General features: G+C 71.2%; 45 protein-coding genes and 4 pseudogenes. 26 read left to right on the plus strand and 23 right to left on the minus strand.

What is annotated here, in order from left to right; genetic code table 11:
• From AC5P1B_RS11060 to AC5P1B_RS11085, 6 genes and pseudogenes are all read left to right on the plus strand, one after another.
• Nucleotides 1–120, plus strand: a pseudogene (locus AC5P1B_RS11060) (aminofutalosine synthase MqnE); the annotation flags it as partial.
• Nucleotides 121–393: 273 nt separating this feature from the next.
• Nucleotides 394–1,047, plus strand: a pseudogene (locus AC5P1B_RS11065) (UdgX family uracil-DNA binding protein); the annotation flags it as partial.
• Between the two features lie 116 nt (nucleotides 1,048–1,163).
• Nucleotides 1,164–1,682, plus strand: coding sequence for a GNAT family N-acetyltransferase (locus AC5P1B_RS11070; protein ID WP_493886633.1), 519 nt, complete (start codon nucleotides 1,164–1,166; stop codon nucleotides 1,680–1,682).
• Between the two features lie 151 nt (nucleotides 1,683–1,833).
• Nucleotides 1,834–2,121 (plus strand): DUF4229 domain-containing protein, encoded by a 288-nt coding sequence (locus AC5P1B_RS11075; RefSeq protein ID WP_493886634.1) that lies wholly within the window; start codon nucleotides 1,834–1,836, stop codon nucleotides 2,119–2,121.
• A 392-nt stretch (nucleotides 2,122–2,513) separates the two neighbouring features.
• Complete coding sequence (locus tag AC5P1B_RS11080; RefSeq protein WP_493886635.1) at nucleotides 2,514–3,830, plus strand: dicarboxylate/amino acid:cation symporter; 1,317 nt, start codon at nucleotides 2,514–2,516, stop codon at nucleotides 3,828–3,830.
• Nucleotides 3,831–4,156: 326 nt separating this feature from the next.
• The gene (locus AC5P1B_RS11085) at nucleotides 4,157–4,798 is read left to right on the plus strand and encodes a TetR/AcrR family transcriptional regulator (protein ID WP_493886636.1); all 642 of its coding nucleotides are present in this window, start codon (nucleotides 4,157–4,159) and stop codon (nucleotides 4,796–4,798) included.
• Between the two features lie 200 nt (nucleotides 4,799–4,998).
• On the opposite strand, the gene AC5P1B_RS11090 is transcribed toward AC5P1B_RS11085, so the two are convergent.
• Nucleotides 4,999–5,145, minus strand: coding sequence for a hypothetical protein (locus tag AC5P1B_RS11090; protein WP_493886637.1), 147 nt, complete (start codon nucleotides 5,143–5,145; stop codon nucleotides 4,999–5,001).
• A gap of 62 nt (nucleotides 5,146–5,207) precedes the next feature.
• Nucleotides 5,208–6,563 carry an NsdA family TPR-like regulatory protein gene (locus AC5P1B_RS11095; RefSeq protein WP_493886638.1) on the minus strand — a complete coding sequence of 452 codons (1,356 nt, stop codon included), beginning with the start codon at nucleotides 6,561–6,563 and terminating at the stop codon, nucleotides 5,208–5,210.
• 339 nt (nucleotides 6,564–6,902) lie between these two features.
• On the opposite strand from AC5P1B_RS11095, the gene AC5P1B_RS11100 reads away from it, so the two are divergent.
• On the plus strand, nucleotides 6,903–7,148 hold the full coding sequence (locus AC5P1B_RS11100; RefSeq protein ID WP_493886639.1) for a hypothetical protein: 246 nt from the start codon (nucleotides 6,903–6,905) through the stop codon (nucleotides 7,146–7,148).
• On the plus strand, nucleotides 7,138–7,395 hold the full coding sequence (locus tag AC5P1B_RS11105) for a DUF7848 domain-containing protein (RefSeq protein WP_493886640.1): 258 nt from the start codon (nucleotides 7,138–7,140) through the stop codon (nucleotides 7,393–7,395). The genes AC5P1B_RS11100 and AC5P1B_RS11105 overlap by 11 nt, the downstream gene beginning before the upstream one ends.
• Before the next feature lie 31 nt (nucleotides 7,396–7,426).
• On the opposite strand, the pseudogene AC5P1B_RS11110 reads toward AC5P1B_RS11105, so the two are convergent.
• From AC5P1B_RS11110 to AC5P1B_RS11125, 4 genes and pseudogenes are all read right to left on the minus strand, one after another.
• A pseudogene (locus AC5P1B_RS11110) lies at nucleotides 7,427–7,570 on the minus strand (ADP-ribosylglycohydrolase family protein); the annotation flags it as partial.
• Between the two features lie 60 nt (nucleotides 7,571–7,630).
• Nucleotides 7,631–7,885, minus strand: a complete 255-nt coding sequence (locus AC5P1B_RS11115; protein ID WP_493886641.1) for a hypothetical protein — start codon at nucleotides 7,883–7,885, stop codon at nucleotides 7,631–7,633.
• Between the two features lie 96 nt (nucleotides 7,886–7,981).
• Entirely contained in the window at nucleotides 7,982–8,902 is a 921-nt protein-coding gene (locus tag AC5P1B_RS11120; RefSeq protein ID WP_493886642.1) for a MaoC family dehydratase, read from the minus strand.
• Complete coding sequence (locus tag AC5P1B_RS11125) at nucleotides 8,902–10,362, minus strand: 3-oxoacyl-ACP reductase (protein WP_493886643.1); 1,461 nt, start codon at nucleotides 10,360–10,362, stop codon at nucleotides 8,902–8,904. The genes AC5P1B_RS11120 and AC5P1B_RS11125 overlap by 1 nt, the downstream gene beginning before the upstream one ends.
• An 864-nt stretch (nucleotides 10,363–11,226) precedes the next feature.
• Here AC5P1B_RS11125 and AC5P1B_RS11130 point away from each other — a divergent pair.
• Nucleotides 11,227–13,104, plus strand: coding sequence for an AMP-dependent synthetase/ligase (locus AC5P1B_RS11130; protein WP_493886990.1), 1,878 nt, complete (start codon nucleotides 11,227–11,229; stop codon nucleotides 13,102–13,104).
• A 198-nt stretch (nucleotides 13,105–13,302) separates the two neighbouring features.
• Here the strand turns inward: AC5P1B_RS11130 and AC5P1B_RS11135 are convergent, their stop codons facing one another.
• Both AC5P1B_RS11135 and AC5P1B_RS11140 read right to left on the minus strand, forming a co-directional pair.
• A complete protein-coding gene (locus AC5P1B_RS11135; RefSeq protein WP_493886644.1) occupies nucleotides 13,303–14,556 on the minus strand; it encodes a lipase family protein in 1,254 nt (417 codons plus the stop codon).
• A 90-nt stretch (nucleotides 14,557–14,646) separates the two neighbouring features.
• On the minus strand, nucleotides 14,647–15,786 hold the full coding sequence (locus AC5P1B_RS11140; RefSeq protein WP_493886645.1) for an AraC family transcriptional regulator: 1,140 nt from the start codon (nucleotides 15,784–15,786) through the stop codon (nucleotides 14,647–14,649).
• A 144-nt stretch (nucleotides 15,787–15,930) separates the two neighbouring features.
• Here AC5P1B_RS11140 and AC5P1B_RS11145 point away from each other — a divergent pair, with 144 nt between their 5' ends.
• Nucleotides 15,931–17,835 (plus strand): AMP-dependent synthetase/ligase, encoded by a 1,905-nt coding sequence (locus AC5P1B_RS11145; RefSeq protein ID WP_493886647.1) that lies wholly within the window; start codon nucleotides 15,931–15,933, stop codon nucleotides 17,833–17,835.
• A gap of 138 nt (nucleotides 17,836–17,973) precedes the next feature.
• On the opposite strand, the gene AC5P1B_RS11150 is transcribed toward AC5P1B_RS11145, so the two are convergent.
• On the minus strand, nucleotides 17,974–18,177 hold the full coding sequence (locus AC5P1B_RS11150) for a cold-shock protein (protein ID WP_003984261.1): 204 nt from the start codon (nucleotides 18,175–18,177) through the stop codon (nucleotides 17,974–17,976).
• 304 nt (nucleotides 18,178–18,481) lie between these two features.
• Here AC5P1B_RS11150 and AC5P1B_RS11155 point away from each other — a divergent pair, with 304 nt between their 5' ends.
• The 4 genes from AC5P1B_RS11155 to AC5P1B_RS11170 all read left to right on the plus strand — a co-directional run bounded on the left by AC5P1B_RS11155 (nucleotide 18,482) and on the right by AC5P1B_RS11170 (nucleotide 24,015).
• Nucleotides 18,482–19,390, plus strand: a complete 909-nt coding sequence (locus tag AC5P1B_RS11155; RefSeq protein WP_493886649.1) for a menaquinone biosynthetic enzyme MqnA/MqnD family protein — start codon at nucleotides 18,482–18,484, stop codon at nucleotides 19,388–19,390.
• A gap of 325 nt (nucleotides 19,391–19,715) precedes the next feature.
• Entirely contained in the window at nucleotides 19,716–21,533 is a 1,818-nt protein-coding gene (locus AC5P1B_RS11160) for a serine/threonine-protein kinase (protein ID WP_493886650.1), read from the plus strand.
• Nucleotides 21,534–22,129: 596 nt separating this feature from the next.
• Complete coding sequence (gene mqnC, locus AC5P1B_RS11165) at nucleotides 22,130–23,329, plus strand: cyclic dehypoxanthinyl futalosine synthase (RefSeq protein WP_493886651.1); 1,200 nt, start codon at nucleotides 22,130–22,132, stop codon at nucleotides 23,327–23,329.
• Nucleotides 23,330–23,340: 11 nt separating this feature from the next.
• Nucleotides 23,341–24,015, plus strand: a complete 675-nt coding sequence (locus AC5P1B_RS11170; protein WP_493886652.1) for an amidohydrolase family protein — start codon at nucleotides 23,341–23,343, stop codon at nucleotides 24,013–24,015.
• Here AC5P1B_RS11170 and AC5P1B_RS11175 read toward each other — a convergent pair.
• On the minus strand, nucleotides 24,000–25,298 hold the full coding sequence (locus AC5P1B_RS11175; protein ID WP_493886653.1) for a PucR family transcriptional regulator: 1,299 nt from the start codon (nucleotides 25,296–25,298) through the stop codon (nucleotides 24,000–24,002). The two genes, AC5P1B_RS11170 and AC5P1B_RS11175, sit on opposite strands and share 16 nt — an antisense overlap.
• A gap of 159 nt (nucleotides 25,299–25,457) precedes the next feature.
• A complete protein-coding gene (locus AC5P1B_RS11180) occupies nucleotides 25,458–26,735 on the minus strand; it encodes a lipase family protein (RefSeq protein ID WP_493886992.1) in 1,278 nt (425 codons plus the stop codon).
• A gap of 517 nt (nucleotides 26,736–27,252) precedes the next feature.
• Between AC5P1B_RS11180 and AC5P1B_RS11185 the strand changes: the two genes are divergently transcribed.
• Nucleotides 27,253–28,764 (plus strand): AMP-binding protein, encoded by a 1,512-nt coding sequence (locus AC5P1B_RS11185; protein ID WP_493886654.1) that lies wholly within the window; start codon nucleotides 27,253–27,255, stop codon nucleotides 28,762–28,764.
• 158 nt (nucleotides 28,765–28,922) lie between these two features.
• On the opposite strand, the gene AC5P1B_RS11190 is transcribed toward AC5P1B_RS11185, so the two are convergent.
• A complete protein-coding gene (locus AC5P1B_RS11190; protein ID WP_493886655.1) occupies nucleotides 28,923–30,329 on the minus strand; it encodes an MFS transporter in 1,407 nt (468 codons plus the stop codon).
• Nucleotides 30,330–30,701: 372 nt separating this feature from the next.
• Here AC5P1B_RS11190 and AC5P1B_RS11195 point away from each other — a divergent pair, with 372 nt between their 5' ends.
• The 7 genes from AC5P1B_RS11195 to AC5P1B_RS11225 all read left to right on the plus strand — a co-directional run bounded on the left by AC5P1B_RS11195 (nucleotide 30,702) and on the right by AC5P1B_RS11225 (nucleotide 44,130).
• A complete protein-coding gene (locus tag AC5P1B_RS11195; protein ID WP_493886656.1) occupies nucleotides 30,702–31,280 on the plus strand; it encodes a carboxymuconolactone decarboxylase family protein in 579 nt (192 codons plus the stop codon).
• A 446-nt stretch (nucleotides 31,281–31,726) separates the two neighbouring features.
• On the plus strand, nucleotides 31,727–33,256 hold the full coding sequence (locus tag AC5P1B_RS11200; protein WP_493886994.1) for an acyl-CoA carboxylase subunit beta: 1,530 nt from the start codon (nucleotides 31,727–31,729) through the stop codon (nucleotides 33,254–33,256).
• Between the two features lie 216 nt (nucleotides 33,257–33,472).
• Nucleotides 33,473–35,521 (plus strand): fatty acyl-AMP ligase, encoded by a 2,049-nt coding sequence (locus AC5P1B_RS11205; RefSeq protein WP_493886657.1) that lies wholly within the window; start codon nucleotides 33,473–33,475, stop codon nucleotides 35,519–35,521.
• Entirely contained in the window at nucleotides 35,518–40,485 is a 4,968-nt protein-coding gene (locus AC5P1B_RS11210) for a beta-ketoacyl synthase N-terminal-like domain-containing protein (RefSeq protein WP_493886659.1), read from the plus strand. Before AC5P1B_RS11205 ends, AC5P1B_RS11210 begins: the two co-directional genes overlap by 4 nt.
• Nucleotides 40,486–40,521: 36 nt before the next feature.
• Nucleotides 40,522–41,604, plus strand: a complete 1,083-nt coding sequence (locus tag AC5P1B_RS11215) for an alpha/beta hydrolase (RefSeq protein WP_493886661.1) — start codon at nucleotides 40,522–40,524, stop codon at nucleotides 41,602–41,604.
• A gap of 53 nt (nucleotides 41,605–41,657) precedes the next feature.
• Entirely contained in the window at nucleotides 41,658–42,356 is a 699-nt protein-coding gene (locus AC5P1B_RS11220; RefSeq protein ID WP_493886663.1) for a demethylmenaquinone methyltransferase, read from the plus strand.
• 580 nt (nucleotides 42,357–42,936) lie between these two features.
• Nucleotides 42,937–44,130 (plus strand): serine/threonine kinase C-terminal domain-containing protein, encoded by a 1,194-nt coding sequence (locus AC5P1B_RS11225; RefSeq protein ID WP_493886665.1) that lies wholly within the window; start codon nucleotides 42,937–42,939, stop codon nucleotides 44,128–44,130.
• A gap of 110 nt (nucleotides 44,131–44,240) precedes the next feature.
• On the opposite strand, the gene AC5P1B_RS11230 is transcribed toward AC5P1B_RS11225, so the two are convergent.
• Nucleotides 44,241–44,747: a GNAT family N-acetyltransferase gene (locus AC5P1B_RS11230; RefSeq protein WP_493886667.1), complete on the minus strand. Its 507-nt coding sequence runs from the start codon at nucleotides 44,745–44,747 to the stop codon at nucleotides 44,241–44,243.
• 202 nt (nucleotides 44,748–44,949) lie between these two features.
• Here AC5P1B_RS11230 and AC5P1B_RS11235 point away from each other — a divergent pair, with 202 nt between their 5' ends.
• Nucleotides 44,950–46,254, plus strand: coding sequence for a geranylgeranyl reductase family protein (locus tag AC5P1B_RS11235; RefSeq protein ID WP_493886996.1), 1,305 nt, complete (start codon nucleotides 44,950–44,952; stop codon nucleotides 46,252–46,254).
• Nucleotides 46,255–46,363: 109 nt separating this feature from the next.
• On the opposite strand, the gene AC5P1B_RS11240 is transcribed toward AC5P1B_RS11235, so the two are convergent.
• The 7 genes from AC5P1B_RS11240 to AC5P1B_RS11270 form a co-directional block, all read right to left on the minus strand.
• Nucleotides 46,364–47,173 carry a phosphotransferase family protein gene (locus tag AC5P1B_RS11240; protein WP_493886669.1) on the minus strand — a complete coding sequence of 270 codons (810 nt, stop codon included), beginning with the start codon at nucleotides 47,171–47,173 and terminating at the stop codon, nucleotides 46,364–46,366.
• A gap of 79 nt (nucleotides 47,174–47,252) precedes the next feature.
• Complete coding sequence (locus AC5P1B_RS11245) at nucleotides 47,253–47,477, minus strand: hypothetical protein (protein WP_493886671.1); 225 nt, start codon at nucleotides 47,475–47,477, stop codon at nucleotides 47,253–47,255.
• A 9-nt stretch (nucleotides 47,478–47,486) separates the two neighbouring features.
• Nucleotides 47,487–48,638: a radical SAM protein gene (locus AC5P1B_RS11250; protein WP_493886673.1), complete on the minus strand. Its 1,152-nt coding sequence runs from the start codon at nucleotides 48,636–48,638 to the stop codon at nucleotides 47,487–47,489.
• On the minus strand, nucleotides 48,614–49,171 hold the full coding sequence (locus AC5P1B_RS11255) for a hypothetical protein (protein WP_493886675.1): 558 nt from the start codon (nucleotides 49,169–49,171) through the stop codon (nucleotides 48,614–48,616). The genes AC5P1B_RS11250 and AC5P1B_RS11255 overlap by 25 nt, the downstream gene beginning before the upstream one ends.
• A 230-nt stretch (nucleotides 49,172–49,401) precedes the next feature.
• Nucleotides 49,402–49,602: a DUF397 domain-containing protein gene (locus AC5P1B_RS11260; protein WP_493886677.1), complete on the minus strand. Its 201-nt coding sequence runs from the start codon at nucleotides 49,600–49,602 to the stop codon at nucleotides 49,402–49,404.
• A gap of 111 nt (nucleotides 49,603–49,713) precedes the next feature.
• Nucleotides 49,714–49,917 carry a DUF397 domain-containing protein gene (locus AC5P1B_RS11265; RefSeq protein ID WP_493886678.1) on the minus strand — a complete coding sequence of 68 codons (204 nt, stop codon included), beginning with the start codon at nucleotides 49,915–49,917 and terminating at the stop codon, nucleotides 49,714–49,716.
• A gap of 7 nt (nucleotides 49,918–49,924) precedes the next feature.
• A complete protein-coding gene (locus AC5P1B_RS11270) occupies nucleotides 49,925–50,776 on the minus strand; it encodes a helix-turn-helix domain-containing protein (RefSeq protein ID WP_493886680.1) in 852 nt (283 codons plus the stop codon).
• 257 nt (nucleotides 50,777–51,033) lie between these two features.
• Here AC5P1B_RS11270 and AC5P1B_RS11275 point away from each other — a divergent pair, with 257 nt between their 5' ends.
• Nucleotides 51,034–51,483 (plus strand): ATP-binding protein, encoded by a 450-nt coding sequence (locus AC5P1B_RS11275; RefSeq protein ID WP_493886681.1) that lies wholly within the window; start codon nucleotides 51,034–51,036, stop codon nucleotides 51,481–51,483.
• Nucleotides 51,484–51,638: 155 nt separating this feature from the next.
• Here the strand turns inward: AC5P1B_RS11275 and AC5P1B_RS11280 are convergent, their stop codons facing one another.
• Both AC5P1B_RS11280 and AC5P1B_RS11285 read right to left on the minus strand, forming a co-directional pair.
• Entirely contained in the window at nucleotides 51,639–52,208 is a 570-nt protein-coding gene (locus AC5P1B_RS11280) for a GNAT family N-acetyltransferase (protein ID WP_493886683.1), read from the minus strand.
• A 348-nt stretch (nucleotides 52,209–52,556) separates the two neighbouring features.
• Nucleotides 52,557–53,852, minus strand: coding sequence for an MFS transporter (locus AC5P1B_RS11285; protein WP_493886997.1), 1,296 nt, complete (start codon nucleotides 53,850–53,852; stop codon nucleotides 52,557–52,559).
• Between the two features lie 468 nt (nucleotides 53,853–54,320).
• Here AC5P1B_RS11285 and AC5P1B_RS11290 point away from each other — a divergent pair, with 468 nt between their 5' ends.
• Nucleotides 54,321–54,998, plus strand: a complete 678-nt coding sequence (locus AC5P1B_RS11290) for a GNAT family N-acetyltransferase (protein WP_493886684.1) — start codon at nucleotides 54,321–54,323, stop codon at nucleotides 54,996–54,998.
• 191 nt (nucleotides 54,999–55,189) lie between these two features.
• Here the strand turns inward: AC5P1B_RS11290 and AC5P1B_RS11295 are convergent, their stop codons facing one another.
• Nucleotides 55,190–55,510, minus strand: a complete 321-nt coding sequence (locus AC5P1B_RS11295; RefSeq protein ID WP_493886686.1) for a hypothetical protein — start codon at nucleotides 55,508–55,510, stop codon at nucleotides 55,190–55,192.
• A gap of 143 nt (nucleotides 55,511–55,653) precedes the next feature.
• On the opposite strand from AC5P1B_RS11295, the pseudogene AC5P1B_RS11300 reads away from it, so the two are divergent.
• Nucleotides 55,654–55,991, plus strand: a pseudogene (locus AC5P1B_RS11300) (RHS repeat-associated core domain-containing protein); the annotation flags it as partial.
• Nucleotides 55,992–57,671: the final 1,680 nt, after the last annotated feature.

Raw genomic sequence — 57,671 nt, forward strand, 5'->3', positions numbered from 1 at the left:
GACCTCATCAGGGACGCGGGCTTCCAGCCCGTCGAGCGCAACACCCGCTACGAGATCATCCGCGAGTACGACGGCCCGGACCCGGCACGGCGCGAGGCGCCGCAGCCGATGCGGCTCTGAGCCGCGCGGTGCGGCCGGGTCCCTGAAGCCAGGGTCTCCGGCTCTCTCCCGCAGGCTCCCGCGCCCTTACGCTCCTTGCGGGCAGGCCCGGCGTCGGCTCCCGATCCCGGCGCGCCCAGGCGGCCCGGCACGGGACCGGCGCTGGTGTGGTTCGGGGGCGGGCGGGGTACCCGGCGTCGCATGGCGCGGAGCCGGAGTCAGCACAAGGAGCACAGCCCCAGTCGGGGCCAGGGCGCCGCCGGCCCGGACGGCGGCGGCCGGAGTCGGCGCGGGGAAGCGCCCGAAGAGGCGTACACGGCGGCTCCCTTCGTCCCGGACCAGCCGGACCTCGCCGCGCTGCGCGCGGCCGCCGCCGGGTGCCGGGGCTGTCCACTGCACCAGAACGCGAGCCAGACGGTCTTCGGGGCCGGTGACGCCGACGCGCGGGTGGTGCTGCTCGGTGAGCAGCCGGGCGACCAGGAGGACCGCCAGGGCCAGCCGTTCGTCGGCCCGGCCGGCAAGCTGCTGACGCGGGCGCTCGCCGAAGCGGGCATCGACCCGGACGAGACGTACGTCACCAACGCGGTCAAGCACTTCAAGTTCGAGTAGACCGCCGAGCGCGGGAAGCGCCGCATCCACAAGCCGCCGAACCTGCGGGAGATGGGCGCCTGCAGGCCCTGGCTGGCCGCCGAGCTGGAGCTGATCGACCCCGAGCTGATCGTGGCGCTGGGCGCGACGGCGGGCAAGGCGCTGCTCGGCCCCTCGTTCCGGGTGACCCAGCAGCGCGGCACGCTGCTGCCCTGTCCCTCACTGGACGGCTTCGAGATGGGGGGCGACTGCCTGCTGGCGACCATCCACCCCTCCGCCGTGCTGCGCGCCACGGACCGGGACGCGGTGTACGAGGGTCTGGTCGCGGATCTGCGGGTGGCGGCGGACGCGCTGAGCTGACGTCGCGCCCGGCCTCCGCCCTGCCTCGCCCGGCCTCCGCCCTGCCTCCGCCCTGCCGTATATCGATGGCCGGACGCCCCTGGTCACGACGGCGCGGTAATGCTTAATATCGCTCTGTGACTATTACTTTCGTGCGAGACCCGGAGCTCACCCCTGCCCTTGAGGATGAGGTGCTGCGGCTGTGGGTCGATGTCAGTAACGCCGGAGGCGCCGTCGGCTTCGTGCCCCCGGTCAGCGCCGAGACCGTCCGCCCCGTCGCCGCCGCGCAGGCCGAGTCCGTACGGGGAGGCGCGCTGCGGATGCTCGCCGCGTACGAGGACGGCCGCCTCATCGGCACCGTCTACCTCCAGCTGAACCGGCACCGTCTGATGCTGCACTGGGCGACGCTGGTCACCGTCATGATCGATCCCGCCCTCCAGGGCGGCGGCCGGGGCAAGGCGATGCTGCGCGAGGCCGTCGACATGGCGCGCGACGCCGGTTTCGCTTCGCTGCGGCTCGGAGTGCGCGGCGGCACCGGAGTCGATGCCTTCTACGCGACCTGCGGCTTCAAGGAGGTCGGACGCGTCCCCGAGTCGATCAAGGTTGCCGACGGCGACTACCGCGACGACATCACGATGTGGCTGAGCCTGAGCTGACGTACGGCACGCCGGGGAGACCCGCCATCGTCCGCCGGGCGGAGGCCCCTCCAGTTGCGCTTATCCGGCGTGATTCACTAGATGGGCAGACAAGCCACATTCGAGCATCCGGCAGAAATCGCAGCACCTCCCGGGAGAAAGAAGACCAGCCGTGTCTCTCAAGTCGAGCGCCACGCTCCGCTACACCGCCATGCGCCTGGGCATCTTCGTTGGCTGTTTCCTGGTCCTGTGGGGCCTGTCCCATGTCGGGATCGTGCCCTCCGGGCTCGGCGACTCCAACGTGTTCTGGGTGCTGCTGCTGTCGATCGTCGTGTCGGCGCCGCTCAGCTTCGTCCTCCTGCGCAAGCAGCGCGACGACATGTCGGAGCAGCTTGTCGTCAAGGTGGACCGCGTGAAGGAGCGGCTGGTCGCCAACCAGACCCAGGAAGACGGAGTGTAAGGCGCCTCACACCCGCCGCGCGCTCCGCGCAGGACCATCCCGCACCCCATCCCGGGCTTTCCGCCCGGCGGTGGGGTGTTGGCGTTTTCGGGCACCTGGCAGGATCGGCGCGGGATCGGCCGAGGGCCCGGAGTGACCAAAGATCTGCTTTGGGTTCCTCAAAGTTAAAGTGTTAACGTGTTCGACATGTTGACCCCAGCCGCGCAGCGATCCCTCACGAGCGTCCCGCTCGTGGCGCGCCTGTATGTCGACCTTTGCCGCTGTCTGTCCGCGGCCTGTCGCCGCCTCTGAACGTGCGCACAGCGGCCGGAGACCCCGTCCCGACGGACTCTCGGCGCGCCCCATCTCCACTGCCCTGAACTGCCCTGACCTGGCATTCGTCTGTCCCCGGAGTGTGTCCGTTGTCGTCCCCACGTCTCTCCTTCCCGCGCGCGCTGAAGGTCCCCTTCTGGGCGCAGATCCTGCTGGGCCTCGTGCTCGGCGCCCTTCTCGGCTGGGTCGCCCGCAGTGGTGACGTCGGCTGGCTGATCACCACCCTGGACAAGATCGGTTCGATCTTCGTCCAGCTGCTGAAGCTCGCGGTCGCCCCACTGGTCTTCTTCGCGATTCTGGTGTCGATCACCAATCTGCGGAAGGTCAACAACGCCGCGCGGCTGGCCACGCACACCCTGCTCTGGTTCATGATCACTTCGCTGATCGCGGTGGCCATCGGCCTCACCATCGGCCTGCTCACCAACCCGGGCGCGGGCACGGGGCTCACCCCCGCTGACGGCGCGAAGCCCGAATACAAGGGCTCCTGGCTGGACTTCCTCACCGGCATCGTGCCGGAGAACGTGATCACCCCGTTCACTGACCTCCAGGTCCTCCAGATCGTCTTCATGGCGTCCGTCGCCGGTGTCGCCGCGCTCAAGCTCGGCGACAAGGCCGAACCGATCCTGACCCTCAGCCAGGCCATTCTCGAACTGCTGCAAAAGGCCCTGTGGTGGGTCATCAAGCTCGCGCCGCTCGGCACGCTGGGCCTGATCGGCACCGCGATCGTCGACTACGGCTGGGACCTGCTCGGCAAGTACGCGACCTTCACCGCCGACATCTACGTCGGCTGCGCCCTGGTCCTCTTCGGCGTCTACCCGCTGCTGCTCGCCACCGTCGCCAAGGTCAACCCGGTGCACTTCTACCGGGGCGCCTGGCCCGCGATCCAGCTGGCGTTCGTCTCCCGGTCCTCCGTGGGCACCATGCCGCTGACGCAGAAGGTCACCGAACGCCTCGGTGTGCCCAAGGAGTACGCGTCCTTCGCCGTGCCCTTCGGCTCGACGACGAAGATGGACGGCTGCGCCTCGATCTACCCGGCCATCGCGGCGATCTTCATCGCCCAGATCTTCGACATGCACCTCGGAGTCGGCGACTACCTGCTGATCGCCTTCGTCTCGGTGATCGGCTCCGCCGCCACGGCCGGCCTCACCGGCGCGACCGTGATGCTCACGCTGACCCTCTCCACGCTGGGCCTGCCGCTTGAGGGCGTCGGCCTGCTGATGGCCATCGACCCGATCGTGGACATGATGCGCACCGCCACCAACGTGGCCGGTCAGGCGCTGGTCCCCGTCCTGGTCTCGGCCCGGGAGAAGATCCTGGACCACAAGGCGTACACCAGCGCCTCCGCCTCACCGCTTGAGGACGAGCCCGCCGAGAGCGCGCTCCCTGTGGCGGCGTAAGGCGCGGACGCCCCGCTTGGACGGTGCCCCGGTCACAGCCGTGACCGGGGCACCGTCATGACTGGGGCACCGCCGGGTCTATGGACACATCCGGATGTAGGGATGCCTCCGGGAACAGGTGTGCCCTGGACGATCCGATGTGTCGCTGGACGATCCGATGTGCGCTGGACGGGGTGGCGTAGGGCATGGCGGTATGCGGCGCGGGCAAGCGCATCGGCCCTACGCCGCCGATCAGTTCTCGTCAGTCCCGAGGACCGGGGATGATGCCGGGGTGGGGAACGTAGTCTTACTAATCGGTAAGTTTTGCTTTCGGAGGGGCGTTGCGCATGGGTGGCGGTAAAAGCAAGCGGATGCCGCGTGCGGTGCGGGAGCAGCAGATGCTCGACGCGGCCGTGCGGACGTTCGCACGGCGCGGTTACCGGGCCGCCTCCATGGACGACATCGCCGAACTGGCCGGGGTGTCGAAGCCGCTGGTCTACCTGTATCTGAACTCGAAGGAAGACCTGTTCAGCGCCTGCATCCGGCGGGAGGCCGAAGCGCTGGTGAAGGCCGTAAGGGCGGCGGTCGAGCGGGACGTGCCCGCCGACCGGCAGCTGTGGAGCGGACTGCGCGGCTTCTTCGAGTACACCTCGGCGAACCCGGACGGCTGGGCCGTGCTGCACAGCCAGGCCCGTACCCACGGCGAGCCGTTCGCCCTTGAGGTCGCCGTCATGCGGGCGGAACTCGTCAGCTTCGTCGAGCAGCTCATAGCCGCGGCCTCCGAGGAAGCCAACTGCGACTCGGAGTTCGCCGACCGCGAGGTGGCGGGGCTGGCGTACGCACTCGTCGGGGCGGCCGAGTCGATGGCCGAATGGGCGGGCACCGCGGACGGCCCCTCAGCCAAGGAGGCTGCCGCGACGCTGATGAACTTCGCCTGGGCGGGCCTGGGCAACCTGATGCGGGACGAACGGTGGTCACCGGGCGGGTGAGGCGGGCTCGCCGGGGGCGGGCGGGGAAGCCTCGCTCGTCTGGGCGCGGTGGTGGCTAAGAAGCCCGGCCCTCTTGGGCGGGCGGGGGCCTGTTCCGGTGTGCGCGGGCGCGGGGCGCCTCGGTGGAGGCGCCCCGCCCGTTCCTCGGACTCGGCACGAGGTGGCTGCGAGTGTCGCGGCATGCGTGCGGTGACCGGATATCACGGATTGCGTGCGGGTGTGGTGTCGTAGTTGTGCAGCCGGTTGCCGTCGGGGCCGTAGACATTGAGCACATAGCCCCGGTCCAGGCGAACTCCCTCCCCAGCCAGGAAGGACGCCAGGTGGGTGGCGAAGTCGTCGAAGGACACGTAGCCGTTCTTCTTACGGGTCCATACAGTCAGAAGGCCGACGCTGCCTGGTGCGGTGGTGGTCAGGCCGGGGTGACGGACGCCGGGGTGACCGCCCGCGCACGCTCGTACAGGTCGCGGGCGGTGGGGTTCTTGAGGTGGGGTTTGATCGAGCGGAACATGGTGCGCATCCGTTCGTCGACCCGTCCGCTCTGCACGAGCGGATATTCGTCCAGGGCTTCGTTCCACGTAGAGCAAGCCGCTTCGAGATGGCCGACTTTCAGTTGCAGTTCGGCGAGCGTGGCCCGCTCTTTCACCCGTGAGCGTCGGTAGATCGCGTAGCACAGCTTGTCGGATTCCTGCATGGCCTTCACGGCCCCGGGCACGTCGCCTAGTTCATGGCGGACGTGACTTACGTGGTAGTGGAGAGCGGCCGGATCGTATGACCCAAAGGTCCTTTCCCGGGACTCGGCCTTATCCATGGCCGCTTCCGCTTCCCGTAGATGGGTGAGGGCGCGGGTGCGGTCTCCGATTTGTGCGGCGGAGTGGGCTTGTTGTCCGGCGAGGAAGGCGCGCATGCGGGGGCTTGCTTGGGGTGATGCGGCGGCTGCGGCGTCGGCGAGGCGCATGGCGTCTTTTCCGTGTCCGAGGTCGACGGCTTGGACGCTCATTCCTCGTAGTGTTGTGCAGTAGGTGAGGTGGTCTTCTGATGCTCCGGCGAGTTCCAGGGCTTTGATGTAGTACTTCTGGGCCAGTCCGTGAATGCCTTCGTCCACGGCCATGTAGCCGGTGAGGTAGCAGAGGTCGGAGGCGGCCGACATCATTGCTTTGCGGACGGGTTGTGGGGCGTCGGCGCGTAGGTAGGGGGAGACGGTGTTGACGAGGAACGCGGCGGCCATGGGCCGGGCGTGACGTCCGCCGAATTGGTCGTCCAGTTCTGAGACGCGTTCGGTCATCGCGATGACCATGTCGACTTCCGGCATTCCGATGCGTGGTGTGCGGCCGCCCTGGACGGCTTCCATCCGGCCGACGACGTCGGGCCAGTTGGGGACGGTGAGGGCGACGGAGAAGAGTCCCGCACCGATGATGCTGCGCCGTGATGGGCTCATGTCCTGACTCCCGAGATCGATGAGCCCTTCCACGGTAGTGGGATGGGCGTTCGATTGGCCGGGAGGCCGGCTGGGGGGTGGGGGGAAGCCTGCTTCGGTGTGGGTGATCGGCCGGTGGAGTCTGCGGGCGAGTGCTTCCAGGATCAGCGGTCTGACGTCTGCTTTGGGCAGGTGTCCCTTCAGCCATTGGTGTGCGGAGGGGGCCTGGTAGCGCAGTGGGGTTCCGCGTTCGGTGCCGAGGCGGTTGACGCTCTGGACGAACTGGCGGAGTGTCCAGCCGGTCTCGCGGTGGAGCCGTTCGAGTCTGTTGTTGGGTTTCGGCGTGTTCACGGTCAACTCCTCGCGCTGGCAAGCCGCTTAACGCGCTTAACTCCTTTTACCGCCGCCACCGTACCGCTGTGTGTAGCCGCGCGGTTGCCTAGAGCGAAGAGGCGGGTTGCCCGGCGCGTAGCGCGGCGAGCGTTGCCGTGCAGACGCGCCCGTACGCAAGGTCCCCCACGACCGCGCGACCGGTCCGGGGGCGTGGACCACCTGAAAGAGGCGGCAGTCATGGCCGAGGCTATGGGGAAGTGGACCGATCCGGGGCCCGGTGCGCGGCGCGCCACAGGACCGGGCGCCAGGCGCGCGCGGCTGTTGCCGTGGCCGACGCCCGAGGGAGAGCCGTGCTACTTGGAGCCTTCCCGCGCGGATGGGCCGGTGGCGCGGCTGGCCGACGACATGGAAGCCGTGCAGCTCACCATGGGTGCGCAGACGTTGGGGTACGTCCGTGCCGTGCTGGCTGACTCTGATCCCGCCGCCCACGTCCTGCGGTACGTCTGCGCGCGGCTGTCGGAGTGCCTTGCTGACGCGCTGCGGGTCGCCGAGAGCAGGGGCGCCCGGCTGGCCGCGCCGGACGGGGCGCGCCATGAGCCGTAGCGTCGTGGGTTTCGTGCGGCACACCATCCGGCAGGCTTCCGAGGGGGCCGTGGCGTTCGAGGCGTTCTGCATGACCGTGGGCTGCCGTGCGGAGTCCGGCGGGCGGGAGCGGCAGGAGGACGCCCAGGACTGGTGCCTGCGGCACACCGGGCGTCATCCGGGGCATGACCTGTTCCAGCGGGTGGTTACCGACTACGCGCGCGTGCTGCGCGAAGAGCAGGGCTCCGCCGCCTCGGTTACGGGCTGAGGGTTTGGTGCCGGAGTGCCCGAGTGTCGGGGCCCCAGCGCATTTCGCCGCCGTGGCCAGCGTGCGGGAACTCGGCGGTGAAGGCTCCGGCGCTGCCGAATCCCAAGGGTGCGCCCAGCGCGTCCCCCACGGCGGACCCGACAACTGCCCCGACTGCGCGCTGTAGGCGATCCACCCGGCCAGCGTAGCCCTCGTGGTCACGGGCATCGCGCCGTCCATGGACGCTGGCGGTCGATCAGCGGATCGACAACCAGATGATGGCGGAGAGCGGCGCGATGAGAGCGAGTCGTCCGAGGAGCGCGAACTGGTGACTGCCTGACAGCGCCCGCATGGCGGGAAAACAGTACGCGAAGCCGCAAAAGACCGCACTTATGACCGTTGTGGCGCTTATCAAGAACACAGGGGCGAAACTGAGCTTGTCCGTCGAGAGGCTGACGCCGAACATGCCCGCCAAGGCGACCAGCAGGAAGTACCCGAATGCTTTCAGCACTTGTAGGTACAAGTAGCCGTAGGACAGGACGGTCGCGACCCACAGCGGTATGCCGAGGAGGTATGCCCCCGTGTCGCCGCTAGGTGAAGCTCATCCTCACAACGGGCGGACCTCCCCCACGAGGTGGACGCGGGAGGGGTTCTTGCCGTCGCGTAGTTCGAAGACGCCGTCTCGGGCCCGGTAGGTGACGGTGCCGGGCAGTAGCACCGGCTTGTGGAACTCGGCCCGGACGCGGATCTGTTCCTGGGCCGGGTCGACGGCCTCGGCGACGCAGCGGGCGAAGGTCCACATGCCGTGGGCGATGGCGCGGGGGAAGCCGAGGGGTTTGGCTGTGAGGCGGGAGAGGTGGATGGGGTTGTAGTCGCCTGAGACGGCGGCATGTCGGCGGCCCAGGTCGGCGGGGAGCCGCCACTCGGCAAGTGTCGGCAGCACGGTCGGTGGATTGAGGTGGGAGGTGGGCGGTGCGGGGCGTTCGGCGGCGGGCGTTCGGAGCGGCGTTCGGTGGCGGGCCAGGTAGGTACTGCGGTCGCGCCACAGCGTTGCCTCGTCTCGCCGGACCTCCGTGACGACGGTGACCTCCGTGCCCCGGCGGTGCGGCGTCAGCCCTTCCGCGTAGACCCGGATCTCGTGGCTGTCGTCGGGGCGCGGCGGCGCGTACTGGGTGATCTCGATGGCGGTGTGCACAAGGCCGAGGAGCGGCAGCGGGAAGGACCGTTCGCTCATCAGCCGGGCCGCCAGGGGGAAGCCGAGGACGTGCGGATAGGTGAGGGGGAGGGTGTCCGGGGGCCGGGTGGGGGTGGTCTGGCGAGGCGCCGTGGTGGGGCCGTTCGGTGAGGTGAAGCCGCACAGTCGCGCGTATGAGGCGAGCCGGTCGGGGCGTACGCGTAGCGAGGGCAGGACCAGAGTCGTGCCGGGCAGCCGGGAGCGGGAGTCCGGGCGTTTGCCGAGGCCCGCCAGCGCGCCCTTGGCGAGGGCGGGCATCAGGCGGGGTGGCTGGGTCAGGCGCCGCGTACTCATCACGCCCCCAGCAGGCTCTGGCCGCAGACGCGCACGACCTGGCCGTTGACCCCGCCGGAGGCGGGCTGGGCGAGCCAGGCGGTGGTTTCGGCGACGTCGGCCGGCAGCCCGCCCTGGGCCAGCGAGTTCATGCGGCGCCCGGCCTCCCGGATGAACAGCGGGACGGCGGCGGTCATCGTGGTCTCGATGAAGCCTGGCGCTACGGCGTTGATCGTGATGCCGTGCTCGGCGGCGGCCCGGGGCGCGAGCGCGCGGACGAAGCCGATGATCCCGGCCTTGCTCGCCGCGTAGTTGGTCTGCCCGGTGTTGCCCGCGATGCCGCTGATCGAGGCGGTGGCGATGACGCGGCCGGTGCCGCGGCGCAGCACCCCGGCGGCGAGCAGGTGGTCCGTGGTGCGCAGCACGCTCGACAGGTTGACGTCGAGCACCGAACTCCAGCGGTCCGCCGCCATGTTGACGAGTTTGCGGTCCCTGGTGATGCCCGCGTTGTGAATGAGGATGTCGAGGGAGCCGGCGTTGTCGGTGTCGCTGGGATCGTCGGGATTGGTGTCGGGGTCGTTCATGGGGTGTCGGACGGACTCGGCCAGGGCTGCGGCGATGCGGGCGCCCGCATCGGGCGCGGTGATGTCGAGGGGGAGCGCGGTGCCGCCGAGCCGGAGGGCGACGCGTTCCAGGTCGGCCTGGGCGGAGGACACGTCGAGGCAGACGACGCACGCGCCGTCCCTGGCCAGGGTCTCGGCGACGGCCTCGCCGATGCCGCGTGCGGCGCCGGTGACCAGGGCGGTGCGGCCGGTGAGCGGCCGGTCCCAGGCGTCGGCGGCGAGCGGTGCCTGGTCCGTCGCCCGGACGCTGATGACCTGGCCGCTGACGTACGCGGACTTGGGGGAGAGCAGGAAGCGGAGGGTGGACTCGGCGGCGGGTGCGGCGTCCGCCGTCAGCCGTACGAGCTGGACCGTGCGGCCCTTGCCGATCTCCTTGCCCAGCGAGCGGACGAACCCCTCCAGGGCCTGCTGCGCGGCTGCCTGGTGGTGGTCGGCGGCGTCCGGCTCGGCGCCGAGCACGATGACGCGCCCGCTGGCCGCGAGGGTCCGTACGACGGGGTGCAGCGCGGCGTGCACCTCGCTCAGCGCGTCCGGGCTGTCGATGCCGGTCGCGTCGACGACGGCTGCGGCGGGGGGTGGGCCGGGCACGGCCGGGGTGGTGGCCGCATCAGTGGCGTCGGTGGCGGTGGCGGTGGCGGGGCGCGGGTCGGTGCGTACGGGGAGGCCTGTCCGGCTCAGAACCTCGGCGATGGCGTTGCCGTGCGCGGACTTGCCCGCCGTCAGCAGCAGTACGGGGCCTTCGAGCGCGGGACGCTCCGGGGACCAACGGCGCAGGGGCTCGGGCTGTGGCAGCCCGAGACGGCGGGTGAGGAAACGGCCGGGCCGGGAGCCGGTGAAATGAAGGTAGCGGTCAGGCATTGGCCAACTCCTCAAACTCGCGTACTTTACCTGCAAGTAAGGTTACTGTTGGGTCAGGAGCTGGTCGAGGATGAGCCCCAAGAAACCTCAGCCCCTCAGCGGACCGAGGCCACGCGTCCGGTGGCCCCCGCCCCCTGCGGAACGGATGGCCGGACCGGTGACCGGTTCCGCGAGTGGGATCGTGACCGGTTCGGTGAGCGGTTCCGTGCGTGGATCGGCAGCCGGGCCGGGTATCGGACGGACGGCCGGGCCGGTGATCGGGCGGGTGGCGGGACCACCTGCCGCGTCGCCGTTCTCGGTGACAGCCGCGTCTCCCACGGCCGCTGTTCCGGCGGATCGCTGAACCGCGCGAACCGCTCACCCCACCCCGTGAGCCGCGCGCCCCACGCGTAACCCGCGCGACCCGAGCAGCCTGCGAACCCGAGCAGCCCGAGCAGCCCGAGCAGCCCGCGTACCCCGCGTAAGAGCAGCAAGCCGAGCCACCCGCGTAACCCGAGCCAGCACAGCCAGCACAGCCAGCCGAGCACCCACGTAAGCCGAGTAAGCCGAGCAACCCGAGCAAGCCGAGTAAGCCGAGCAACCCTCGTCAGTCTGAGTGATCGTGGCGCGTGCCGTAGGCCCCCCGAGCGGCGCGCCGTCCAGCGTCCTCGCGTGTCGCCCGCTGACCGTTGCTCGCCGTCGGTCTCGTGCCGACGACGCCGTTCGACGAAGGAGCCGCTCGTGTCCCAGCCTCGCCCCCAGCCGCAAGCGGACAGGCCCGCGCCTGGCCCCACCCAGCGATCCCAATCGACCCTCAGAGTTCAGCCGTCCCCAGCCGTCTCAGCTGCCCCAGCGACCTCTGCCACCTCGGCCGCCAAGCCCGCGCTGCCCGTGCTTGTCGAGCCGGAGAAGAACGTTGTCGCCGGGACCGTACGCCAAGCAGCTGTGCGGGCCTTCGCGCCGGACGTGACGCGGGGGTCGCTCGGTGACATCCCCTTCGACAACGCCGTCGAGGCGCCCTCCGACGCCGTGCTCAGCCGTAAGCAGCCGGACGGGAGCTGGCGGGATGTGACGGCCGCCGAGTTCGCCGCGGCCGTGCTCGCCGTCGCCAAGGGGCTCATCGCGCACGGTCTGCGCCCCGGCGACCGGCTCGCGATCATGTCGCGTACGACCTATGAGTGGACGCTGCTCGACTTCGCCGCCTGGGCGGCCGGGCTGATCACCGTCCCCCTTTACCCGACCTCCTCCGCCCTCCAGGCCCGCTGGATTCTGCAGGACTCGGGTGCCATGGCGTGCGCGGTGGAGGGTGTGGAGCAGGCCCGGCTGGTCAGCGGCGAGCGCGGCGAACTGCCGCGCCTCGCCCATCTGTGGCAGATCGACGCGGGGGCCATCGGGCAGATCACCTCGGCGGGGCGCGCGATCCCCGACGAGGAAGTGACGCGGCGCCGCGGCGGACGCGGGCCCGCTGACATCGCCACCCTCGTCTACACCTCGGGCACCACCGGCCGCCCCAAGGGCTGCGTCCTGACCCATGCGAACTTCTTCGCCGAGGTGGACAACGGGATCGAGCTGCTGCACCCCGTCTTCCGGGCCTACAGCACCGAACCCGCCTCCACGCTGCTGTTCCTCCCGCTGTCCCACGTCTTCGGGCGGATGATCGCGGTCGGCTGCATGCGCGCACGCGTACGGCTCGGCCACGCGCCCAGCATCCAGACCGAGGAACTGCTCGCCGACCTCGCCGGGTTCAAGCCGACCTTCCTGCTGGCCATCCCGTATGTGCTGGAAAAGGTGTACAACACGGGGCGGGCGACCGCCGAGAAGATGGGCCGCGCCGCCTCCTTCGACCGCGCCGCGCGCATCGCCCAGCGGTACGGTACGGCCGCTGAGGTTGGTACGGGCCGGGGCCCGAAGCTCGGGCTGCACGCCGCCCGCGCGCTGTACGACGTGCTGGTCTACCGGCGCATCAGGGCCGCCCTCGGCGGCAAGGTGCGGCACGTCATCTGCGGCGGCTCACCACTCGGGCACCGGCTCGCCGCCTTCTACACCGGGGCGGGCGTGCAGATCTACGAGGGGTACGGGCTCACGGAGACGACCGCGGCCGCCACCGTCACCCCGCCGCTCAAGCCGCGCATCGGGACGGTCGGTTGGCCGCTGCCGGGCAGCGCGGTGCGGATCGCCGACGACGGGGAGGTCCTGCTGAGCGGCGGGCAGGTCTTCTCCGGCTACTGGGACGGGGAGAGCGGCACCGTCGTCCCCGCGCACGCCGGGGAGTGGTTCCCCACCGGTGACATCGGGGCGCTCGACGCGGAGGGCTATCTCTCCATCACCGGCCGCAAGAAGGAACTCATCGTCACCTCCGGCGGCAAGAACGTCGCCCCCGCGCCGCTTGAGGACCGGCTGCGGGCCCACGCGCTCGTCGGCCAGTGCATGGTGGTCGGCGACAACCGCTCGTACATCACCGCCCTGATCACCCTGGAGCCGGACGGGCTCGCGCACTGGCGGCAGATGAACAAGAAGCAGGACGTGCCGATCCGGGAGCTGGTGCGGGACGAGCAGCTGCTCGCCGAGTTGCAGCACGCCGTCGACGACGCCAACAAGCTGGTCTCGCAGGCGGAGTCGATCCGGCGGTTCCGGGTGCTGCCGGTCGACTTCACGGAGGAGTCGGGCCATCTCACCCCGTCGATGAAGCTCCGGCGTGCCGCGGTGACGCGGGACTTCGCCGCGGAGATCGAGGAGCTGTACAAGCGGGACAAACGGGGATGAGTGGGGGTGGGTGGGGGCGAGTGAGGATGAGAGGGGACGAGCGGGCGGGCCGTCGTCCCCCGGTAGTCGTCCCCCGGAATTCGTCCCCCGGTAGTCGTCCCCGGTAGTCGTCCTCCGGTAGGGGAGCGACCGGGCGCCGGACGGTGACGGTCAGGGCGACCGGTCCGTCCGGTGCCCGGTCTCCCACCGGGTCTGCGGCTACTCGCAGTTGCCCTGGGTCGGCTCGCCGCCGAAGCGGTCGGCGAGCCAGTCCATCGCGGGAATGGCGCCCGCCGTCACCGACGTGATGTGCGCGAGGGGGTACGTCTTCCACTGCACCGTCGCGCCCGAGTCGCACCAGTCGGCGCGCAGCCGCTTGCCGACGCTGTACGGGATCAGCTCGTCGAGCGTCCCGTGGTAGAGGTACACGGGGTGGTCGGGGGCCTGGGCGCCGAGGCTGGACGCGCGGAGCCGCTGCTGCCAGTTTGGTTCGCCCAGCGGGTTCTTGACGGTGACGTCCGAGATCTTCCGGAAGAGCCCGGCGACGGTGTCCGCGGCCACGCAGTGCTTCTTCATGAAGTCCACGTAGAAGCGGCCCTTGGCGTTGAGGTAGGAGTCGAGCCGCAGTTCGGGGAAGGCGGCGTCCTGGCCGGTGGCCGCCATCAGGATGAGCCCGGCGCCGATGCCGCCGTCGTTGAAGTCGGCGACCTTGAGCAGATCGGCGGGCACGCCGCCGGTGGCCGTCCCCTTCACCTTCAGCTCGGGGGCGTACGAGGCGTGCAGTTCGGCCGCCGCGCTGGTGGCCTGCCCGCCCTGGGAGTAGCCCATGATGCCGACGGGGGAGTCCGCCGACAGGCCTGTGCCCGGCAGCCGTTGCGCCGCGCGCGCCGCGTCGAGGACGGCGTGCCCCGCGGCCTTCGCGACGGTGTACGTGTGGTCGCCGGGGGTGCCGAGGCCCTCGTAGTCGGTGACGGCGACGGCCCAGCCGCGCTGTACGGCCAGGTTGATGAGGTTGGCCTCGACGGTGGTGCCGCGCGGGAACCCGGCGGAGGGCGCGCAGTGGTCACCGAGACCGACGGTTCCGACGGCGTAGGTGACCAGCGGGCGCGGCCCGGGGCGGTGGTCCTGGGGGACGATGACGGTCCCGGAGACGACGCTGGGCTTGCCCTGTGCGGTGGTCGAGCGGTACTCGACGTGCCAGGACTTGGTGTTCGTCGGCTGGCCGGGCAGCGGGTGGAACGAGGTCGGTGCCGAGCGGATCACATCGCCGGGTGCCCCCGCGGCCGTGGAAGCGTCCGTGACCGGTTGGGTCTTCTGCGCCGCCTGGGTCGCTGGTGGCGGCTCGGACGCGGGCCGGGCCGCCTCGGCGGCGGCAGCAGACGCGCTGACGGGCAGCCCCGCCGACAGAACCAGCGCGGTCACGGCCGCCAGGCCGCTCACTCTGCCGCGGGCGCGCGGTATTCGGGTGTCCATACGGCTCTCTCCACTCTCACTCAGATGCGAGGTGCGAACGTTGCCGGGACCGTACTGACCGCTGAGTCACTAACGCGCTGACCGGGTAGCTCAGCTTCGCTGACTTCCGGCCTCACGCGTGGGGTTGCCGTCAGCGGCGGCCCCGGAGGGCTCAGCCGCCCCACGGCCCCCATGCTCCCTCGCCGGGGCGCACGCCAGCCGGTACGCGCCCGGGGTCGTGCCCGTCCAGCGCCGGAACGCCCGGTGGAACGCGGTGTCCTCGGAGAACCCGAGCCGTGCCGCCAGTTCCGCGATCGGTTCCCGGCCCTCCACGAGGCTGGTGATCGCCGCGTCCCTGCGGACCGAGTCCTTCAGCTCCTGGAACGATGTGCCCTCCACCTGGAGGCGCCGCCGGAGGGTGGCCGGGCTGACCGCGAGCCGGGCGGCGACCTCGGCCAGCCCGGCCATCCGCACGGTGGGCCCCTCACCACCGCCTCGCCGCGCGGCCTCACCCCCGCGCCGGGTGACGACGAGCGCCCGGCGCACCTGCTCGGAGACCGTCGTGTCGTACTCGCGGCGGCTCAGCAGATCCGCCGGCGCGCTGCGCAGCATGGCGTCCAGCGCGCGCTCGTCCTGGACGACCGGCGCCGCCAGCCAGCGCCGGTCGAACCCGGCCGCCGTGCGCGGCGCGGCGAAGCGCACGGGGCAGCCGAAGAGCGGGTCGTACTCGTCGGCGTACGGCGGGGCCGGATGGTGGAAGTCGGCCCACAGCAGGGGGATGCGGCGGCCGATGAGCCAGCTGCACAGCCGGTGCCAGATGACCACCACGCACTCGGCGAGGAAGGGGTCCTCGGCGTAGGCCGGCGGGTCGCCGCCGACGCTGAAGACCGTGCTGCCGCCGCTGGTGTCCACGGTGAGTTCGGGGGCGCCGGGGAAGAGCCCGTAGAAGCGGACGCCGCGCTCCAGCGCCGTGCCCAGGTCGCGGCAGCCCAGTGTGGCGTGGCACATCATCGCGAAGGTGCCGCGCCTGCTGGGGGTGGGGGCCAGCCCCAGGAACTCGTCGCCGGTGGCCCGGTGCAGCGCCCGGACCAGCTGGGCGAACTGCTCGGGGGTGACCTGGGCGCTGTCGTCGCCGAGCAGCAGCGGCGGTATGCGGGCCCGTTGGAGGAGTGGCACCGTGTCGATGCCGTGCCGTCGCGCACCGCGCAGCACCGCCCGCACGTAGTGCACGGTGATCGCCCGCCGCCTCATGGCCGTCTCCTCTCGGGGGAGTTGGCAGGGTAGTGCGGTTGAGCGCGAAGGTCAGCGCTGGTGACGTTTTCCGTCATGCCCGCCTGTCGCGGTCTGTACCTAGCGTCGTACGAGCGGTGTACGCAGCCACCAGGGAGGCGCGCTATGTCGAGCACAGCACGGCAACCCCACACGGACCCCCCGCCTGACCTGCCCCCAGGGGCGGCGGCGGAATCCCCGGGCCCGGACGAGCCGCCACCGCCGACGCTCGCCGTCATCACGGAGTGGGCCGCCGAGCAGTTCGGTGATCTTCCGGCGCTGCGCTTCAAGTCCCGGGAGCCTGCGGGGCCGGGCGGCGCGGCCGAGTGGACCGACGTGACGTACGAGGAGCTGCGCGACACCGTACGGAGCGTGGGGCGCGGGCTGATGGGCGGGCTCGGGGTGCGCCCCGGGGACCGGGTCGCGATCCTCGCCGAGACCCGGCCCGAGTGGACGTACGCCCAGTTCGCCGTCGCCGCGGCGGGTGCGGTCGTCGTGCCCGTCTATCCGTCGGCCGGTGACGAGGAACTGGCCTGGGTGCTGGGCGACTCCGGCGCGTCCGTGCTGATCTGCGAGGACCCGAAGCGGGCGGCCAGGGTCAGGACGCTGCTCGACAAGCTCGGCGACGAGGGCCTGCCCGATCTGCGGCATATCGTCCTGATGGCCGGCGCCACCGGCGACGAACTGGCGCTCACCGCGCTGCCCGACCCGGCCCCGCTCGGCGCGCTGCTCGCCCGTGGCCGGGCCCGCTCCGGCGACGATCTCGCCTCCATCGTCTACACATCGGGCACCACGGGCCCGCCCAAGGGCTGTCGGCTGACGCTCGGCAACTTCACCGCCGTACGCGAGGGCTCGCTGCACCTGCTCCCCGGCGGGCGCGACGACGTCACGTATCTCTATCTGCCGCTCGCCCATCTGCTCGCGCAGCTCATCGAGCTGAAGTCGGTCCATCAGGGCGGGGTGCTCTGCTACTTCGGCGGCCGGATCGAGGATGTGGTCAGCGAGCTGGCGGAGGTGCGGCCGACCCTGCTGCCGTCCGTGCCGAGGCTGTTCGAGAAGGTGCACGCCTCGGTGCTCTCCCTCGCCGACGCGCACGGCCCCGGTGGCCGCGAGCGCTTCGACGCGGCGGTGCGGACCGGGTTGGAGGTGGCGGAGCTGCGGGCCGCCGGGGGCGAGCCGACGGGCGAGCTGCTGACTCGCTGGGAGGCTGCGGACGAGTCCGTGTTCTCCCTGGTACGGGCCGTGTTCGGGGGGCGGCTGCGGTCGGCCACCACGGGCGCGGCCCCCATCGCGCCGCAGACGATGGACTTCCTGCGGGCCGCCGGAATCCAGGTCTTCGAGGGCTACGGAATGACCGAGTCGGGCGGGATCATCAGCCTCAACCACCCGGCCGGCGTGCGGTACGGGACCGTGGGGCGGCCGCTGACGGGCTGCGAGGTGCGGATAGCCGAGGACGGGGAGGTGCTGGCGCGCGGGCGCAACATCTTCCCCGGCTACCACGCCAACCCCACCGCCACCCGTGAGGCCCTGGACGCGGACGGCTGGCTGCACACCGGTGACTTGGGCTCGCTCGACGCCGACGGCTATCTCACGATCACCGGCCGCAAGAAGGACCTGATCATCACCTCAAGCGGGAAGAACCTGACGCCCTCGCTGGCCGAGTTCGCCGTGCAGCAGTCGCGGTGGGTCTCCCGCGCGGTGCTGATCGGCGACCGCCGCCCCTACCCGGTGGCGCTGATCACCCTGGACCTGGAGGAGATCACCGCCTGGGCGGGCCGGGAGGGGATCGCTCTCGGCGAACACCCGGCCCGGCACCCGGAGGTGCGGGCGCTGGTGCAGGAGGCGGTGGACACGGCCAACGCGTCACTGGCGCGCCCGGCCCGGATTCGCCGCTTCGCTCTCCTGGACGAGGATTTCTCCGTGGATTCCGGAGTACTCACCCCGACGTTGAAGGTCCGCCGACAAGCCATCGCCGAGCGCTACCGCGCCGAGATCGAGTCGCTGTACGCACGGAACCACCTGGCGGAGTAAGCCCGCCCGGCATAAGCCCGTGGAAAAGGCAGGAGCCCCGCTTCCCCTCGCCGAAACGAGGGGAGCAGGGCTCCTTGGGTGTTACACGTGGAATGAATACACGTCGACCGCGATAGTCGAACCGGAAAGATCCGAGGATCAGACCGGGGTGACGTTCTCCGCCTGCGGGCCCTTCGGACCCTGCGTGACGTCGAAGTTCACCTGCTGGTTCTCTTCCAGGGAGCGGAAGCCAGAGGCATTGATCGCGGAGTAGTGAACGAAGACATCCGGGCCGCCGCCGTCCTGGGCGATGAAGCCGAAGCCCTTTTCAGCGTTGAACCACTTGACGGTTCCGGTAGCCATAAGCCCTCCTTGGGCCAAAGGGTTGCCCTGCTCCAGAACCTGCAAGAAGTCTGAAAACTACAAAAGCCTGCGGCGTTACATGCTCCGCAGGCTCTGTACTGCAAGGGAAACCAAACTGCAACTTGCGGCGAGCCTAGCACGGTCGGCTCAGACGAGGAAAGAGCGGAAGATCACGAGCATGGGCGGTTTCTACGCGTCGTTGGAGGGCAAAGCGCGCACGTCAGATGCCTCGGTGGACCATCGGGGCGGAGCTGCCGCCACCCCCGGCGCTGCGGCCGCGCCCACCCGGGGCTAGCCTCCGGATGTGGACAATTCTACCCCTGTCGCCGCCACCGCCACCGGTCACCGCCGGAGTCGGCCGCGGGTCGGCCACATCCAGTTCCTCAACTGCGTACCCCTCTATTGGGGGCTCGCCCGGACCGGCGCCCTCCTCGATCTTGAGCTTTCCAAGGACACCCCCGAGAAGCTCAGTGAGCAGTTGATCCAGGGCGACCTCGACATCGCTCCCGTCACCCTCGTGGAGTTCCTGCGCAACGCCGACGACCTTGTGGCGCTGCCTGACATCGCTGTCGGCTGCGACGGCCCCGTCATGTCCTGCGTGATCGTCTCGCAGGTGCCGCTTGAGCAACTGCACAAGTCCCGGGTCGCCCTCGGCTCCACGTCGCGTACGTCCGTACGGCTGGCGCAGCTGATGCTCACCGAGCGCTACGGGGTCGAACCCGACTACTACACCTGCCCGCCCGACCTCGGGGTGATGATGCAGGAGGCCGACGCGGCTGTGCTGATCGGGGACGCCGCGCTGCGCGCCAACCTGCACTACGCGCCCAAACTCGGCCTGGCCGTGCACGACCTCGGGCAAATGTGGAAGGAGTGGACGGGGCTGCCGTTCGTCTTCGCCATCTGGGCCGCCAGGCGGGATTACCTGGAGCGCGAGCCGGAACTGGTGCGGAAGGTCCACGAGGCGTTCCTGGCCTCGCGCGACGTCTCGCTGGACGAGGTCGCGAAGGTCGCCGAGCAGGCGGCGCGCTGGGAGGCGTTCGACGCTTCGGTGCTGGAACGGTACTTCACCACCCTCGACTTCCGGCTGGGAGCGGACCAACTGGCCGGTATCGCCGAATTCGCCCGCCGTACCGGACCGACGACGGGCTACCCCGCCGACGTCAGGGTGGACCTGCTCACCAACGGCAGCGGCCCCGGCGCGGGCAGCGACTGAAGCGCCCACGGGCCCGCGAACCGGGGCGCGCACAGCGACGGAAGCGCTGACGCCGACGCGAACGCGGATGCCGACGCGAACGCGGATGCCTGCGTGCACGCCAGCGCCCACGCGAATCCCCACGCGAGTCCTTACGCGACTCCCCACGCGCATGCCGACGCGATTGCCCACACGCATGCCAACGGCCCCCGGGCGGCGGCACCGTGTCCGGCGGACTCCGGGGCCAGGCCCGCTGTCGCGGTCCGGTACCGCGTCTCCTGTATCTTGCGCTCGCGCGCGCCCGCCCACCTAAGCTGTCAGGCGCAGTCAAGGGGGAGGCAGCGCGATGTACCCGCTGGAACCGCAGGACCCTCGTTCCATCGGCGCGTACCGGCTGCTGCGGCGGCTGGGCGCGGGCGGAATGGGCCGGGTCTATCTGGGCCGCAGCGCGGGCGGCCGCACCGTCGCCGTGAAGGTCGTCCACCCGCACTTCGCGATGGACGAGCAGTTCCGGGCCCGCTTCCGGCGTGAGGTGGAGGCGGCGCGACGCGTGGGCGGCGGCTGGACGGCGCCGGTGCTCGACGCCGACCCCGAGGCCGCCGTGCCGTGGGTGGCCACCGGCTATGTGGCGGGCCCCTCGCTGAGCCAGGCCGTCGCCGAGCTGGGCGCGCTGCCTGAGCACTGCGTACGCGCCCTGGGCGCCGGTCTCGCCGAAGCGCTGGTCGCCGTGCACGGCCTCGGCCTCGTTCACCGCGACGTCAAGCCGTCGAACGTGCTGCTCGCCCTCGACGGCCCGCGCCTCATCGACTTCGGCATCACCCGCGCCGTCGACGGAACGGCCTCGCTGACCTCGACCGGCGTCTCCATCGGGTCGCCCGGCTACATGTCGCCCGAGCAGATCCTCGGCAAGGGCGTCAGCGGCCCCGCCGACGTCTTCTCGCTGGGCGCTGTGCTGGCGTACGCGGCGACCGGTGCGTCACCCTTCCCCGGCGACTCCTCCGCCTCGCTGCTCTACAAGGTGGTGCACGGGGAGCCCGAGCTGGGCCCGCGGCTCACCGGGGACCTGCGCGCGCTCGTCGCCGCCTGCCTCGCCAAGGAGGCGTCCGACCGGCCCAGCCCCGCGGAGATCGCCCACCGGCTCGCCCCGGACGAGGGCGCCGCCGGGCTCGTCCGTACGGGCTGGCTGCCCGCCCCGCTCGTGGAGGGCGCCAGCCGCCGCGCGGTGGAGCTCCTCGACCTGGACGCGGGCGTGACCGACCCGGACCCCGCCCCGGCCGCCGCCGGGGCCGTGGCGGCCGGTACGGGCGGCCCCGCCGTGGATCAGGTGCGGGGCGCCTTCGGGCCGCCGGACCCCTCGTACTCCCACTCCCCTGGCGCCGCAGCGGTCGCGTCCCCGCCACCGCGCCAGACGGCGGACAGCGCGGGCGCCGGCGTCGGCCCGGTCCCCGCGTACGCCGGGAGCGCCGGTGCGGAGGCGGGGGCGGGCTCGCCCACGGCGTCCGGTGCGACTGGTACGGCCGGGACGTCCGGGGCCGCCGGGACGCCCGGGAAGGGCGGCGGAGGGCGCCGGGTGGCGCTGACGGCCGCGCTGGGCGGGAAGAACCGGCCCGCGTGGCTGAGCTGTTCGCTGGTGCTCTCCGTCGCCGGTGCGCTGGCCGCCGCGACGACGGCGGTGTTCGTGTTCGAGCTGCTCCCGGGCGAGGGGGGCAAGGACAACGCGGCCGACGGCGGCAAGCACAGCCAGTCGCCCGCCCCGGACGGCTCCGATCCCGGCACCGGCCGCCCGGATGGCCCTGGGGCGGTGCCGCAGGCGTTCCTGGGCACCTGGACCGGCCCGGTCTACGCCAAGGGCAGGTACAACGGCGACTACTCCGTCACCGTCAGCCAGGGCCCGAAGGGCTCCCAGGTGGTCAAGGGCACCAGTGACGTCTTGGGGAGCAAGTGCTTCGCGAAGGGTGAGCTGATCTCGGTGACGGAGCAGAACAAGCGGCTGACGGTCACGGAGAGCACCGACACCTCGCGTGGGGCCGGGTCGCCGCTGTGCACCGGCGAGACGACGGAGGCCACGTACACGCTCGACAGGGGCAAGCTCGTCTACAAGTCCCACGACCAGGCGGGCGGCACCCCGGTGGCCAGACTCGTCAAGACCCCGAGCAACGGTTAGGCCGCGTCCGGCGGGTCGTGCTGGGGCGGCGGCCTTGTCCGTGTGCTGCGGGCTGCGGGTGTGTGGTGGTTGTCGCGCAGTTCCCCGCGCCCCTGGGGAGCGCGTCTCTGCGTTGGGCGAGGGCTGTTTCCTGATGGCCTGATGGCCTGATGGCCTGATGGCCTGATGGCCTGGGGAGGTCCATAACCCTGGGCCCCGTGAAACCCCCGGCCGGTCACCGCGAAACCCCGCCCGGTCACCGCCGAATCCGGCCCGGGGTCCCTCAAAACCAGCCCGTCCGGCGTTTGAGGACGAAAGCCCGTCCGGCGCTTGAGGACACGCGACCTGGCCACGGCCCCACCCCGCCCGGTCCACCCCGGCAGCCCAGCCGCGCCAATGTCAGCCCGTCCGGCGATTGAGGACAACAACCCGTCCGGCGCTTGAGGACACGAGGCACGAAGCCCGTCAAATCCAGCCCGTCCGGCGTTTGAGGACAGAAGGGGGCACAGGGGTGGCCCCCGCAGGGGGAAGTCCCGGACCCGGCCGAGCGCGACCGCTTCACACCCCTGGCGTACGCTGGCTCGGTCCGCTAAAACCCCTCCGGAAGGGACGCCCCGGTGACGGAGAACGCCGAACTGCAGTCCGTCCTCGACCGCGCTGCCGAGGGCGGCCGGATCACGCCGGAGGAGGCGCTGGACCTGTACCGGTCGGCGCCCCTGCACGCGCTGGGCGCTGCCGCCGACGCCGCGCGCCGCCGGCGCTACGCGGGCACCGAGCACATCGCGACGTACATCATCGAGCGGAACATCAACTACACGAACGTCTGCGTGACGGCGTGCAAGTTCTGCGCTTTCTACGCCCCGCCCAAGGCCACGGACCGGACCTGGACCCGTGACCTCGACGACATCCTGCGCCGCTGCGCCGAGACCGTACAACTCGGTGGTACGCAGATCATGTTCCAGGGCGGTCACCACCCGGACTTCGGTGTCGAGTACTACGAGAAGCACTTCTCGGCGATCAAGGCGGCGTACCCGCAGCTGGTGATCCACTCGCTGGGCGCCTCGGAGATCGAGCACATGTCCCGGATCTCCGGCGTCAGCGCCGAGGAGGCCATCCGCCGGATTCACGCGGCCGGGCTCGACTCGTTCGCGGGTGCGGGCGCCGAGCTGCTGCCCGCCCGGCCGCGTAAGGCGATCGCGCCGCTCAAGGAGTCCGGTGAGCGGTGGCTGGAGATCATGGAGATCGCGCACGGGCTCGGCGTCGAGTCCACCTCCACGATGCTGATGGGCACCGGCGAGACCAACGCGGAGCGGATCGAGCACATCCGGATGATCCGCGACGTGCAGGACCGTACGGGCGGCTTCCGCGCCTTCATCCCGTACACCTACCAGCCCGAGAACAACCACCTGAAGGGCCAGACGCAGGCCACCCTCTTCGAGTACCTGCGCATGATCGCCATCGCGCGGCTCTTCCTCGACAACGTGGCCCACATCCAGGGCTCGTGGCTGACCACGGGCAAGGAGGCGGGCCAGCTGTCGCTGCACTACGGTGCCGACGACCTGGGCTCGATCATGCTGGAGGAGAACGTGGTCTCCTCGGCCGGTGCCAAGCACCGCTCGAACCGCATGGAGATCATCGACCTGATCCGCAAGGCGGACCGCGTCCCGGCGCAGCGCGCGACCACGTACGAGCACCTGCTCGTGCACGATGACCCGGCCGACGATCCGGTGGACGACAAGGCGGTCTCGCACTTCTCCTCGACGGCGATCGAGGGCGGCACGGCCCATCCCGAGCTCAAGCTCATCGACGCCGGCTGATCCGGCCCGGAGTGCTGACGATCCACGGGGCCGAACTGCTGCTGCCCGGTCCGGGCGCTGAACCGCTCGCTGACGGGGCGGTCGTTGTCGACGGCGCCCGCATAGCGTCCTTCGGCCCGTACGAGGAGATGGCCGCCGAGCACCCGGGCGCGCGGGCGCGGCGCTGGCCCGGGCTGCTCACGCCCGGGTTGCTGAACACGCACGCGGTGGCGCTGCTGGAGACCGCGTACCACCCCGACCCGCGCGAGGCGGACCGGCTGGGCACAGAACCGGTCGACGACGCGGCGGAGGTCGCCGCGCTCGGCATGACCGACACCCGCTGGGGCGAGTCCGCCCGGCGCGGTGCCCAGCGGATGCTGCGGCACGGAACGACGGCGGTGACGGGGCCGTTCGAGCGGCCCGTCGTGCGCACGGCCGTGGCGCGGGCGGGGCTCGTCGTCATCGCCCGCCGGGTGTCACCGCCCGCCCAGCGGCCCTCGCTCGACCCGCTGCACGGGCTGCCGGAGGGCACCTCGCCGGAAAGCGCGTTCATGGGCGCGCTCGCGCCGGGCGAGCGCGCGGACTTCGCCGTCTTCGACGTGCCGACGCTGCCGGAGGCCGACGCGCTGAGCGCGCTGGGCGGACGTGGCGCGGCGAGCTGCGTGGCGACGGTCATGGACGGCAGGCTGGTCTACCGGCGCCGCTGAGCCCCGTCCGGCGCCGCCGCCGGGCCCGGCCTGGCGGCGGGGACGCCGACGGCCCGGGCGCGCTCGCCCGGGTCACGGGCCGCGCGGCGCAGCCCGCGCATCCGGAGCACCAGCTCCATCTCGAACTGGACGTCCGCGTCCTGGAGCCGGTCCCCGAACAGCTCGTCCAGCTGCCGCAGCCGGTACCGCACCGTCTGCGGGTGGACGCCGAGCCGGATCGCCACCTCGTTGGCGTTGTGCCCGCACTGGAGCCAGCACAGCAGCGTCTCGGCGAGCCGGTCCCGGTGCGGGGCCCGTATCCGGCCGAACGGCGCCAGATGGCGGTCGGCCAGGGCGTCGGCCATGGGCTCGTCGCGGAAAAGCAGCAGGGTCGTGAGGTGGTCGGCGCAGCGCACGGTGCCCTTGCCGGGCAGCAGGCCCCGTCGGCTCAGCGCCAGGGCGGCGGACGCCCACTGCCGGGAGCGCGCGCCGTCGGTCAGGGCGACGGTGGGGCCGACGACGGCGTGCCGGCCGCCGAGCACCTGCTCGACGACCCGCGCCCGCCCGGGGCCGTCAGGGTCGGGCACCACGATGCGGCCGGGCCGCTGGTCGAAGCGGGTCAGGAACTCCGGTGACGTGATGGGGTGGGCGTCCGCGGGCTCTTTCGGCGCGTGGTCGACCAGCACGACGGCGAGCTGCTTGGGCAGCGACCACTGGGCGGCGTGCGCGAGGTCGCTGATCGCCTCGTACGAGGCGGACGGGGTGGCGGTCAGCATGTCCAGCAGGCGGGCCCGCCGCCGCTGGAGTTCGCCCACGGCGTGCAGCCGTGCCTCGGTGTGCCCGGACACGGCGGCCGCGGCGATCTCGTCGAGGTGGACCAGGACGGCCTCGCCCAGGACGGCGAGCGCGCAGCGGGGCAGCGTCTCGGCGTCGGCCAGCCGGTTGATGCCCTGCCATGCGACCCGTGCGCCCAGCCGCAAAGCGAGGTGGAACGCGTCGAGGCTGCGGCCCTCGTCGGCCTCACCCCGGCCGATGGCGTGGTACGTCGCCGCGATCGACTCCTGGCTGCCGCTGCCTTCGGGGCGCGTCATCCGGTCGAGGAAGAGCGACAGGGCCTGCTTGACGCCCTTGTGCAGGGTGCGCATGTACGTGTCGTCGGCGGGGCGGGAGTACTCGGGGACGCTCGACTGGATGGCGTGGACGACGTCGACGGTGATGGTGTCGAGGAACGGCCGCAGGTGACCGGCCAGTTCGGGAGGACAGGCGCTGAACGGTTCGCGGGTCAGTAACGCGGAATCACTCACCACGGCGGTTGCTCTCTCCGTACGGGGAAAGGGGCGGGGTTCTCCAAACTGCCGGTAACGTACCGGCCGGTCCAGCAAGTTACTCGTGCGTTAACCACGGTTTTCGGGACGGCTCCTTATCAATGAGTGACAAGGAGCCGTCCCGTCGACCGCCCTCACTTAACAGTTGTCGGGTGCCTCCTTGCCCGCGAAGCGGTCACCGAGCCAGGACACGACGTCCGGCACCGCCTGCTGGTCGGTCAGCAGGTGCTCGCCCGGGTAGATCTTCCACGTGGTCGAGATCCGCGCGTCGCAGTACGCCTGACGCGTCGCGTCCTCGGTGCTCGGCGGTATCACCTCGTCGAACAGCGGCCGGTACTGGAAGACGGGGAAGGCGATCTCGTGGCGTGCCCCCGACCCGGCGGGCCCCACCCCCACGCCCAGCTTCTGCGCGTCGAGCACCTCGCCCCAGCTCCTGCCGTCCGTGCCGCGCAGCGCGTACAGCTGGTCGAGGGTGAGCTTGTCGGTCGTGAAGTTCTCGATCCTCGCGCCGAGGAACTGGGTGACCGTGCCGGCGAGGCAGAGGGACTTGGCCTTCCGGACCGCCTCCTTGCCGTCCTCGCTGAGGAGGGAGTCGAAGGGCAGCCGGGGGTGGCCCGCGGCCAGGCCGATGGCCGCGTCAGCGAGGAACCCGGCGAACGCGCCCCCGTTGAGCGCCTTCGCGACGGTCTTCAGGTCACCGGGCACGCCGCCGGAGGCGTCGCCCACGATGTCGAGCTCCGGCGCGTAGGAACCCGCCAGCTGCGCGGCCCACAGGCTCGCCGAGCCGCCCTCCGAGTAGCCCCACAGCCCGACCTTCGTGCGGCTGCCCAGGCCGCTGCCCGGCAGCCGGGGCGCCGCGCGCGCGATGTCGAGCAGTGCGTGCCCGGCGTCGGTGCCCGAGACGTACGGGTGGGTCTGGCCGTCGAGGTAGCCGACGCCGTCGGTGGCGGCGACCGCGTAACCGGCCTTCAGCATGGCGGCGATGTTCTCGCCCTCGTACGCGTCCTGGTAGGCACCGGCGAGCTGCTTGGAGAACGCGCACTGCGGGCCGAGCCCGAGGGTGCCCGGGTTGAAGGCCACGACCGGACGGCTGCCCGGCTTCTCCCAGCGCGCGGTGGGAACGGCGACCGTCCCCGACACCGCGATCGGCTTCCCCGCGTTGTCCCGCGAGCTGTACTGCACCTTCCACGCCTTCATGGCGATCCCGCCCGGCACATGCGGCAGCGTGACCTCCCGGCACGAGATCACGCTGCCGGGCGTCGCGGGGGCGGTCGCGGGCGGGGTGTAGATCGCGGCGTCGGACGCGTCGCAGCCGGTCGCTGAGCGGTCCTGCTGTTCCGCGGTGGGCCGGCCGTGGGAGCCGGGCTGGGCCGAGGCGGGTTCGGCGGCGCCCGCGCTGAGGGCGGGCCCGCTCAGCCCGCTGGTGACCAGGGCGGCCACGACGATCGCACCGGCGCGCCGGGTCCGGCGCCACCCGAGCGCTCGACGCGCTCGCCGGGCGGCGGGGGAGGGGGCGGCGGGTGTGCGGGGCGTACGGGGGGCGTTGGCCGCGGCGGCCGGTATGCCTGGCCCGTCCGCTGGGTGGGGTGGGTCTGCCTGGCCCGCTGAGGCTGCTGTGTCTGTCGCTCGGGGTATGCGTGACGCTCGTGACGCTGACCGTTTCCGTGTCACCAGGGGTCCTTCGGGGGTGGATTCGGGGGGTGGGTGGTGCTGGGACGGCGGCGACGGTACGGAGCGCGGTGGCACGGCTGATAGGTGACGGGGGGACAACTCGCGGCGCGCGTCCTGTCGTCAGAGCACAAGACGCCGTGACGGGCGGTGGGCCACGATTGCCTCAGGGGCCCCGGCGCCGGGGCGGTCCGGCGCCGGGTCCCGTCCCGCCCCACCGTGTTGCGCCGTGTCGTGTCGTGTCGTGTCGCGAGAGGAGACGGGATTGGTCTCACGGGAGAGCCCGACGGAGCGGCCCTGGCACGCCTTCTACGCGGACGGCGTGCCGCACCAGGTCAGCGTTCCCGACATACCGGTCGGCGCGCTGCTGGACGAGGCGGCCGGTCGCCACGGCCGCCGCACCGCACTGGTCTTCTTCGGCCGCCGGACCAGCTACCGGGCGCTGCGCCGCGCCGTGGACCACTTCGCCCGCGGCCTCCGGGGCCTCGGCGTCCACCCCGGTGACCGGGTCGCTCTGATGCTGCCCAACTGCCCGCAGTTCGTGGTGGCGTTCCATGCTGTCGTACGGCTGGGCGCCATCGCCGTACCGGCCAACCCACTGGACGGCGCCGACGTGTTGCGCCACCAGCTGGCCGACAGCGGGGCCACCGTCGCCGTCGTGTGGGAGGGGGCAGGGCCCCGCATCGCCGCCGGGCGGGCGGGCTCCGGACTGCGGTGCGTCATCACCACCTCGCTGACCGAGGCGATGCCCCTACGGGCGCGGCTGGCGCTGACCTTGCCCTTCCCGCGCGCCCGCGCGCTTCGCGAGCGGCTGATCACGGGCGGCGTCGCTGGTGCTGGTCTTGGTGCTGGTGCCGCGCGCGATACCGCCGGGATGGGCGCCGGTGCGGGCGCCGTTCCCGGGTGGGCGGCGGGCCGGGTGGGCGCCGTGCCCTACCGGACGGTGGCACGGGCCAGGCGGGGGCGCCGCGAGCCGCTACCCCGCGTCAACCCGCGCTCCGTCGCCGTACTCCAGTACACCGGCGGCACGACCGGGCGCCCCAAGGGCGCGATGCTCACCCACCGCAATCTCGTCGCCAACGCCCATCAGCTCAGGGCCTGGCACCCCACGACGCGCGAGGGGCGGGACACCACCCTCGCCGTCCTGCCGTTCTCCCAGCCGTACGGGCTCACGCTCGGGCTGCTGATGGGCGTCCTCACGGCCGCCAGGACCGTCCTGCTGCCCGGCACGGAGCCGGGCCCGCTGCTGCGGGCCGCCCGCCGCTGGCGGCCGACGCTGCTGCCCGCGGCGCCATCGGTGTACGAGCGGCTGCTGGGCCGCCCGCCGGAGGAACTTGAGGCCCTGGGGTCGCTCCGCGACTGCGTCTGCGGCGCGGGCAGGCTGCGCCCGGAGATCGTGGACCGCTTCCGGGCCCTGGTCCGCGCCGACCTTGTCGAGGGATACGGGCTCGCCGAGGCGTCACCCGTGGTGTCGGCCAACCCGCTGAACGCCAACGCCCGTTCCGGCACGGCCGGTCTGCCGCTGCCAGGTACCGACGTGCGCGTGGTGTCCGAGCACGACGCGCGGCGGGAGCTGCCGCCCGGCGCCGCGGGCGAACTTCTCGTCCGTGGCCCGCAGGTGTTCGACGGGTACTGGGGAGACCCGCGCGGGAGCGCGCGCGTGCTGCGCGACGGCTGGCTGTCCACCGGCGACATCGCGGTGCTGAGCCCCGACGGCTACGTCACCGTCCTGGCCCGCAAGCGTGCCGTACCGCGCTTACGCGTGGCCGAACGGTAGGCCGTGTCCGGCGGATCGTGCTGGGAGAGCCCCTGTCCGTGCGTCTGTCCGTGCGTCGCGGAGTGCGGGTGCGTCGTGGCTGGTCGCGCCGTTCCCCGCGCCCCTGGCGGGGCACATCTCCGCGCTGTGCCGGGGCCCCGGGAACGGCGGTGCTGGCGTCAGCCGGGTCTGCGGTGGCGCCCTGGGCTGCGGAGCGTCACCGCGGTGATGAGCGCGCCGAGCAGCACGAGCGCGGCGGCGAGCCGCAGCCCGCTGTCGTAGCCGTCCAGGAAGGCCACATGCGGCGTCTCCCCCTCGCGTAACGCCGCACGTTCCTCGCGGGTGAGGACGACGCCCACCAGCACCACCCCGAAGACCCCGGAGATCTCACGGGCCGCGCTGATCACGCCCGAGGCCATGCCGGTACGGCTCTGGGGCACATCGGCGAGCGAGCGCACGGTCAGCGGGGTGGTGAGCGCGGACCCGGCGCCGATGAGCAGCAGCCCGGGCTGGATGCTCCAGTACGTCGCGTGCAGCCCGGTCGCCGAGACGTACGCCAGGCCGCAGGAGACCATGACGAGACCCAGCGCGATCACCCGGTGCACGCCCAGCAGCCGGGCGCACCATTCGGCGGCCGGGGTGGTCACCAGCAGCGCCCCGGCCAGCGGCAGAAAGGCCAGGCCCGCCTTGGTGGGGGAGAAGCCGAGGACGCGCTGGAGGTAGAGGGCGGTGAAGAAGAAGACGCCGTTGACGCCGACGCCCCACAGGACCTGCGCCGCCGTGCCGCCGCTCAGCGAACGGCTGCGGAAGACGCCGAGGTCGATCAGCGGCAGGAACGTACGGGACTCCACGGCGAGGAAGGCGATCCCGGCGACGGCGGCCACCGTGAGGCACTGCGGCACGGGCGAGGCGGAGAAGCCGCGTTCGCCGCCTTCCACGAGCCCGTAGGTGAGGAAGTACAGCGCGAGCGCGGACAGCAGCACGCCGGGCAGGTCGAGTACGCGCAGCAGCCGCCCGCGTGGCCGGTGGGCGGCGGGCGGGACGGCGAAGACCAGGAGCAGCGCGAGGACGCCGAACGGCAGGTTGAGCAGGAACACCCAGCTCCAGCCCCAGCGTTCGGTGACCACGCCGCCCACCACGGGGCCCAGCGCGAGGGCGATGGCCAGCGAGGCGGTCCAGACGCCGACGGCGAGGGACCGCCGCCGCTCGGGCAGGTCGGTGGTGACGACGGCGAGGGCGGCGGGGATCACCAGCGCGGAGCCCACCCCCTGCACCGTGCGGGCGGCGATCAGGGCGGTGCCGGTGTCGGCGAGGCCCGCCAGTACGGAGGCGACGGTGAACACCGTGATCCCCGTGCCCAGCACCAGGCGGCGTCCCAGCAGGTCGGAGAGGCGCCCGCCGACCAGCAGCAGGGTGCCGAAGCTCAGCACATAGCTGGTGGCCACCCACTCCAGGTCGTTGACGCTCAGCCCCAACTCCTGCTGGACGGAGGGCAGGGCGACGTTGATGACGGTGTTGTCGAGCGTGGTGATGAACCCGGCCAATGCGATCATCCCCAGCACGGCGATCGACCGCGACCGCCCCATCACCGCCCCTCCCTCCCTGTGTTGACGGGCATCCCGCAGCGCGGTCCGCCCCGGCCTCGGAGCCCTCCCGCGGTCCGCCCCGGTCCTGGCCTTCCCGTAGTCCGCCCCGGTGTCTTCCCGCGATCCGTCCCGGTCGGGGGTCTTCCCGCGACGGCCGGGCGCCCCGCCGGCGGACGGCCGGACCCCGGCGCCGACCCTAACGAGCCGCGCGGCGCTTTCACCCGGCCTCCGGGAAAGTCCGGCGGGCGGAGACAAGAACCGGCCGGACGGTTATCACTTTCCGCGTAAGAATTCTCCGCTGTGAGAATCCCCTCATTGTTTTTCGTTGTACGACAGGAGCTCCGCGCTGCCACCGTCCCTACTGTGCCGCGCATGACGGACCACAAGACGAACGATGAGACGGGTGACGAGGCGGACCGGCTGGCGGGTCAGGCGAATGCGGCGGCCGAGGAGTTCGACGACCGTCCGGTCTTCGATCAGGCGCGGCACGAACGGGGAATGCGCAGAATCCAGGAGTGGGGCGGCGAAAGCGGCCGTCTGATGGTGGACATCCTGGCGGACGTCTCACCCGACCTGGCGCACTACATCGTCGGCTGGGGCTTCGGCGAAATCCTCGCCCGGCCCGGCCTCTCCGCCCGCGAGCGCGAGCTGCTGACGCTGGGCATGCTCACGGCCTTGGGCGGCTGCGAACCGGAGTTGAAACTGCACGTCGGAGCCGCGATCGACGCGGGAGTCGAAGCGGCGGAGGTGATCGAGGCGCTGGTGCAGTCCGCCGCGTACTGCGGCATGCCACGGGCGCTGGGCGCCACCCTGGCCGCCCGCGAAGTCCTCGCGAACCGGGGCCTGCTGCCGGTCCCGTCCGCGCTGCGCAGGCCCGGCCCGCCCGGCCCGGACAACTCCCCCGGCGCGGACGGCCCGGACGGCCCGGACCCGGGCCAAGCGAGCGGCTGAGGCCGCCCACGGGACGCCAGGCCGACGCCAGAGGGGCCCGGGCGCCTGGCTCACGGCGGAGAGCCGGGACGCCGAGTGCGGCACCGTGGCCGCCCGGCGCCTTGTCACCCGACTGACAAAGCACGACCGTGAATTCGTCAACGATTGCTCTAACTCGCGACCTTCCCGCACCGCAATCTGTTCCTCCTGTGTTTTTCTCGGAAAGCGTCCGGAGAGAAGGACCGCGCATGACTCGGATCGACAGCAAGGGAAAATTACTCACCCTGACCAGCTATTCGCCGGAATGCCCGCAGGAACGCCCTCCAGAACCTCCACCAGAATCCTCACCAGCGCTTTCGCCAGCACCTTCACCAGACCCTCCGCCACTGCGCGCGGACCGAAATCCGCCCGGGCCTCCCGGACACTCCGAATCCGCCGATGGAGACACGCAGGGGCGCCTCGACGAGCTGCGTGACCGGCGCGACCGGGCCCGGCTCGGCGGTTCGCTCAAAGCCGTGGAACGCCAGCACGCACGCGGCAGGCGCACCGCGCGCGAACGCATCGATCTGCTGCTCGACCCGGACTCCTTCACCGAGTTCGACTCCTTCGTCCGGCACCGCTGCACCGCCTTCGGCATGGCGGACCAGCGGCCGGACGGCGATGGGGTGATCGTCGGCCATGGCACGGTCGACGGACGCCCGGTGGCGGTCTTCGCGCAGGACGCCACGGTCTTCGGCGGCAGCATGGGCGAGGCGTTCGGCCAGAAGGTCATCAAGGTCATGGACCACGCCCTGAAGGTCGGCTGCCCGGTCGTCGGCCTCAACGACTCCGGCGGCGCGCGCATCCAGGAGGGCGTGGTGGCCCTCGCCCACTACGCGGAACTCGTCCACCGCAACGTCAGGGCCTCCGGGGTGATCCCCCAGCTGTCGCTGATCCTCGGCCCCTGCGCCGGTGGCGCCGCGTACTCCCCCGCGCTCACCGACTTCACCGTCATGGTCCAGGACATCTCGCACATGTTCGTCACAGGGCCCGACGTCATCCGCTCGGTGACCGGCGAGGAAACCACAGCCGAGGCCCTGGGCGGCGCCCGGACCAGCGCCAGCGTCAACGGCAACGCGCACTACCTGGCGGAGGACGAAGAGGACGCCTTCGACTTCACGCGCATCCTCCTGTCGTACCTCCCCGCCAACAACTGCGAGTCCCCGCCCCGCTATCCGCAGTCGGCCGACCTCTCCGTCACCCCGGACGACCTGGTCCTCGACACGCTGATCCCGGACTCGCTCAGCCAGGCGTACGACATACGCGGCGTCATCGAACGCGTCGTGGACGACGCCGACTTTTTGGAGATCCAGGAACTCTTCGCCCCGAACATCGTCTGCGCGCTGGGCCGGGTCGAGGGCGCGACCGTCGGCATCGTCGCCAACCAGCCCACCCACTCCGCCGGGGCGCTCGATATCGACGCCTCGGAGAAGGCCGCGCGCTTCGTCCGCTTCTGTGACGCGTTCGGCATCCCGCTGCTGTCGTTCGTCGATGTCCCCGGCTACCTCTCCAGCGCGGGTCTCGAACGCGACGGGATCGTGCGGCGCGGAGCGAAACTCCTGTACGCGTACGCCGAGGCCACCGTCCCCAAGATCACCGTGGTGGTCCGCAAGGCGTACGGCGGCGGCTACGCCGTGATGGGCTCCAAGCACCTGGGCGCCGACCTCAACTTCGGCTGGCCCACCGCCCGTATCGCCGTCATGGGCGCCCCCGGCGCCGTAGCGATCCTGCACCGTAGGGAACTGGCCGCGGCCGAGGACCCGCAGCGGCTGCGCGACCAGCTCGTCGACGAGTACGAGCGGACCTTCGCCACCCCCTACCTCGCCGCCGAGCGCGGCTACCTCGACGCTGTCATCCCCCCTCACGAGACGCGGCCGCAGATCGTCCGCGCCCTGCGCGCCCTGCGCGGCAAGCGCCGCACCGAGCCGGAGCGCCGCCACGGGAACATCCCCCTGTAACCGGGTCCCCACCGGCCTGGCAGAGCCGGGGCCCGATGGGCCACCGGGCCCGGCGCGAGCCGCCGGGGCAGCCGTAAGCCACGACGCGCACCCGGTGACCGGTGATCCGTGACGGGGGTTGCCGCGACCCGAGGGCCGTGCGGACCCGACGGGTCCGGCGGATTCCGGCGTGCCGCACCGCGTGAACCGACCTGAACTGAACCTTTTGGAGCCGCTATGCCCCCCGCGCGCGCCCCCGAGCAGCCCCTCCGTGACTGGCTGCTGACCGACCACCTGCACCAGTGGGCCACCGAACGTGGCCCGCACCGCGCCTTCACCTTCGTCGAGTACCCCGCCGTCACCTCTCCCGGACTGCACCGGACGCTCACCTGGAGCGGACTCGACTCCCGGGCCCGGGCCATCGCCGGGCGGCTGGCCGCCGAACGGGCCGTTCCCGGCGACCGCGCGGCCCTCCTGCTCCCGCAGGGCCTCGACTACGTGGCCGCGTTCCTCGGCTGCCTGTACGCCGGGGTGGTCGCCGTGCCGCTGTTCAGCCCCGGCCTGCCCGGCCACGCGGACCGGCTGGCCACCGTCCTGGCCGACTGCGCCCCCCACTGTGTGCTGTCCGACTCGGCGACGTCCGCCTCCGTCAGCTCCTTCGTGACCGCGCACGGTATGGCCCGGATGCCGGTCATCGAGGTGGACCAGGCGTACGACGCCTCCAGCGCGGCCCCGGCCCCGTCCGCCGACGTGGTGCTGGAGATAGACCGCGTCCCAGGCCATGTCCCCGGCCATGTCCCCGGCCCTGACGACATCGCGTACCTCCAGTACACGTCGGGCTCGACCCGGTCCCCGGCCGGGGTCATGATCAGCCACCGGAACGTGGTCACCAACGCCAGGCAGGCGCTCTCCGTCTACCGTGACGGAGTCCGCGCACCGCAGAGATCCACCGCACCGTCCGGCGAGTCCGTCGCGTCCAGTACGGCACCAGGGCCCCGTACGGCAGCCGGGCCCCGCTCGGCAGCAGCAACACCCACCGCACCGTCAGCGCCGACCGCTTCGCCCTCGCCGTTCGCGCCGTTCGCCGCCGTGCCGTCGCCGCGCAGGTCATCCCCGACCGAGCACACCGGCGGCACGGACCGCCGCGCGACCACGATGGTCGGCTGGCTCCCGCTGTTCCACGACATGGGGCTCGTCCTCAGCGTCGCGGCGCCCGTCGTCGGCGGGTTCTCCTCCGCCCTGATGGACCCGGTGGCCTTCCTCGAACGGCCGGTGCGCTGGCTGCGGTTGCTCGCCGCCTACCCCGGAGTGCTGAGCGCGGCGCCGAACTTCGCCTACGACTACTGCGTCACCCGGGTCGGCCCGCACGAGGCCGAGGACCTGCGGCTGCACCGCGTCCGCGCCCTCATCAACGGCAGCGAACCGGTGCGCCCCGGCACCGTGGAGCGGTTCCAGGGGGCCTTCGGCGCCACCGGTCTGCGACCGGAAGCCCACTGCCCCTCGTACGGGCTCGCCGAGGCCACCGTCTTTGTGGCGGCCGACCCGCCCACCACGCTGTACGGCTCCGTGTCCTGCGACAGGGAAGCCCTGAACCAGGGCAAGGCCGTGCCGCTCGACTCGGACGACGAGCGCGGCGCCCAGCTGGTGACCTGCGGTGGCGCGGTGGGGCAGGAGCTGCGCATCGTCGACCCCGCGCGCGGGGTGCCGCTGCCGGAAGGCGAGGTCGGCGAGATCTGGCTGCAAGGCCCCAACATCGGCCTCGGCTACTGGGAACGGCCCGCGCAGACCGAGGCGACGTTCGGCGCCCGGCTGGCGGGAGCGCCGGGAAAGTGGCTGCGTACGGGCGACCTCGGCACCCTGCACGAGGGACGGCTGCTCGTCACCGGCCGGTTGAAGGACCTGCTGATCGTGGACGGCCGCAACCACTACCCGCAGGACATCGAGGAGACCGTCCAGTCGGCGGTGGCCTGGGTGCGCCGCGACCGGATCGCCGCCTTCGCCGCGCCGGTGGGGGCCGGGGGAGGGGAGAGCGGCGAGGAGGTCGTTGTCGTCGCCGAGCACCGCCGCGACGCCCAGCTCACCGACGACCAGCGCGCTGAGGCGGTACGTACCGCACGCGCACAGGTCTCCGCCCGGCACGGCCTGCGGCTGTCCCAGGTGCTGTATGTCGCGCCCGGCGCCGTGCCGCGCACCTCAAGCGGCAAGGTCTCCCGAGCCGCCTGCCGGGCCCGCTACCTGGAGGGCGCCTTCGAGGATGCGGGCGTGGAAGCGGGCGAGGAGCGATGAACCGAGCGACGCACACGAATCCGGACCGGTACCCGGACGTGGGCCCGGGCCCACGTCCGGGCTCGATGGGAGAGACCGGTGCCGCGGCGGCCGGGGGTGAGGCCGCGGGTCGGGTCGGCCGGGAGCGGGTGCGGGAGCTGGTCGTTTCGCGGCTGGCCGCCTGGTACGGAGCCGACCCGGCCGACATCACCGACGACCGGCCGTTCGCCGAACTCGGCCTGACATCCCGGGATGCCGTACACCTCACCGCGCAGCTGAGCGCCCTGATCGAAGCGCGGCTGCCCGCCACCGCGCTGTGGGACGCGCCGACGATCGGTGAGCTGCTGGACCTGTGCGAGCTGGTGGGCACGGGCACGGCCCCGCCCGCCGCGCCCGGCGGCCGGGCCCACCGCGGCACCGACGCCGCTTCCCGGACCGCCCCGGCACCCGCGTCCGCCCCCGCGTCCGGAGCCCCTTCGGTCGTCGCGGGTGCGCTGCCCCCGGTCGCCGTGGTCGGCATCGGGTGCCGACTGCCCGGTGGCGTACACGGGCCGACGGACTTCTGGCACGTCCTCAGCGACGGCATCGACGTCGTCTCCACCGTCCCCGACGGCCGCTGGGACCCCTTCGTCCCCGCCGGGCACGCGACGTTGCGCGAGGTGAACCGGCACGGCGCGTTCCTCGCCGACATCGCGGGATTCGACGCCGAGTTCTTCGGCATCAGCCCGCACGAGGCCGCCGCGATGGACCCGCAGCAGCGGCTACTGCTCGAAGTGGCCAGGGAGACCCTTGACCACGCTGCCATCCCCGCCACCGCTGTGGCCGGGACGAAGACGGGCGTCTTCATCGGCGTCAGCGGCAATGAGTACGCCCAGCTCACCACCTCCGACCTGGCCGGAGTTGACGGCTGGACCCCATCGGGCGCCGCGCTCAGCATCGCCGCCAACCGCCTCTCGTACACCCTGGACCTCCGTGGGCCGAGCCTCGCCATCGACACGGCATGCTCGTCCTCGCTGGTCGCCGTGCACCATGCCGTCCGCAGCCTCGCCACCGGTGAAAGCGACACCGCGCTGGCCGGCGGCGTCAATCTGCTGCTGTCGCCCGCCGTCACCCTCGCGTTCCAGCGGGCGGCGGCCCTGGCACCCGACGGCCGGTGCAAGACCTTCGACGCGGCGGCCGACGGCATGGTCAGGGGCGAAGGCTGTGCGCTCGTCCTCCTCAAGCGACTCGCCGACGCCGAGCGCGACGGGGACCGGGTGCTGGCCGTCGTCCGCTCCACCGCCGTGAACTCGGACGGCCGTTCCAACGGCCTGCTCGCCCCCAGCGGCGAGGCTCAGCGCGCCCTCCTCGACGCGGCGCACGGGACGGCCGGGCCGGTCGCGCCGGAGACCCTCGACTACGTCGAGGCCCACGGCACCGGCACCCCACTCGGCGACCCCATCGAAACGAGTGCCCTCGGCGCCGTCCTCGGGCGTGGCCGCGACAGCGCCCAGCCGCTGCTCATCGGGTCGGCGAAGACCAACGTCGGCCATCTCGAAGCAGCCGCCGGAATCACCGGCTTCATCAAGACCGTGCTCGCCCTGCACCACGACGAGATCCCGCCTCACCTGCACTTCAACACCCCCAGCCCGCATATCGACTTCGAAGCGCTGGGCCTGCGGGTGGTCACCGACCCCGAACCATGGCCCCGCTACTCGGGCCGGGCCACCGCCGGAGTGTCCGCCTTCGGCTTCGGCGGCACCAACGCGCACGTCGTACTCGAAGAGCACCGAGTACACGAGCGTCGCGCACCCGAGCACCGCGTACTCGCAGAGCACCGCGTACCCGACGAGCGCCACGTACTCGCAGAGCGCCGCGTACTCGAAGAGCACGGTGCGGGCGAACGCCGCGTAGACGAGCACCGCGTAGACGAGCACCGCGTGCGGCAGCACCGGCGGGCGGAGCACCGAGCGGCGGAGCACGGGGGAGCGGAGCACGGGACAGACGGTGAACTCGCCCCGACCGGCCGAGGGCTGGACACCGCGCTCCCTGGTTCCGCCCCCGTCATCACGCTTCTTGACGGGCCGACGCAGGACCGGGTCCAGGAAGCCGCAGGTGATCTCGGCCGGTGGCTCGACTCACCGGAAGGGCGCACCACGCGCCCCGCTGACCTCGCACGCACCCTCGCCGGGCGTACGGGCCGGGGCCGTCACCGGGCCGCGCTCGTCACCCGTGGCATCGCGGAGACCGCCACCGCCCTCGGCAACCTGGCCGACGGCCGCCCCGACCCGCGCGTCATCGCCGGAGACAGCAGCGCGCACGCTCGCACGGGGCGGGGCGTCGTATGGGTCTTCTCCGGTTACGGGTCCCAATGGCCCGGCATGGCGGCGGGGCTGCTGGACGCCGAGCCGGTGTTCGCCGCGGCCATCGACCGCCTCGAACCGCTGCTCCGCACCCACGCCGGACTGTCCCTGCGCGACCAGGTGCGGCCCGATGCCGAGTTGACGTCACCCGCGGTCGTCCAGCCCGTGCTGTTCGGTGTCCAGGTCGCCCTCGCCGAACTGTGGCGCTCGTACGGCGTCCGACCCGCCGCCGTCATCGGCCACTCCATGGGCGAGGTCTCCGCCGCCGTCGTCGCGGGCGTGCTCGATGTCGAGACCGGCGCCCGCGTCATCGCCCTCCGTTCGCGGCTGCTGTCCGGCCTCGGTGGCGGCGCCATGGCCGTCGTCGACCGGTCCGGCGACCAGATCCAGGCACTGGCGGCCGAGCTGCCGAGCCTGCGGGTGGCCGTATACGCCTCTCCGGTCCAGAGCGTGGTCACCGGGTCGGCCAGGGACATCGACCGCCTCATCACCCAGGTCGCCGAAGCGGGTGGGCTCGCCCGTTCCCTGCGTGTCACCGCCGCCGGGCACTCGCCCGACGTCGATCCGCTGCTCGGCAGGTTCACACGGGAGCTGGGCGCCATCGACCACGCCCCGCCCACCTGCCGCCTCTACTCCACCGTCCTGCCGGGGGTCGTCACCCCGGTTGTCCCGCCAGGGGGCGCACCGGCCGCCGTCCCCGGCGGTTTCGGTACCGACTACTGGGCCGCGAACCTGCGGGAACCCGTCCACTTCTCGCAGGCCGTCGCGGCGGCCGCCGCCGACGGGTACCGGGCGTTCGTCGAGGTCTCACCGCACCCGACGCAGTCGCACCCGCTGAGGGAGACCCTGCGGGCGGTGGGCGCCGACGACGCGCTGATCCTCCCCACGCTGCGAAGGCAAGCCGATGACGCCCTCGTGTTCCGCAGCGGCCTCGCGTCCCTGATCGTCCACGGCCTGGCACCAGCACCGCCCGTCGCGCGAACCGGCGGACGCGTCATCGACGTGCCCAGCCCCCGCTGGCGCCACCGCGCCCACTGGACCCCGGCCCGGTCCCTGACGCGCACGGACGAGTCCCCCGCCGCGCCGCCACCCCCCACCGCGACCCTCGCGCCCCCCACCGCGACCCCCGCGCCCCCCATCGACGCAGCTCCCACGCCCCCCACGAGCCCCTCCACCGCCACCGAATGGCTACGGGAGCGCGTCGCCGACCTCATGGGGTACGAACCCCACCACATCGATCCCGACGCCGAACTCACCGCCCTCGGACTCGACTCGCTCATGGCCGCGCGGATACGGAACGCCGTGGAGGCGGAGTACGGCGTACAGCTCACACCGCGGCTCCTGCTGCGACACGGCACCGTACGGGCCCTCGCGGCAGCCCTCCCCGAGCCGCACCCGCACTCGCACCCACACGACCCAGACACCACCACCTGCCCCACCGATGGCGTGCTGCCCAGGGATGCCGCCGAACGGCTGGTCGCCCATATCTGGCAAGACCTCACCCAGGGACCGCCGCCGGACGTCCTGCGGGAACTCGGGCTCGACGCGGCGGGCTCCGCGCTCGTCAGCCGCTTCGCCGACGCCCTCATCGAACGCGCCGGGCACCCCATCCCCCCGGAAACGCTGCTCCAGCCGCCCGTCACCGTCGCCGCCCTCGCCACCCGGCTGCGCCCGTATCTCGAAGCTCCGGCCGACCGCGCTTCAGGGTCCGGCTCCGGGCCGGTGACCTCGGGCGGGCCGCTGCGGGTCTTCCGTTCCGAGGGTGTCCGCCCGCCGATCTTCCTGATGCATCCGGCGGGTGGGTCCGCCGCCGTCTACCAGCCGCTCAGCGAGCGCCTCGGCTCGTACCAGCCCTGCTACGGCCTCGACCGGCTGCCCGAAGCGAGCGGGCTGACCGAGGTGGGGGAGCGGGCCGCCGCGTACGTCCGCGTCATCAGGGACGTGCGGCCGGAGGGGCCGTGGACCGTCGGCGGCTGGTCGTACGGCGGGCTCGTCGCGCAGCATGCGGCGCGGCTGCTCGCCGAGCACGGGCGGGTCGCCGCCCTGGTCCTGATCGACGCGGTGCTGCCGCTGCCTCTCGGGCAGTCACCGCCCAGTCCCCCGCACCCAGCGCACCCAGCGCACCCAGCGCGCCCAGCGCACGCATCGCGACCCGAGCCCCCGGCCGACAATGCGACGCCGCCTGAGCTCCGAGCGCTGGAGGAGGCTCGCCGCCGGTTCTCCGGCTTCGCCGCGTACGTCGAGCGCACCTACGGCAGCCCGCTGCCACTGCCCTACGTCGAACTGGCCTGCTTGGACGATGCCGGGCAGATCGAGTTGGTGATCAAGGCGCTGGAACAGGCCGTCGAGCTGCCACCGGCCGTCCTCGAACACCAGCGGACCTCCTACCTCGATCTGCGCAGCGGTGAACGGCACACCCCAGGCGGCTACCCCGGCCGCACGTTCCTCTACCGGGCCACGCTCCCGGCGCCGCACACCGTCACGGACCCGCGTTACGAGCGGACCGACGAGGCCCTTGGCTGGGACGCGTACTGCCCGGCGCTGAGCGTCACCCCGCTGCACGGACACCACCTGTCCCTGCTCGACCCGCCCGTCGTCGACACCCTCGCCGACGCGCTCCGGCGCGACCTCCCCCGCGACTGACGGGCCAGCCGTCAGCAGATCCGAGAGAGAACCCCGATGCCCGCTCACCACCGCAGACGGCGCGGCGCCCACGCCGACGCCCGCATCGAAGCAGCCGCCGCCGACCGGAACCGCCGGGTGCCCTCGGCGGCCGCCGCCGCGCTCGTCACGGCGGCCGCCCTGATCTTCATCCCGACGGCGTCCGGCACCTCGTCCCCGCCAAGCCGCACATCCGCAGACGCGAGGGCGGGCGCACTGGTGCCAGCCGCAGGTCAGCCGCGCGTCGCGTCCGAGCGCTGGATCGACCGGCGCACGGTGGACCTCCAGATCGCCTCACCGGCGGTCGGCCAGAACGTGCCCGTACGGGTGCTGCTCCCTGCCTCCTGGGCGGCGGAGCCCGAGCGCGGCTGGCCGGTGCTCTACCTCCTCCAGGGCGCGCACGACGACCACACGTCCTGGACCCGCGAGACCGACATCGAGGAGTTCATGGCCGACAAGGACGTCATCACGGTCATTCCGTCGTCGGGCCCGACCGGCATCCCGACGCGCTGGCGCAACCACGGCAGGCCGGGTGGCGCCGACTACGAGACCTTCCAGGTCGACGAGCTGATGAAGGTCCTGCGCAGCGACTACCGGGCGAGTACGACCAGAGCCGTGGCGGGCGTCTCGACCGGCGGTTACGGGGCCCTCGCGTTCGCCGCCCGCCGTCCGGGAACCTTCGCCGCGGCCGCCTCGTACAGCGGCATCACCCACACGCTGGCGCCCGGCATGCCGACCGTGATCAAGGGGATCGTCGCGCGAGAGGGCAAGGACCCGTGGTCGCTGTGGGGCGAGCCGCTGCTCCAGCGGCCGGTCTGGCGGGACTACGACCCGTACGCGCGCGCCGCGGACCTGCGGGGCACCGCGCTGTACGTCTCGTCGGGGAGCGGCGTCATGGGGGCGGCGCGCGACCCGGCGGGCGAGATCCTGGAGAGCGCGCTGTGGCCCGCCGCCCAGTCCTTCGCCAAGCGGCTGAAGAACCTCGGCATCACCGCGGAAATCCACCTCTACCGGGGCGGCTCGCACGGCTGGGCCGACTGGCGGCGGGAGTTCCGGTCGTCGTGGCCGATGCTGGCCAAGGCGCTGGGGCTGCCACGCTGACGGGTCGGCCCCCGGCGCGGTACCGCCGGGCCGGCGGGTGAAGAATGGGAGGCGTGACCCGAGCATCCCTGGACAAGCAGCCGCACGAAGTCGCCGAGATGTTCGACGGTGTGGCGGCGAACTACGACCTGACCAACGACGTGCTGTCGCTCGGCCAGTCCCGGCTGTGGCGCAAGGCGGTGGCCCGCGCCGTCGATGCCCGCCCCGGCGAGCGCGTCCTCGACCTGGCGGCCGGAACGGGCACGTCCTCGCTGCCGTTCACGGCGGCGGGCGCGTTCGTCGTGCCGTGCGACTTCTCCCTGGGGATGTTGCGTGAGGGCAAGAAGCGCAACCCCTTCCTTCCGCTGACGGCGGGCGACGGCACCCGGCTCCCGTTCGCCGACGGGGTCTTCGACACGGTGACGATCTCCTTCGGCCTGCGCAACATCCAGGACACCGACGCGGCGCTGCGCGAGCTGCTGCGGGTGACGAAGCCCGGCGGGAAGGTCGTGATCTGCGAGTTCAGCCAGCCCACCTGGGCGCCCTTCCGCACCGTGTACACCGAGTACCTGATGCGTGCGCTGCCGCCGGTCGCGAGGGCCGTGAGCAGCAACCCGGACGCGTACGTCTATCTCGCCGAGTCCATTCGCGCCTGGCCCGACCAGCCGGGCCTGGCGGCCAGGTTGCAGCGGGCGGGATGGTCGAAGGTCGCGTGGCGGAACCTCACGGGCGGCGTCGTCGCCCTGCACCGGGGTACGAAGCCGGTCGGCTGACCGGGGCCCACGGCTGCCCGCTGTGGTGCCTGGCGGACGGGGTCTTGCCGAGCGGCGGGAGAAGCCCAGCAAGACCCCTTGCGGGGCGGGTGCCGGCTCGCGTCGTTCGCTGAATCAGCGAGAGACACCCTTAACGCGCGTGATAGCGCGTTAAGGCGACAGTAATCGATCATGGCTGCACCACGCAATACGCGGCGGCGAGGCGAAGACCGCCCACGCCCGGTGCGACGCTGCGGCGAAGGCCCCTCGCGTAAGACCGCCAACGCCCGGCGCGACGCTGCGGTGAGGGTCCCGCGCGTAAGACCGCGAACGCCCGGTGCGGCGCGGCGACTCGGCCGGGCGGGTGGTGGCCGGGGAAGGTCACAGGACGGGTGCGATTCGCCCCGAATCGCTGTCCTCTCGCGCATTCCCGGGGCCGGTACGCGGCGCTCGGTCTATTTTGTACGCCAGGCCCCAGCCCAGCCCGAGGCGCGTTGCGTCAAGTCCCTTCGTCAAGTCCCTTCTGAGCCTCCCGGAGCACCCCGTGTCGTCGTCCTGCTCTGTCTGCGGTGCCATATCTCCCGCCGAGGCGCGGTTCTGCATGGGTTGCGGGCGCGATACGGGTGCGGCACCGGCCGCCGCCGAAGCGACGGCAGTCGATGCGTCGCCTGCGCCCGACCCGGCGACTGCCCACGCCACGAAGGTCGACGGGCCACCGCCTCCGCCGTCGGTCCTCTCCGCGTCGCCGGAAGCGGTCTCGCGGTCGGAGGACGTCACGATCACCGGGCACTACACGCCCCCGAGGACCGTGCCCCTTCCCTCGGCGTCCCCCTCCCCGACACCGACCCCGCCCCCGGCCTCGTACGCCACCCCGCCCCCGGCCCCTTCCCCGTACGCGACCCCGACACCGGCGGCGGCGCATGTTCCAACCCCCACCCCAACCCCCGCCCCAGTCCCGGCCGCGTACGGCACACAGACCGCTGCGCCGGGCCCGGGCCTGGACCCGGACTCCGAGGCGGGCGGCGGGCGGCGGGCGCTGGTGTGGATGGCCGCCGGGGTGGCCGCGTTCCTGATCGGCGGTGGGGCGGTCACCGGTGTGCTGGCCATGCGGGACGACGATGGCGGCGGTGACGACAAGCCCGTCGTGGCGCAGAGCCAGGACCCCGAGGACGCGACGCGGGACGGCGGGACGGACTCACCGTCCGAGAGCGTTTCGCCGTCCGGAACCCCGGACGCCTCGCCGTCCCCGACGCCGTCCGACTCCCCGTCAGCCGCAAGCCCGGACTCTGACGGCGGCTCCGACGACGGCTCCGACGGCGGCTATGATGCCGACGCCGCGGACCCGCCCGAGGGATACCGCACGGCTCACGACCCGAAGGGCTTCTCGCTCGCCGTCCCCGATGGCTGGGAGCGCGAGCTGGACGGCCAGCAGATCGACTACCGGGGGCCCGGCCCGTCCGGCGACAACGCGTATCTGCGGATCGGCATCGTCAGCGGCACCACCCAGTCCGCGTACGACCACTTCCTGGAGCTGGAGGGGATCACCTCCGGGCGCACACAGAGCTATGAGCAGCTGGAGCTGTCGTCCAACACCTTCCAGGGACAGCCGGGCGCCCGCTGGGAGTTCACGTGGGTCGAGAAGAAGTCGGGCCGCGCGATGCACGCCATCGACCAGGCGTACGTGACGCCGGACGGCACCGAGTACGCGATCTACTACCAGGGCCCGGCCGGGTCATGGGACGAGGACCGGGCCGCCTTCGACACGGCCCTGGAGACCTGGTCCCAGGGCGACTGAGCCACCTGCTCCCGCCACCTTGGCGCACCGTCCCCAGCGCGCACCCGGAATCGCGGGACCGGGGATCGCGGAACCGGGGCATCAGGGAATCGCGGAATCGGGGAATCGCCTCACAGATCCAGCCGGAAGCAGAGAGCCGTCACCTTGGAGACGGGCGACTCGAAGGTCTCCGCGTGCTTCATGCCGAGCCGCTTGGTGACGGCGACGGACCGCTCGTTGCGGGCGTCGATCATCGCGACGACGTGCCGGATGCCCACCGCCCGTACGCGCTCCAGCGTGGCCTCGGCGGCGAGCGTCGCGTATCCCCGGCCCCAGTAGGCGCGGCCGAGCCGCCAGCCGATCTCGATCTCGCCCTGCGGCCCCCACTCACCCGGCCACGGCTGCGCGCCGGTGAAGCCGATGACCTCACCGGACTCGTTGACGAGTGTGCACAGGCAGACGCCGTGCCGCTGGTGGTGTTCGCGCTGCCGCGCGGTGAACTCCTCGTAGTGGGCGAGGTCGTGTGAGGAGCCACCGTGGAACTCCATCACCTCCGGGTCGTCGAAGAGGTGATGCCAGGTCGCGGCGTCCGCGGGGATCGGTACACGCAGCTGGACGGAAGATCCACTTATCGGCATCAGGGCGCCCCTCTCACGGTTCAGGTACGACACATAGACTGCACTTGTCCAGTGCCCGGCGCGACCGGCACGCAGATACCGAGTCTTCGGGAGAACCTCCGTGAGCGAGAACGCCCCCGCCGAGACCACCTCTACAGAGACCGGCGCCATCGAGTCCGACGGTAGTGGGACGGCCACCTCCGAGCCCGCCGAGGGGGGCCTCATCAAGCCCGCCGCGGAGCGTGCCGAGCGCCCGGCCTCCGAGCGCAGCGCCGACGTGATAGTGGTCGGAGCGGGCCCGGCCGGATCGACCACCGCGTACTACCTGGCCAAGGCCGGACTCGATGTCCTGCTGCTGGAGAAGACCGCCTTCCCACGCGAGAAGGTCTGCGGTGACGGCCTCACGCCACGCGCCACGAAGCAGCTGGTCGCCATGGGCATCGACATCTCCGAGGAAGCGGGCTGGCTGCGCAACCACGGTCTGCGGATCATCAGCGGCGGCAACCGCCTCCAGCTGGACTGGCCGGACCTCGCCTCGTACCCGGACTACGGCCTCGTCCGCAAGCGCGACGACTTCGACGAGCAGCTGGCCGTGCAGGCGCAGAAGGCCGGGGCACGGCTGTACGAGCGGTGCACCGTCGGGGCGCCGATCATCGACCCCAGGACCAATCGCATCACGGGCGTGAACGCCAAGCTCGGCGAGGAGAAGACCCCGGTCACCTTCCACGCCCCGCTGGTGGTCGCCGCCGACGGCAACTCCTCGCGGCTGTCCCTCGCCATGGGCCTGCACCGTGCCGAGAACCGCCCGATGGGTGTGGCCGTACGGACGTACTTCACCAGCCCCCGCACCGATGACGACTACCTGGAGTCCTGGCTGGAGCTGTGGGACCGGCGCGGCGGCGAGAACAAGCTGCTGCCCGGCTACGGCTGGGTCTTCGGCATGGGCGACGGCACCTCCAACGTCGGCCTCGGCGTGCTCAACACCTCCAGCGGCTACAAGGACCTGGACTGGCGCGAGGTCCTCAAGGCGTGGTGCGCGTCGATGCCCGAGGAGTGGGGCTACACCCCGGAGAACATGACGGGCCCCATCCGTGGCGCCGCCCTCCCGATGGCCTTCAACCGGCAACCGCACTACACGCGCGGCCTGCTGCTGGTCGGCGACTCGGGCGGCATGGTCAACCCGTTCAACGGGGAGGGCATCGCGTACGCCATGGAGTCGGCGCAGATCGCCGCCGACGTCATCATCCAGGCGAAGGCCCGCCCGACCTTCGCCCAGCGCGAGGCGGCCCTTGAGCGCTACCCGCGCGTCCTGAAGGACACCTACGGCGGCTACTACACGCTGGGCCGCGCCTTCGTGAAGCTCATCGGCAACCCGAAGATCATGAAGATCGCGACCGAACGTGGCCTGACGCACCCGCTGCTGATGCGCTTCGTCCTGAAGATGCTCGCGAACCTCACCGACCCGACGGGCGGCGACGCGATGGACCGCATCATCAACGGGCTGAGCAAGGTCGCTCCGCGCGCGTAGCGCCTGCGGCGCTCGCATCAGGGCCCGCCTTCGGTGCGACTGCCTGGGCGTCGAAGCCACACGACTCCGCCCGCCGGGCTTGAGATAGGCACCGGTGGGCGGAGGGGACTTACGCGGCTTGGGCTCGCCAGTAGGTCACCCAGTCATGCGCGAGGCGGCTCATGTGCTTCTTCCAGTCCTGCGGGTCGCTGCGGGCGATCTCGTCCCAGGTGCGCGCGTTCGCCTCGGAGAAGGCGAGTACGGATGTGTGAGGTGCGGTTGCCCATGAGGGAATGTGCTCGCGTGCCCATGCGTCGGCGTCGGTCGCGGTGCGCCCGGCTTCCATGAGTCGCAGGATGAGCACGGCCGGATCGATCCATGCGGCGCCGCGGGTGGGCCATGCCCAGTCGATCAGGTGCGCGCGGTCGGTTACGAGCATGTTGTGCGGGGCGAGGTCGGTGTGCAGCAGGGTGTCGCCGACGAGCTGCTCGACGCCGTCAGGGCCGGCGTAGCCGCTCCATCGGTCCTCGGCACGCTTCAGCTCGATGCCGGGACAGGGGATGCTCTGGAGCTCGACCAGGGCCCTGGCGACGAGCGGCAGGTCGGGCGAGCCGGGGCTGTAGTCGGGGTGGCGGCCGACGAGGTGCTCGTATCCGATCAGGTCCCATCCGCCGGCCTGTACGTGCCACAGCAGGCGGGGGCATGACGGGGGCAGATGCGGGTTAATCGCGGCTTCGCGTTGTTGCGTCCGGGCCTGCGGATGGTTGGTGGGCACGCCCTTGACGAACAGGGTCGCGTCGATGGTCTGGACGGTGGCGGCGATGCCGGAGTTAGCGCCGGCCTCGGCGGTCTTGGCACGCAGTACCGCGCCGGTGTGGTGCTCGACAGCGTCCCGGGCGGCGAGCGGTAGGTCGTCCCAGTGGATGCGGTCTACAGGCATGTGGGGTTCCTGGGGAGTGGACGGGCGAGCCGCCCCCGACCCTACGCGGGCGGGGGCGGCTCTGTGGTGCGTGCGGGGTCTAGTACGGCTGGTCGTCGTCGGCCTGGCAGGAGCAGCCGAGGCTCTCGGAGAACGTGCCGATCTCCTTCGTGATCCGGAACTCGTCGTCGGCGATCGGACGGGACGTGATCGCGACAGGGAGCGGGCCGGTGGTCGGCGCGGTCGGGCGGGGCGTGATCGCGACCATCACGGGGCCGGGGGATCGGACTTCTTCCGTGGTGCGGGGCTCGATGGCGGTTGCCATGGATTCACCTCACTGGTTTGGGTCGGGATGCTGGCAGTACATGTTTCGTGGTGCCTTCGCCTCCTGATAGAGCTTGGCCATGGGGCGGCAGGTGGTGCAGCCGCCCGGATTGCCGTCGGCGTCTTTCTGGCCGAACGTGCAGCCGGCGCAGCCCCCGGTGCGAAGCTGTAGGCCGTCGGCAATGCCGCCGAGGCGTTTGAGTCCCTCGATGCCTTCCTGCATCAGCGGGATGTGTGGGTCGCGGCCGATCTTGCATATGGACGCGTGGCCGAACGGGTCGGCGTGAAAGAACGTGTGTCCGGCGTTGCAGCCGGTGAATGGCTTCCGCTTGCGCAGGTACTTTGCGGCCTGCTCGGGGATCGGGGCCGCGTCGCCCTGGATGGTGGGCGACATGTTGGTGAACACGAACACCTGCCCGTACTGCTCGGCGAGCTGCTCCATGGCGGCGAACTCGTCAGCGTTGTCGTTCGTGATGACGATGTTCAACTGCAAGCGCAGCCCTGCCTCGCGGGCGGCGTCGAGTCCACGGATGAAGCGGCCGAACGCGCCTCGGTTGCGGGTGAATCCGTCGTACGTCTCTTCGGTCGCGCCGTAGACGCTGAGCGACAGGTGATGGGGCGGGCGGGCGGTGAGCGTCTCAAGGATCTTTGGCTTGTGGAGCTGCGAGCCATTCGTCGAGATCGTCAGCATGATGCCGAGGTCATAGGCATACGAGTACGCCTCGGGGAACTCGCGGTCGATCAGCGGCTCGCCGCCCGTGATCTGGAGCCAGAGCACGCCGGCGTCGCGCATGATGTCGAGTAGCCGGACCTTGTCGGCCCATGGCATCCCCTCGAACCGCTTCAAGCCGAGGTAACAGTGCGGGCAGTCGTAGTCACAGCCCTTATTGATCTCGTAGGACGCGCGGGCCATGCCGTACGCGGAGGGGGCGCGCACGAGAATGGTGTCGCGCGAGGGCCGGTGTGCGGGGAGGTCGAGCTCCCATGCCTGGCGTGCGCCGTCGACGAGCCAGTGCGGAGCATCGGTGCCCGTGCTCGCGGCCTTGCTCAGTTCGAGGTATCGGGCGAGAGGGATCTGCACCCCGTTGTCGTTGCCGGGGCGTAAGACGAGGTACTCGTCGAGGAACGGGCTAGCGATCAGGTCGTGCGGGGGTGCGGGCACGGCTCCTCCTTGTATAGGCAAGGCGTGGTCACATCCGGACTCCGGCGGCGAGACGTTGAGGTCTGGCTGAGTCCCCCCAATGAACTGCTCGTATGGAACCGTGCGTAGCGCGGATGTACGTCACCGCAGGCGTGTCCCAGTTCGACGGTACGGCAGGCGAACCACCCCGCGCAGGAGGGCAGTTGACCCGCCGTGCGCCCGGGCAGAGAGAGGAACAGCACGGGGCGGGCCGACCACTCGATGTGGAGGTGCCGTGCGGCGACGGCGAACGTGAACGGCTCGCCGCGCTTCAGGCGGGCGGCCGACTCCCGCTGGCCGTTGCCGAGCCAGTCGTACGCCCTTCGGCTCTCCTCGTGGTCGAGCGCCGATACGACGATGCGCAGGGCGACCCGGACCCAGTTCACGGCCTGGGCGGCGGTTATCACCTCGATGGAGTGGGCGGGTGCGGTTTCGCGGCCATCCAGTGCGCTTCTGGTGACGCACTCGCACCAGAAGCCCGGGCGGGTGGTCACGATGGGGGTAACGGCTGGCATGGGTGCCCTCCTGACGCGCCTGCGGCAGCCCTCGTAAGGGGCGTGTGGGCAGGGGGAGTTCACCGTTTCGGCGCGACGGAGATGACACTCCACGGGCCGGGTCGGCGACGTAGAGCGACGGTAGCGTTACGGCTTGCTTGTCGCAAGAGTGTGCCGTCTCAAAAGTGCGCCCAGACGCGGTGAAGCCCCCGACCGGCAGCCGATCGAGGGCCGTGAAGAGCACCGAGGGATCAGGCGAGGTGGTCGAGCCCACCTACCTTGACGTTGAGCATGAAGGACCGAATTTGACGCTGGCTGGCCGTGAGTACAGTTCTGGGCGCGTCGCTCTCGCGCATCATGACCACGCCGTCGAGTACGGTCATCTCGACGCAGTCCTGGTTATCGTCGGGCCCGGAGTAAGAGGATTTGCGCCAGTTGATTGTGTCAGTCATGCCGATTGACCCACACTTCCTCTGCGATGCGCAGGATGTCTTCGCGTGACTCGCGCGGGTGCCGTGAAGCCCCCGACCGGCAGCCGATCGAGGCGCTGGAGGCATCACTCGTCAGGCGAGGTGGTCGAACTTGCCCAACTTGATGCCACGTACGAAAGCCTGGAGCTCGTTGCGGCTGGCGCTCATGATGACCGCAGGGTCATCGCTCTCCCGCACGAGAACACTGCTCGGGGTGGCCGCTATCTCAATGCACTCCTGGCCACCGTCGCCCCCGGAAAACGATGACTTCTGCCAGTGGACGCGCTCATTCGTCACGGTGGACTCACAATTCCTTGGTGATGGTGTGGATGACGTTCATCGACTCGCTCGTTCCCAGGGCGAAATCTTCAATGGTTTCGATGAGTGCCCGGTACTTCCTCAGTTGGGCCTCGGCGTCTAGCAGCGCGCCGTCGAAGGCGTTATCGACCTGCACCGTGTCGAGCTGCGGCACGGGGCCGCCTGCGTACAGGAGCGCCTGAATCGAAGATGTGATCTCCCTGGCGCTGAACGGGATGACGCGAATGGTGACCGTTGGCCATTCGGCGGCCTCGCGCAGAAAGGCCAACTGGGCCCGCATCACGTTGCGGGCCCCGTATTGGATGCGCAGCGCCGACTCGTGGACGAACGCGTCGAAGTTCGGAGGTGATGGCCGGTCGAAGATGCTGCGCCGCGTCATTCTGTGGCTCACGGCCGCGTCGATCTCCGTTGCCGGACGCCGGGCGATGGAGCCGCCGAAAACCGCGCGGGCGTATCCCTCGGTCTGCAACAGTCCCGGCATGAGCACCAACTGGACGTTGCGCAGGTATGTCGCGTGGTGCTCCAGCTCTGCCAAGTCCAGAGAACTGGCCGTCAGGGTGGACCGGTACTCCCGCCACCACCCCTTAGTGCGGTCCTCCGCCATGGTGGCCAGGGCGTCGATGTACGCGGCGTCCCGCGCGTCGTAATGTGCGGCCAGCCGTCGCACCCGCTCGCTGCTGACGCCCCACCTGCCTGATTCGATGTGGCTGATTTGCGGACGCTCCCAGCCCAGCGATGCGGCGGCCTCCGCGCTGGAGAGGCCCGCCTGCTCGCGGAGCTTGCGCAACTCGGAACCCAATCGCGCCTGGCGTGCCGTGGGTTGCCCTCGTGGTGGCATCCCGTCCCTCTCAATCTGTTGTGACGGGGCGACGGTTCCACTCTGCCACGGTCACCCGGGCGAGTGTAAGTCAAGGCACACTATTGCGCCGTCTCACTAGTGCGCCCTACTGTCAGTGAGTAACGCACTACGCACGCCAGTAAGACCCGAAGTGCAGCCACCTGCACGCCCGTTGAGGGCGTCCCGGGGGGTGGCCAGGCCACGGACGGCGGCGTGGGGCGCGGAGACTACGGACCCCCCGTGTAGGGAGAACGACCATGCGCACCGTAGGACTTGACCGGCCACCCCCACCCCAGACATTTCGGCTCAGTGCGCCGAACATCCCCCTGGCGCCGAGAATCGCCCGGGAGCAGGTCGCGCTGCTGCTGACGCTGACTGATCACGCGGACCTCGCTGACGTGGCGAGGCTGCTGGTCAGCGAGGTCGTCACCAACGTGCACGTCCACACGTCCACGCCCGTGGTCCACATGGTCGTGACCGTGGCGCGCGAGCGCGTACGGGTGGACGTATGGGACAACGCCCCGCGTGACTGCCCGTACGCGCACGTGGCGCGCAACGACGAGGAGCACGGACGCGGGCTCGCGCTGGTCGAGGCGCTGGCGTCCGGCTGGGGCATCGACTTGCCCACCGGGCCTCCCAGGCACCCACGGCCGGACAAACACGTCTGGTTCACGCTGGATGGCGAGGCGGCGGCTGCCGTTACGTAGCGAAGGCGCCGGGCCCCCGCGAGCGGCCTCCGCTGGGCGGACGCCGCCGTCGCGGGACTGCCGGTGCCGAGGCCGCCGGCACCGAGGCCGGGCCATCGCCGACCCGTGTCGGCCGGGCGTGGGCCCCGGCCCACGCCCGGCCGCGCGGCGCCGGGTCAGCGGCCGGACTCGGCCGCTTCCCGCTGCGCGCGCCACTCCGGCGCCAGCACCGACCAGATCTCTATGTCCTGGCGCTCGCCCCGGTGGAGGCCGCTCTCCCGCAGGACCCCGTCCCGCACCAGGCCGAGACGCTTGGCCGCCTTGGTGCTCGCCGTGTTGGCGGAAGCGGCATGCCATTCCACGCGGTGTATGCCGCGTACATCGACGGCCCAGTCGATGAGGACCCGGATGGCCCGGGTGACCAGGCCCCGCCCGGTCGCGGTCTCCTCCAGCCAGCAGCCGACCTCGCACATGCCTCCGGTGGCGTCGAAGATCCTGAACAGGACGCCCCCGACGAGCCTGCCTTCGACCCAGATGCCGTAGAAGCGGCCGGTGTCGGCGGCCGCCTTCTCCGCGTACATCTGAAGGAACGCCCTGGCGGACGCGAGGTCGGTGGCGCGGTCGGTCAGACCGGTGTAGGCCCCGATGTACTCGCGGCCACGCTCGATATGGGCGAAGTATTCCTCGGCGTTCCAGGGTTCCAGCGGCCGCAACTCGGCGTCGTCGCCCAGCGATATCGCGAACATGGTGCTCCTTCACAGGGTTCACAGGGGAAAGAGAGGAGGGAAGGGTGAGGTGTGGCGAGAGGGCGGCCCGTACGGACCGAACCTCCGGCGGCCGGTGCGCTCTCAGCCGGGAAGAGCAGGGACGGAAGCAGGGACGGAAGGCACGGCGGCGGCCCAGGCGCGGGACCCGGGCGTACGTCGAAGGGGGGTCGTCAACATGATCCGATACGGTGCCGCGAAACTCGTGACCGCACCAATGATTTAGCCACCGCTTGAGCCCGCCGCTGGACCAGGCCCTCGCCGACGCCCGCGCCGAAGCCCGCGATGAGTTCGCGTACGAACTCCGCGTGGGCGGCGAAGGCGCGGCGCTCAGGCGGCGGCGCGGGCGCGGGTGGCGAGCACCGCCGCCAGGGCGCACGGCGCGAGCAGCAGCCCGAAGGCGGCGCCGTAGCCGACGGTGTCGGTCGAACCGGCGCTCAGGCAGGCGTTGAACAGGGCGGAGGAGACGGCGAGAACCGTGAGCTGGCCCAGGTTCTGGGTGGTCTGCATCGCGCCGCTGGCGTAGCCCTGACGACCGGTCGGGCTGTGGGAGAGCGACAGCACGGTGAGGGAGGGGGCGAGCAGGCCCATGCCGATGGCCGCGACGACCATGGCCGACGCGGCGGTGTACGCGGGAAGCGCGGGAAGCGTTCCGGCGACCGCGATGCCGACCGCCGCCGACATCACCAGCGCACCGGCCACGACCATGTGGTGGCGAGGGCGGTGCTCCAGCAGGTGACCCTGCACCCAGGAGGAGGCGGCCCAGGCGACGGCGGCACCCGTGAAGGCCAGACCGATCACGACGGGAGGCGCGCCCCGGTCGGTGACGAGAAACAGTGGTACGAGGGCCTCCAGCGTGAAGAAGACCCCCGAACCCAGGCCGCGCAGCAGGACCGTGGCCGGGAGGCCGCGTGCGGCGCGCCACGTGCCCGGCGGCAGCAGCCGTGGCGCGCACGCCACCAGCAGGGCGAACCCTCCCGCCACGAACAGCAGATGGCGCGGGTCCCAGCCCGAGACCCCGTACTGCCCCAACGCCGCACCCAGGCTCACCGCTGCCGCGGCCAGCAGCGCGGGGCGGGGCGGCTTGTCTCCCGACGGCTTGGGCGCGGCGGCCCAGGAACGGCCGCGCAGCAGGGCGACCACGGCCAGCGTCGGCAGGAGGGTCAGCGCGGCCAGGCCGTAGAACACCGTGCGCCATGACCACCACTCGGCCACCAGCCCCGCCAGCGGCGGACCGATCAGCGACGGGACGATCCAACAGGTGCTCATCAACGCCAGGGCGCGCGGCCGCAGATGATCCGGGTAGGTCTGGCCAATCGCGGTGTTGATCGCCACCGCGACCATCCCGCCCGCCAGCCCGTCCAGGAAGCGCCCGGCCGCCAGTTGCCATATCGAGGTGCTGGCGCCCGAGACCAGCAGGGTGGCCACCGCGAGCACCATGCCCGCCGCCAGCGGACGGTGCGCCCCGGAGCGGTCCGCCCAGTGACCGCCAAGCACCCCGCCGAGCAGGCTCGCGGCCACGAAGCTCCCCGCCACCAGCGGGAAGAGCGAGACGCCGTCCAAGTCCCGTGCGGCCGTCGGCAAGGTGGGCATCACGGCCAGCGCGGCGAGCCCGGTCAGGAACATCACGGCGGCGAAGCTGAGGCTGGCGGCCGCGTACTTCCCGGAGAACAGCCTGTCCGTGGCCCCGGAGCCCGCCAGCGGCCGATCATCGGAGCCCGTCAGCGGCGGCCGATCAGCCGCCGTCGTCCGCTCGCCGGGGATCGGCGCGGTGGGTTTGGTGGCGGTTACGGTCGTCTGCTCGCCGGAGACCGCCACGATGGGTTCCGCCGGTTCCGCCGGTTCCGTGGATGCCGTGGGCGGGCCACTCGATGAGCACTCCGGATCATGAGTCACGAGCGCACAAGCTATGCGGAGCGCCTGACCGAGTGCTACTGGTTTTCGCGCTGCCCCATGTCCCGGACACGGCCGGGCTTTTGGCATCCGATCAGCGCGAAATGCCAGGGCGGGCACACCTCTTCGAGTGCGGGCCAGCATTTTGCACTAGAGCAAAAGTTAGTTGCCGCTAATACGTAAGCGGGTTAGCCTGCGCGCATGTCTGCTGAGATAGCCACCCCCGTCGTACTCGAAGGCCGCACCGTCCGGCTGGAGCCGTTGACGTTCGACCACGTTCCCGGTCTCTTCCGGGTCGGCGGCGGCGACGACGAGGTGTGGAGGTGGATGCCGTACGACACCCCGCGAACCGAGGACGCGCTGCGCGAGATCATGGGGAAGCACCTCACCGAGCAGGCGCAGGGCGCGGCCGTCCCCTTCGCGGTAGTCCTTCGGGAGACCGGCCAAGTCGTCGGGCACACGGCGTACCTGGACATGAGCGCGTACGACGAGCGGCTGGAGATCGGCTCGACGTGGTACGGGCGCAGCGCGTGGCGTACGGCCGTCAACAACGAGTCCAAGCTGCTGCTGCTCACCCACGCCTTCGAGGAACTGGGCATGGGGCGCGTGCAGTGGAAGACCCACCACCGCAACGTCCGGTCGCAGGAGGCGATTGCCCGGCTCGGCGCGCGCCGCGAGGGCGTGCTGCGCCGCCACATCAAGCAGCCGGACGGAAGCTGGCGCGACAGCGTCTACTACTCGATGCTCGCCGACGAGTGGCCGCAGGCGAAGAAGGCGCTGACGGCGCGGCTGGCGGCGGGCGCGGCCGGGGACGGCGCGCGGGTACGGGAGCCTGACCAGAAGGGCAGGGGGCAGACGAAGCAGCCGTCGAGGCGTTAGGGCGTGTCCGGGGGCACTCGCCGACTCACCGGACACGATCCGGGCGAGCGTGACTCAGGGGCGGGCGCCCGGGAAGGCGGTCTTCCCGGGCGCCCGCCTCATGTTCCTGAAGGATCGGTGGGCACGATGTGCTCGGAGGATCGGTGGGCAGCCGGCTGGAGACCCCGGGCCCACCGCGTGGCCCCTGCGGCTCAGATCCGCTTGGCGCAGGTAAGCGGCACCTGGCCGCCACGCACGAGGAACCAGTCGTGTCCGGTCTTTCCGCACTTGTTGTACGACTGGGAATATCCCCTGGCGATGAGGCAGCTCCTGAGCTTGTCGCCCTTGTGGACGTAGCGGGTGACGCGGTCGTCCGAGTCCGCCACCGTGTCGCCTTCGTCCGGCATACGGACGGCGACCTTCTTCCCCGTGATCTTGATCTTCGTGCAGGCGGCTGCGGCCTGCTTCGGCACCTCGGCCTGCGCGGACGCCGCCGTGGCAAGGCCGGTGCCCAGAACCGCGAGACCGAACATGCCGGCCACGGCACACCGGAGAGTACGAGAACGCTTCACGTGTAGTCCTTCGTGGTCAGTGAAGTACCCGCCCGAACGGGGGGGCGCTTTCACGCTAGCCCCACCCCTCTCACCCGTCACAGCTGGGTGCCACCCGAGCGTGACGCTTCTACGCGATCATCACCGACCTGGTCGGCACCCCGAGCGAACTGATCGACGAAACGGGCGACGTGGCCTGGCGCAGCCGGTCCACGCTGTGGGGCACCACCACCTGGCCATCGGCGAGCACGGCCTACACGCCACTCCGCTCCCAGGCCAGTACTTCGGCCCGGAAACGGGCCTTCACTACAATTTCTTCCGCTATTACGACCCATCGGCGGGCCGCTACTTGTCGGCGGACCCATTGGGGCTCTCTCCTGCGCCTAATCCGGCCACGTATGTGGACAATCCACTGGGGTGGACGGACCCGTTGGGGTTGGGTCCTTGTCCACCAGTAAAAGTTCCTGCTTCGGCGGTGCGGTTCAGTCGGAACTCGGTTAACGGTGCGGCTGAGATTATCGAAAGTATGCACAAGCGCGGCTGGAGGGGCGAACCGATCGACGTAATCCGCATGCCGGACGGTGGGCTGACGTCTATCGACAATACGCGCGTACTTGCCGCCCGTTACTCGGACACTCCGATCCTGGTACGAATAAGGGAGTTCGACGAGTCGCTGCCGCAAGATCTCATCGATAGTCGATGATTCGACACCAAGAAGGAAAGCCCAGTAACTTGAGGGTGAAGCAATCACAGCCAGAATCGGAAAGCAGAATTCAGGGTATCGTCATGCTTACCTCGTGGGCTCGGAAATTACTGTATGGGTAGGAGACTGGGGATGGCGAACATTTTTTCCCAAGAGGAACTCCCGGAGGGTTCCTCGTGCCCGGCGGCTTTCAGCGTGCCATCGAATCAGGGCTGGTTGGTCTAGACCCCTAGTGGCTGTTGGAGGGCGAAAATCTTCGCGCTCGTTTCTCCGGCCTTCGAAATCATTATCCGGAGCGTCGGCTGCTGCCTTTCGCGCGCCGTGAGGATAATGATGACGTCGCATGTTGGGACCTCGATGGCGGTACTGTTCGAGTAATCCATGACTTCGCGACCTCCGGTCGGGAGAATCGTGCGGAGTTCTCCGATTTCTACGACTGGTTGCGTGCGGCGCTAGAGGACTTCATTCTCTTTGAATGACGGATTCCGGGACTTCGCCCCGCTGAAGGGTTCTCAGGCTTGCTTCCGAGAACGGTGGCATCGGTATGGCTGAGCAGCACTGCGCGACGCGGTTGCACCGTAATTTCATGCAGAGGAGACTCCGGCTCCCTCGCCCCTCATTCAGGCCGTCGGGGCGCTGGAAGGTCGGCCTCTCACACGTGGCGCGGGGCCAAAGGTCGGATGGTCATTACCGTCTATTGCCGCCTTCATCGAACCTTCAGGTCTCGGTGAAGATCTCAGCGTAAATGCCATGAAGGTTATTCTTGCCACCATGTGCGAGAAAGGGGAGCTGCGTTGTCTGGCCGCCGGGAAATACTCGCTGAACGACGGTTAGTCCTCTGTGTGGCGTCATGGAAAACTGAGGCAATTGAAGCTTCGTGCGAGAGTAGTGCAGCAATGGGCGACGCGAACATTCGAGGGGTGGGGCGCTCCATGGTGAATTATTCGCACCCCGGATACACTTCAATGCCGCATGGTGCGCAGGGGCGGCGAATTTACCCCAGTCCGGTGCCCGAGAGTCTCCAGGTAATCAACCGGGACGTGCGTGCGGCCGCGTGGCCCGTAAGGGTGGCAACGCATGAACCCAAAATTTTGGCTCTCGACGGGCTGTGTAAGTGGCAGTCGCTACGGGGGCTTGCGTACATTAACGCTCTCGCGCCGCATTCCTGCCCTGACGAGCTCTTGCGCGACTTGGAAGCGCCTTCGAAGGTTCCTCTATCGGCTGCTCCGAACACGGTGACCTGCTTGAGCGCCTGGAATGCGCAGCGAGACAGTTGCCGGATGACATTCTGGACACCGTACTCCGCAAGTGCACCCCGCTGATCGTTGACGGGCCGCATGCTCCCTTCGTGGTTGCAGCTGGGCTCACTAAAGACTCTCGGCCGTCCCTGGATGATGCGATTGCCCGTGCGGCTGCTTCGAGCGGCTCATGGGGACACTC

The sequence above is a fragment of the Streptomyces sp. A01 genome (assembly GCF_059026195.1).

Excerpts from the sequence above, each read along its gene's own strand:
- AC5P1B_RS11085 (WP_493886636.1), top strand. The coding sequence starts at position 4,157 with ATGGGTGGCGGTAAAAGCAAGCGGATGCCGCGTGCGGTGCGGGAGCAG.
- AC5P1B_RS11105 (WP_493886640.1), top strand. The coding sequence starts at position 7,138 with ATGAGCCGTAGCGTCGTGGGTTTCGTGCGGCACACCATCCGGCAGGCT.
- AC5P1B_RS11120 (WP_493886642.1), bottom strand. The coding sequence starts at position 8,902 with ATGAGTACGCGGCGCCTGACCCAGCCACCCCGCCTGATGCCCGCCCTC.
- AC5P1B_RS11125 (WP_493886643.1), bottom strand. The coding sequence starts at position 10,362 with ATGCCTGACCGCTACCTTCATTTCACCGGCTCCCGGCCCGGCCGTTTC.
- AC5P1B_RS11135 (WP_493886644.1), bottom strand. The coding sequence starts at position 14,556 with ATGGACACCCGAATACCGCGCGCCCGCGGCAGAGTGAGCGGCCTGGCG.
- AC5P1B_RS11140 (WP_493886645.1), bottom strand. The coding sequence starts at position 15,786 with ATGAGGCGGCGGGCGATCACCGTGCACTACGTGCGGGCGGTGCTGCGC.
- AC5P1B_RS11145 (WP_493886647.1), top strand. The coding sequence starts at position 15,931 with ATGTCGAGCACAGCACGGCAACCCCACACGGACCCCCCGCCTGACCTG.
- AC5P1B_RS11150 (WP_003984261.1), bottom strand. The coding sequence starts at position 18,177 with ATGGCTACCGGAACCGTCAAGTGGTTCAACGCTGAAAAGGGCTTCGGC.
- AC5P1B_RS11160 (WP_493886650.1), top strand. The coding sequence starts at position 19,716 with ATGTACCCGCTGGAACCGCAGGACCCTCGTTCCATCGGCGCGTACCGG.
- AC5P1B_RS11190 (WP_493886655.1), bottom strand. The coding sequence starts at position 30,329 with ATGGGGCGGTCGCGGTCGATCGCCGTGCTGGGGATGATCGCATTGGCC.
- AC5P1B_RS11195 (WP_493886656.1), top strand. The coding sequence starts at position 30,702 with ATGACGGACCACAAGACGAACGATGAGACGGGTGACGAGGCGGACCGG.
- AC5P1B_RS11205 (WP_493886657.1), top strand. The coding sequence starts at position 33,473 with ATGCCCCCCGCGCGCGCCCCCGAGCAGCCCCTCCGTGACTGGCTGCTG.
- AC5P1B_RS11210 (WP_493886659.1), top strand. The coding sequence starts at position 35,518 with ATGAACCGAGCGACGCACACGAATCCGGACCGGTACCCGGACGTGGGC.
- AC5P1B_RS11215 (WP_493886661.1), top strand. The coding sequence starts at position 40,522 with ATGCCCGCTCACCACCGCAGACGGCGCGGCGCCCACGCCGACGCCCGC.
- AC5P1B_RS11225 (WP_493886665.1), top strand. The coding sequence starts at position 42,937 with ATGGGTTGCGGGCGCGATACGGGTGCGGCACCGGCCGCCGCCGAAGCG.
- AC5P1B_RS11230 (WP_493886667.1), bottom strand. The coding sequence starts at position 44,747 with ATGCCGATAAGTGGATCTTCCGTCCAGCTGCGTGTACCGATCCCCGCG.
- AC5P1B_RS11240 (WP_493886669.1), bottom strand. The coding sequence starts at position 47,173 with ATGCCTGTAGACCGCATCCACTGGGACGACCTACCGCTCGCCGCCCGG.
- AC5P1B_RS11245 (WP_493886671.1), bottom strand. The coding sequence starts at position 47,477 with ATGGCAACCGCCATCGAGCCCCGCACCACGGAAGAAGTCCGATCCCCC.
- AC5P1B_RS11255 (WP_493886675.1), bottom strand. The coding sequence starts at position 49,171 with ATGCCAGCCGTTACCCCCATCGTGACCACCCGCCCGGGCTTCTGGTGC.
- AC5P1B_RS11260 (WP_493886677.1), bottom strand. The coding sequence starts at position 49,602 with ATGACTGACACAATCAACTGGCGCAAATCCTCTTACTCCGGGCCCGAC.
- AC5P1B_RS11270 (WP_493886680.1), bottom strand. The coding sequence starts at position 50,776 with ATGCCACCACGAGGGCAACCCACGGCACGCCAGGCGCGATTGGGTTCC.
- AC5P1B_RS11275 (WP_493886681.1), top strand. The coding sequence starts at position 51,034 with ATGCGCACCGTAGGACTTGACCGGCCACCCCCACCCCAGACATTTCGG.
- AC5P1B_RS11280 (WP_493886683.1), bottom strand. The coding sequence starts at position 52,208 with ATGTTCGCGATATCGCTGGGCGACGACGCCGAGTTGCGGCCGCTGGAA.
- AC5P1B_RS11285 (WP_493886997.1), bottom strand. The coding sequence starts at position 53,852 with ATGTTCCTGACCGGGCTCGCCGCGCTGGCCGTGATGCCCACCTTGCCG.
- AC5P1B_RS11290 (WP_493886684.1), top strand. The coding sequence starts at position 54,321 with ATGTCTGCTGAGATAGCCACCCCCGTCGTACTCGAAGGCCGCACCGTC.
- AC5P1B_RS11295 (WP_493886686.1), bottom strand. The coding sequence starts at position 55,510 with ATGTTCGGTCTCGCGGTTCTGGGCACCGGCCTTGCCACGGCGGCGTCC.